Source organism: Spirosoma aureum, from assembly GCF_011604685.1.
Lineage (GTDB): Bacteria > Bacteroidota > Bacteroidia > Cytophagales > Spirosomataceae > Spirosoma > Spirosoma aureum.
This window is the reverse complement of the sequence record NZ_CP050063.1, coordinates 173014-230684: the sequence shown is the minus strand read 5'-3', so window position 1 is coordinate 230684 and position 57671 is coordinate 173014. Positions and strand designations below refer to the sequence as shown.

Annotated in this window: 52 protein-coding genes and 4 tRNA genes (2 of these 56 only partly in view); 43 read left to right on the top strand and 13 right to left on the bottom strand. The window is 46.5% G+C overall.

All coding sequences use genetic code 11. The features are described 5' to 3' along the window. Window positions 1–1395, top strand: partial view of a DUF1207 domain-containing protein gene (locus G8759_RS00965; protein WP_167204385.1) — the 3' portion only. Its footprint begins 51 nt before the window's first position; 1395 of the gene's 1446 nt are visible here — the last part of the coding sequence; its start codon lies off the left edge, out of view; it ends in the stop codon at window positions 1393–1395. A 96-nt stretch (window positions 1396–1491) separates the two neighbouring features. Beyond that, window positions 1492–2832 carry an adenylosuccinate lyase gene (gene purB / locus G8759_RS00960; protein WP_167204383.1) on the top strand — a complete coding sequence of 447 codons (1341 nt, stop codon included), beginning with the start codon at window positions 1492–1494 and terminating at the stop codon, window positions 2830–2832. Window positions 2833–2897: 65 nt separating this feature from the next. Here the strand turns inward: purB and proC are convergent, their stop codons facing one another. The 7 genes from proC to G8759_RS00925 all read right to left on the bottom strand — a co-directional run bounded on the left by proC (window position 2898) and on the right by G8759_RS00925 (window position 11027). Beyond that, the gene (gene proC, locus G8759_RS00955) at window positions 2898–3701 is read right to left on the bottom strand and encodes a pyrroline-5-carboxylate reductase (protein ID WP_167204381.1); all 804 of its coding nucleotides are present in this window, start codon (window positions 3699–3701) and stop codon (window positions 2898–2900) included. Between the two features lie 127 nt (window positions 3702–3828). Next, complete coding sequence (locus G8759_RS00950; protein WP_167204379.1) at window positions 3829–4962, bottom strand: TlpA disulfide reductase family protein; 1134 nt, start codon at window positions 4960–4962, stop codon at window positions 3829–3831. Then, window positions 4959–6464: an Asp-tRNA(Asn)/Glu-tRNA(Gln) amidotransferase subunit GatB gene (gatB, locus tag G8759_RS00945; protein ID WP_167204377.1), complete on the bottom strand. Its 1506-nt coding sequence runs from the start codon at window positions 6462–6464 to the stop codon at window positions 4959–4961. Before gatB ends, G8759_RS00950 begins: the two co-directional genes overlap by 4 nt. A 96-nt stretch (window positions 6465–6560) precedes the next feature. Further along, window positions 6561–7397 carry a phytoene/squalene synthase family protein gene (locus tag G8759_RS00940; RefSeq protein ID WP_167204375.1) on the bottom strand — a complete coding sequence of 279 codons (837 nt, stop codon included), beginning with the start codon at window positions 7395–7397 and terminating at the stop codon, window positions 6561–6563. Between the two features lie 31 nt (window positions 7398–7428). After that, complete coding sequence (locus tag G8759_RS00935) at window positions 7429–8901, bottom strand: phytoene desaturase family protein (RefSeq protein ID WP_167204372.1); 1473 nt, start codon at window positions 8899–8901, stop codon at window positions 7429–7431. A gap of 286 nt (window positions 8902–9187) precedes the next feature. Continuing rightward, window positions 9188–9703: an RNA polymerase sigma factor gene (locus G8759_RS00930; RefSeq protein WP_162388520.1), complete on the bottom strand. Its 516-nt coding sequence runs from the start codon at window positions 9701–9703 to the stop codon at window positions 9188–9190. A gap of 355 nt (window positions 9704–10058) precedes the next feature. Continuing rightward, window positions 10059–11027 (bottom strand): KpsF/GutQ family sugar-phosphate isomerase, encoded by a 969-nt coding sequence (locus G8759_RS00925; protein WP_167204370.1) that lies wholly within the window; start codon window positions 11025–11027, stop codon window positions 10059–10061. A gap of 108 nt (window positions 11028–11135) precedes the next feature. Here G8759_RS00925 and recQ point away from each other — a divergent pair, with 108 nt between their 5' ends. The 3 genes from recQ to G8759_RS00910 all read left to right on the top strand — a co-directional run bounded on the left by recQ (window position 11136) and on the right by G8759_RS00910 (window position 15980). Next, window positions 11136–13343, top strand: a complete 2208-nt coding sequence (recQ, locus tag G8759_RS00920; protein WP_167204368.1) for a DNA helicase RecQ — start codon at window positions 11136–11138, stop codon at window positions 13341–13343. Window positions 13344–13397: 54 nt separating this feature from the next. Further along, complete coding sequence (gene purD, locus G8759_RS00915; protein WP_167204366.1) at window positions 13398–14684, top strand: phosphoribosylamine--glycine ligase; 1287 nt, start codon at window positions 13398–13400, stop codon at window positions 14682–14684. A gap of 102 nt (window positions 14685–14786) precedes the next feature. After that, on the top strand, window positions 14787–15980 hold the full coding sequence (locus tag G8759_RS00910; RefSeq protein ID WP_232074088.1) for a PSP1 domain-containing protein: 1194 nt from the start codon (window positions 14787–14789) through the stop codon (window positions 15978–15980). 69 nt (window positions 15981–16049) lie between these two features. Here the strand turns inward: G8759_RS00910 and G8759_RS00905 are convergent, their stop codons facing one another. Further along, a complete protein-coding gene (locus tag G8759_RS00905; RefSeq protein ID WP_167204364.1) occupies window positions 16050–17825 on the bottom strand; it encodes a M56 family metallopeptidase in 1776 nt (591 codons plus the stop codon). Window positions 17826–17829: 4 nt separating this feature from the next. Continuing rightward, the gene (locus G8759_RS00900) at window positions 17830–18192 is read right to left on the bottom strand and encodes a BlaI/MecI/CopY family transcriptional regulator (protein WP_162388515.1); all 363 of its coding nucleotides are present in this window, start codon (window positions 18190–18192) and stop codon (window positions 17830–17832) included. A 108-nt stretch (window positions 18193–18300) separates the two neighbouring features. Here G8759_RS00900 and G8759_RS00895 point away from each other — a divergent pair, with 108 nt between their 5' ends. Beyond that, complete coding sequence (locus tag G8759_RS00895) at window positions 18301–18786, top strand: gliding motility lipoprotein GldH (RefSeq protein ID WP_167204362.1); 486 nt, start codon at window positions 18301–18303, stop codon at window positions 18784–18786. Between the two features lie 18 nt (window positions 18787–18804). Next, a complete protein-coding gene (locus tag G8759_RS00890) occupies window positions 18805–19437 on the top strand; it encodes a phosphatase PAP2 family protein (protein WP_167204360.1) in 633 nt (210 codons plus the stop codon). 109 nt (window positions 19438–19546) lie between these two features. Here the strand turns inward: G8759_RS00890 and G8759_RS00885 are convergent, their stop codons facing one another. Then, the gene (locus G8759_RS00885; protein ID WP_167204340.1) at window positions 19547–20056 is read right to left on the bottom strand and encodes a DUF4293 domain-containing protein; all 510 of its coding nucleotides are present in this window, start codon (window positions 20054–20056) and stop codon (window positions 19547–19549) included. A 51-nt stretch (window positions 20057–20107) separates the two neighbouring features. Here G8759_RS00885 and mnmD point away from each other — a divergent pair, with 51 nt between their 5' ends. The 19 genes from mnmD to G8759_RS00790 all read left to right on the top strand — a co-directional run bounded on the left by mnmD (window position 20108) and on the right by G8759_RS00790 (window position 39944). Then, a complete protein-coding gene (gene mnmD / locus G8759_RS00880) occupies window positions 20108–20779 on the top strand; it encodes a tRNA (5-methylaminomethyl-2-thiouridine)(34)-methyltransferase MnmD (RefSeq protein WP_167204338.1) in 672 nt (223 codons plus the stop codon). A gap of 90 nt (window positions 20780–20869) precedes the next feature. Further along, complete coding sequence (locus G8759_RS00875) at window positions 20870–21457, top strand: thioredoxin family protein (RefSeq protein WP_167204336.1); 588 nt, start codon at window positions 20870–20872, stop codon at window positions 21455–21457. Between the two features lie 275 nt (window positions 21458–21732). Beyond that, the gene (locus G8759_RS00870) at window positions 21733–23823 is read left to right on the top strand and encodes a M13 family metallopeptidase (RefSeq protein ID WP_167204334.1); all 2091 of its coding nucleotides are present in this window, start codon (window positions 21733–21735) and stop codon (window positions 23821–23823) included. A 143-nt stretch (window positions 23824–23966) separates the two neighbouring features. Next, complete coding sequence (locus G8759_RS00865; RefSeq protein WP_167204332.1) at window positions 23967–24515, top strand: hypothetical protein; 549 nt, start codon at window positions 23967–23969, stop codon at window positions 24513–24515. A gap of 285 nt (window positions 24516–24800) precedes the next feature. Then, window positions 24801–24883 (top strand) — tRNA-Tyr (locus G8759_RS00860). A gap of 93 nt (window positions 24884–24976) precedes the next feature. Next, window positions 24977–25049: transfer RNA gene (locus G8759_RS00855), tRNA-Gly, on the top strand. An 88-nt stretch (window positions 25050–25137) separates the two neighbouring features. Beyond that, window positions 25138–25209, top strand: a tRNA-Thr gene (locus G8759_RS00850). 156 nt (window positions 25210–25365) lie between these two features. Beyond that, window positions 25366–26553: an elongation factor Tu gene (gene tuf / locus G8759_RS00845; protein ID WP_167204329.1), complete on the top strand. Its 1188-nt coding sequence runs from the start codon at window positions 25366–25368 to the stop codon at window positions 26551–26553. Window positions 26554–26662: 109 nt separating this feature from the next. Then, a tRNA-Trp gene (locus tag G8759_RS00840) sits at window positions 26663–26736 on the top strand. A 14-nt stretch (window positions 26737–26750) separates the two neighbouring features. Continuing rightward, complete coding sequence (gene secE / locus G8759_RS00835) at window positions 26751–26942, top strand: preprotein translocase subunit SecE (RefSeq protein WP_162388507.1); 192 nt, start codon at window positions 26751–26753, stop codon at window positions 26940–26942. Between the two features lie 77 nt (window positions 26943–27019). Further along, entirely contained in the window at window positions 27020–27580 is a 561-nt protein-coding gene (gene nusG, locus G8759_RS00830; protein ID WP_162388506.1) for a transcription termination/antitermination protein NusG, read from the top strand. 151 nt (window positions 27581–27731) lie between these two features. Beyond that, complete coding sequence (gene rplK, locus G8759_RS00825) at window positions 27732–28175, top strand: 50S ribosomal protein L11 (protein ID WP_164034756.1); 444 nt, start codon at window positions 27732–27734, stop codon at window positions 28173–28175. A 25-nt stretch (window positions 28176–28200) separates the two neighbouring features. Beyond that, complete coding sequence (gene rplA / locus G8759_RS00820; RefSeq protein WP_167204327.1) at window positions 28201–28899, top strand: 50S ribosomal protein L1; 699 nt, start codon at window positions 28201–28203, stop codon at window positions 28897–28899. Between the two features lie 3 nt (window positions 28900–28902). Then, window positions 28903–29436: a 50S ribosomal protein L10 gene (gene rplJ / locus G8759_RS00815; RefSeq protein ID WP_167204325.1), complete on the top strand. Its 534-nt coding sequence runs from the start codon at window positions 28903–28905 to the stop codon at window positions 29434–29436. 115 nt (window positions 29437–29551) lie between these two features. Beyond that, on the top strand, window positions 29552–29938 hold the full coding sequence (gene rplL / locus G8759_RS00810; protein WP_162388502.1) for a 50S ribosomal protein L7/L12: 387 nt from the start codon (window positions 29552–29554) through the stop codon (window positions 29936–29938). A gap of 250 nt (window positions 29939–30188) precedes the next feature. Next, entirely contained in the window at window positions 30189–34058 is a 3870-nt protein-coding gene (rpoB, locus tag G8759_RS00805; RefSeq protein ID WP_167204323.1) for a DNA-directed RNA polymerase subunit beta, read from the top strand. Window positions 34059–34167: 109 nt separating this feature from the next. Further along, window positions 34168–38517: a DNA-directed RNA polymerase subunit beta' gene (rpoC, locus tag G8759_RS00800; RefSeq protein ID WP_167204321.1), complete on the top strand. Its 4350-nt coding sequence runs from the start codon at window positions 34168–34170 to the stop codon at window positions 38515–38517. 125 nt (window positions 38518–38642) lie between these two features. Further along, entirely contained in the window at window positions 38643–39449 is an 807-nt protein-coding gene (locus G8759_RS00795) for a transglutaminase domain-containing protein (RefSeq protein ID WP_167204319.1), read from the top strand. Between the two features lie 54 nt (window positions 39450–39503). After that, complete coding sequence (locus G8759_RS00790; protein WP_167204317.1) at window positions 39504–39944, top strand: hypothetical protein; 441 nt, start codon at window positions 39504–39506, stop codon at window positions 39942–39944. Window positions 39945–39998: 54 nt separating this feature from the next. Here G8759_RS00790 and G8759_RS00785 read toward each other — a convergent pair whose 3' ends face one another. Further along, window positions 39999–40934 carry a hypothetical protein gene (locus tag G8759_RS00785; protein WP_167204315.1) on the bottom strand — a complete coding sequence of 312 codons (936 nt, stop codon included), beginning with the start codon at window positions 40932–40934 and terminating at the stop codon, window positions 39999–40001. A 372-nt stretch (window positions 40935–41306) separates the two neighbouring features. On the opposite strand from G8759_RS00785, the gene G8759_RS00780 reads away from it, so the two are divergent. The 4 genes from G8759_RS00780 (at window position 41307) to G8759_RS00765 (ending at window position 45380) form a co-directional block, all read left to right on the top strand. Next, window positions 41307–42125, top strand: a complete 819-nt coding sequence (locus G8759_RS00780) for an Fpg/Nei family DNA glycosylase (protein ID WP_167204313.1) — start codon at window positions 41307–41309, stop codon at window positions 42123–42125. Between the two features lie 50 nt (window positions 42126–42175). Then, a complete protein-coding gene (locus G8759_RS00775; protein WP_167204311.1) occupies window positions 42176–43036 on the top strand; it encodes a pirin family protein in 861 nt (286 codons plus the stop codon). Window positions 43037–43395: 359 nt separating this feature from the next. Further along, entirely contained in the window at window positions 43396–44427 is a 1032-nt protein-coding gene (locus G8759_RS00770) for an SDR family NAD(P)-dependent oxidoreductase (protein ID WP_167204309.1), read from the top strand. Between the two features lie 146 nt (window positions 44428–44573). After that, on the top strand, window positions 44574–45380 hold the full coding sequence (locus G8759_RS00765; RefSeq protein ID WP_167204307.1) for an AraC family transcriptional regulator: 807 nt from the start codon (window positions 44574–44576) through the stop codon (window positions 45378–45380). Window positions 45381–45486: 106 nt separating this feature from the next. On the opposite strand, the gene G8759_RS00760 is transcribed toward G8759_RS00765, so the two are convergent. After that, window positions 45487–46752, bottom strand: a complete 1266-nt coding sequence (locus G8759_RS00760) for a DNA polymerase Y family protein (protein ID WP_167204305.1) — start codon at window positions 46750–46752, stop codon at window positions 45487–45489. Between the two features lie 120 nt (window positions 46753–46872). Between G8759_RS00760 and G8759_RS00755 the strand changes: the two genes are divergently transcribed. Next, window positions 46873–47586, top strand: coding sequence for a LexA family transcriptional regulator (locus G8759_RS00755; protein ID WP_197933075.1), 714 nt, complete (start codon window positions 46873–46875; stop codon window positions 47584–47586). A 1-nt stretch (window position 47587) separates the two neighbouring features. On the opposite strand, the gene G8759_RS00750 is transcribed toward G8759_RS00755, so the two are convergent. Then, a complete protein-coding gene (locus G8759_RS00750; protein ID WP_167204303.1) occupies window positions 47588–49378 on the bottom strand; it encodes an ABC transporter ATP-binding protein in 1791 nt (596 codons plus the stop codon). 212 nt (window positions 49379–49590) lie between these two features. Between G8759_RS00750 and fusA the strand changes: the two genes are divergently transcribed. The 12 genes from fusA to rpsQ all read left to right on the top strand — a co-directional run. Continuing rightward, window positions 49591–51708 (top strand): elongation factor G, encoded by a 2118-nt coding sequence (gene fusA / locus G8759_RS00745; protein ID WP_167204301.1) that lies wholly within the window; start codon window positions 49591–49593, stop codon window positions 51706–51708. A gap of 116 nt (window positions 51709–51824) precedes the next feature. Then, on the top strand, window positions 51825–52130 hold the full coding sequence (rpsJ, locus tag G8759_RS00740) for a 30S ribosomal protein S10 (RefSeq protein ID WP_077922220.1): 306 nt from the start codon (window positions 51825–51827) through the stop codon (window positions 52128–52130). Window positions 52131–52583: 453 nt separating this feature from the next. After that, on the top strand, window positions 52584–53204 hold the full coding sequence (gene rplC / locus G8759_RS00735) for a 50S ribosomal protein L3 (RefSeq protein WP_162388490.1): 621 nt from the start codon (window positions 52584–52586) through the stop codon (window positions 53202–53204). 3 nt (window positions 53205–53207) lie between these two features. Beyond that, the gene (gene rplD, locus G8759_RS00730; RefSeq protein ID WP_167204298.1) at window positions 53208–53837 is read left to right on the top strand and encodes a 50S ribosomal protein L4; all 630 of its coding nucleotides are present in this window, start codon (window positions 53208–53210) and stop codon (window positions 53835–53837) included. Between the two features lie 2 nt (window positions 53838–53839). Further along, window positions 53840–54127, top strand: a complete 288-nt coding sequence (gene rplW, locus G8759_RS00725; protein WP_162388488.1) for a 50S ribosomal protein L23 — start codon at window positions 53840–53842, stop codon at window positions 54125–54127. Window positions 54128–54157: 30 nt separating this feature from the next. Then, on the top strand, window positions 54158–54982 hold the full coding sequence (gene rplB / locus G8759_RS00720) for a 50S ribosomal protein L2 (protein WP_162388487.1): 825 nt from the start codon (window positions 54158–54160) through the stop codon (window positions 54980–54982). A 9-nt stretch (window positions 54983–54991) separates the two neighbouring features. Further along, complete coding sequence (rpsS, locus tag G8759_RS00715) at window positions 54992–55270, top strand: 30S ribosomal protein S19 (protein ID WP_012930238.1); 279 nt, start codon at window positions 54992–54994, stop codon at window positions 55268–55270. A gap of 76 nt (window positions 55271–55346) precedes the next feature. Then, complete coding sequence (gene rplV / locus G8759_RS00710; protein WP_162388486.1) at window positions 55347–55739, top strand: 50S ribosomal protein L22; 393 nt, start codon at window positions 55347–55349, stop codon at window positions 55737–55739. Window positions 55740–55742: 3 nt separating this feature from the next. Next, on the top strand, window positions 55743–56648 hold the full coding sequence (gene rpsC, locus G8759_RS00705) for a 30S ribosomal protein S3 (protein WP_167204296.1): 906 nt from the start codon (window positions 55743–55745) through the stop codon (window positions 56646–56648). A gap of 85 nt (window positions 56649–56733) precedes the next feature. Beyond that, window positions 56734–57162: a 50S ribosomal protein L16 gene (gene rplP / locus G8759_RS00700; RefSeq protein WP_162388484.1), complete on the top strand. Its 429-nt coding sequence runs from the start codon at window positions 56734–56736 to the stop codon at window positions 57160–57162. A 21-nt stretch (window positions 57163–57183) separates the two neighbouring features. After that, on the top strand, window positions 57184–57378 hold the full coding sequence (gene rpmC / locus G8759_RS00695) for a 50S ribosomal protein L29 (protein ID WP_162388483.1): 195 nt from the start codon (window positions 57184–57186) through the stop codon (window positions 57376–57378). 12 nt (window positions 57379–57390) lie between these two features. Beyond that, window positions 57391–57671, top strand: partial view of a 30S ribosomal protein S17 gene (gene rpsQ / locus G8759_RS36260; RefSeq protein WP_167204294.1) — the 5' portion only. It continues 91 nt past the right edge of the window; the window shows 281 of its 372 coding nt (coding positions 1–281); the start codon lies at window positions 57391–57393; the stop codon falls past the right edge of the window.

Here is a 57671-nt window from a genome sequence, read left to right as displayed (position 1 = left end):
GCTTTTGCCCAGCAACCCACTACGCCAGCGAAAACAACGGCTCCAGCCTCCCGAACATTAACCCCGGCTGAACAGCGGCAGAAAGAAAAAATAGATCGCGAAGTCCAGCGCGAACGTCAGATTCGGGCCGAGTGGGCGCAAAAGCAGCGTGAATACGAAGCTAAACAGGCTGAAAAAGAACGGCAGAAACAAGCTAGGAAAGCTGAGAAAGAGCGCCAACAGCAGGAAAGAGAAACGGCTAAATCGAAGCCCGAACCCACACCCGCTAGTACGCAACCTGTAGCCCCTCCAGTTACCGAGCCAGTTACGCCAACACCAGCTCCAACGACTACTCCGGCTGTTGTAGAACCGACACGAAAAGAGAAACGGGCGCAGCGCAAAAAAGAAGCACAGGAGAAGCCTGCTCCTGCTGCTCCCGCTAAGGAGGTTCAGCCAGTAGAGCCGACACCAGTGCCTGTGCCTGTTACTCCCCCGCCTGTCGAAACAGCGCCTGTGGAAGCGCCCCAGAAAGTTGCTAAGCCTCAACGGCCAAAGCGGGAACGTAAGCCTGCCATTAAGCATGTCGATTCTGTTGCTGTATCAACTGAAATCAGTGAGCCATCGTTAGTAAGACCGCGTCGGGAGTTTTTGCCGAAAGGTCACCTGTTTGAGCCAATTTTGCTCGATCCACTCGAAGCGCAGACGTATGGTAGTGTATTGCCTTTGTATTACACGGATGGTGAAAAATATAAAGGAAGTATTGTTCCATTTGCCTTCGGATTTGCCAAAGCATTCTACCGCCGGACACCAGAGCCTGGTCGATCGACCGAATGGGTACTTGATCTGGCTTCATTTACACAGTTTGAAGCCTTTCATGACGATAAGCTGAATAAAGCGCGTCGGCAAATCATGAATAATGATTATAAGATCAGCATTATCTACAATGTTCGGCGTGGAGCCAATAATTATCGTTTCCGGGTTTACCACATCTCTTCGCACCTGGGTGACGATTATATCTACCGAAACAAAATAACGGCCCCGTCGCCTAACTCGGTAAATTACGAACAGCTCGATGCTACTTACAGCCGGAATGCGAACAACTGGCGGTTGTATGCTGGTGCTGGTATTGTACTACGAAAAACGGAAGAGCGAAAACTGTTGAGCGCCCAGCTTGGAGCTTTCTATAAAAAGCCATCCGAAAAGGCTGCACGTCTGGTCGGTGGTGTTGATATAAAGTTCTGGCAACAAACAGACTTCCGGCCGGGTATTCACGCAGGCATTGGCTTAGAGGTAGGGCGGACACAAAATAACCTGACATTTTTACTCGAAGGTTATTCTGGCTTTCGTCCCTATAGCCAGTATGAGTCTCAGCAGACGAATTGGTTAGGTATTGGGCTTTACCTGAATCCTTTTTGATTGACCTAACGCCAATAGCATTAGAACCTCCCGAAAATTAGAACTTTCGGGAGGTTCTAATGCTATTGGCGTTACCTTTGCATTTTGCTTTACCGTATGGATTTATCAGCATTAACGGCCATATCGCCCGTTGACGGTCGCTACCGACGCCAGGTTGAAAGCCTGGCTCCTTATTTTTCGGAATATGGGCTCATTCACTACCGGGTTCGTATCGAAATCGAATACTTTATCGCGCTTTGCAACTGGCCAGTTCCGCAGCTAGCGGGTGTTGAGCCCACCCAGTTTCCGATTCTCCGGGCTTTGTATGAAAACTTTACAGAAGCAGACGCTTTGCGCATCAAAGACATCGAAAAGACGACCAATCACGATGTAAAAGCCGTTGAGTACTTTATTAAAGAAAAACTGAAAGGGTCACCGGTAGAGCCTTATCTTGAGTTTGTACACTTTGGGCTGACTTCGCAGGATATTAATAATACAGCTATTCCGTTATCACTCAGCGACGCTCTCAATACCGAAATTACGCCCCTTTATCGGGACGTATTCGTTCGGCTGCAACAGTTAGCTGAGCAGTGGAAAGATATCCCCATGCTGGCTAAAACCCATGGTCAACCAGCGTCGCCCACCCGGTTAGGGAAAGAATTGCTGGTATTTGTCGAACGTATTGAAAAACAACTACAATTGCTGGCTGGTATTCCAACAGCAGCTAAGTTTGGTGGCGCGACGGGAAATTTTAACGCCCACGCAGTTGCTTATCCGAACGAGGACTGGAAGAAATTCGGTGATCAATTTGTGGAAAGTCTGGGTATGGTACGCAGCCAATTTACGACCCAGATCGAGCATTATGATATGCTGGCCGCTACTCTCGATGCTTATAAGCGACTAAATACGATTCTGATCGATCTTGACCGTGACATCTGGACCTACGTGTCCATGAACTATTTCAAGCAGAAGCTGAAAGAGGGCGAAGTTGGTTCTTCTGCTATGCCTCACAAAGTCAATCCGATCGATTTTGAAAATTCGGAAGGGAATCTGGGCATTGCCAATGCCTTATTCGAGCATCTTTCCGGTAAGTTGCCTATCTCCCGGCTCCAACGCGATTTGACCGATTCAACCGTACTAAGAAGCCTTGGTGTTCCGTTTTCTCATTCGGTTATCGCACTGAAATCGCTACTAAAAGGCCTAAATAAACTTGAACTCAATCCGGCCGCCATCCACGCTGATCTCGATGATAACTGGGCGGTTGTTGCGGAAGGAATACAGACAATTCTACGACGCGAGGGCTATCCGCAGCCTTATGAAGCGTTGAAAGCACTTACCCGTACGAATCAGAAAATTACGGCTGATACAATTCGGGAATTTATCGACGAATTGACTATATCAGACGCTGTGAAAGCCGAATTGCGGGCTATAACTCCGTTCAGCTATACGGGTTTGTAATAGCATTCGTCTGGGTCGGCAGTAGGGTATTTTCCTGATCCGACCCAGACTATCGATTTAAAGCTCTATCCTTTAGACAACTCCGTTGCTCGTACTTGTGCTGCTTTAATTCCTGCCACTAGTGTATCACTGAGCGCACCGGCTTCAAAGGTGCGTAATGCGGCTTCGGTAGTGCCACCTTTAGAAGCAACAGCCTTAATGAGTTCATCGAGTGACTTATCCGCTGTATTAATGAGGTGGTAAGCGCCCAGCATAGTCTGTTTAACCAAAAGAGCAGAAACCGCATCATCAAAACCCATTTGTTTGCCGGCTTCAATCATTGCCTTCACAACGTAATAAAAATAAGCAGGACCACTACCGCTAAGGGCCGTTACGGCGTCAAGCATGGCTTCATCTTCCAGAAAAATAGACCGGCCTGTGGCATTAATGAGATTTTCGACCCGGCGGAGGCTGGCTAAATCGACTTCTTTAGCCGCGGTAAAGCCTGTAATGCCCATTCCCAACATAGCGGGCGTATTTGGCATGGCACGTACTACCAGCGGATGGGCAAGCTTTTCCTGAATCTGAGCGATTGGGATACCGGCCATGATCGACAAAATGATCTGATTGGGCTGCACAACGTCCCGGAGCGCTTCGTAAACGCTGTTAAAATCCTGCGGCTTTACCGACAGGATCACTAAATCAGTCTGGCCAACGTGGGGCCCAATGGTATCGACCACAACGCCCGCTTTTTCATTTTTAAGTGCTTCAGAACGGTCAGTACTTTTTTCGATCAGCAGCAGGTCATCTTTTTTTACCAGATCATATTGTAGAAATGATTTGGCAAATGCCATCCCCATGTTGCCGCAGCCAACAATAGCAATTTTCATTTTTTTAATGAATGAGTGTACGAATTAGTAAGGTAGCTAGTGATGAAGCAGCCTTTTGGGCAGGTAGCAAAAAAAAAAGGGCCAGGTTAATAACCTGACCCTGCAAAACTAATAACTTGTGTTTAACCTATTGACCACCTTTCAGGATTTCCTCAAGTTTCTGCTCCAAAGCATCGCCCCGCAGGTTCTTGGCAATGATTTTACCTTCTTTATCCAAAAGAAAGGTCGCCGGGATCGCCTGAACGCCGTATTGTTGAGCCGCAGCCGATTGCCAATATTTTAAGTCAGAAACGTGGGTCCAGGTGAGGTTATCGTTGCGGATTGCCTTGGTCCAGTTGCCTTTTGTCTGATCGAGCGAAACGCTGTAGATGGCAAAACCTTTGTCTTTAAACTTGTTATACATCCGCACAACGTTCGGATTCTCCATGCGGCAAGGGCCGCACCAAGACGCCCAGAAATCAAGCAGAACATACTTGCCCCGTAGTGATGACAATGGAATGGGGTTGCCGGTTGTGTCGCTAAGGGCAATTTCGGGAGCTTGTGCACCAACCATAACGCCTTTGATTCGGGCTACCCGACCAATTAGTGATTTGGCGTGAGGACTGTTGGGGTTCTCTTTTTCAAAACGCTGTGCCAGGGCATCATAAGTCGCGAAGTCATTATCAATATTGATGAAATTCAAGGCAAACAACGATACGAGGGATGTTCCCATATCGGGAAGCATAGCCTTTACTTTGTTGACAACCTCCTGCTCGGCGTTCTGATATTCCTGTTCGATTTGGGCAATACGCTTATTGTCCTTCTTTTCAGTAGCGGCTGCAACCTGCTTGTTCCAGTTCGACACGCGGGTTTCCATGTCGGTGCGTAGCGTCAAGAGTTTCTCGTAGTACTCCATGTTTTTAGAGCCAGTGATGGTGGCTTTGCCCGTCTGACCGGTTTTGGCATCCATACGGTAACCATCAGCCGTTACGTTAAGCGTTTCTCCGCCTTCAACAAGCAATGCCAGTTTCTGACCACCGCCTACATTCAGTACAAATACTTCACCGCCATCCGCTACTTTGCCGTTTAACGTAAACGCTCCTGCTTCTACTTTCGCAGAATCTAGTTTGCGGGTCGGCTGCGAGTTGGCTTCCAGGTAAACAAAGCTTCCTGGAGGTGAGTTTTTAATCTTTCCAGTTACGGTAAAGGGCTTTGTCGTTTGTGCATTGGCCGCAAAACCGATGACTAAAAAGCCAGCTACGCTCAAAAACAGGTTTTTCATGTTGTTTGTAGTGTCTTCGTTACTAATTCATTCACCAATTTAGGGTCGGCAGAGCCTTTTGATTTTTTCATCACTTCGCCCACAAACATCCCTAGTAAATTCTTCTTGCCTTTACGGTATTGAGCTACTTTGTCGGGCCAGGCTGTCAGTACTTCTTCTACCAACGATTGCAATGCATCTGTATTGCGATTCTGAATCAAACCATGTGTTTGGGCTAACTCTTCCGCTATTGCATCGGGTTGTGCAATCAGTAAAGTAAGCACTTGCTGGGCCGCCGTTTGACTGATAGTGCCGTTGTCAACCAATCCGATTAGGGAGGCCAGTCGTTCGGCCGAGATTGGGAATTGACGATCACGCAGCATTTTTTCGGTGAGCTGGCTTTTGACAGGCCCCATAATCCAGTTCGACGCTGCCTTGTAGTTGGATGTATGCCTGCAAACAGCTTCGTAATAGTCGGCCAGTTCTTTCGAGTCGGTTAAAAGAGCCGCATCGTAATCTGGTAAGCCATAGTGCGTTGTAAACTTCTGGTAAAGCTCAGCCGGAAGCATGGGCATTCTGGATTGAATATCGGCCAACCAGGCATCCGAAATAACCACGGGTGTAAGGTCAGGATCAGGAAAATACCGATAATCGTTCATCGTTTCCTTTTCGCGCATGGCATAGCTTAAACCAGTAGAAGCGTCGAAGGTGCGGGTTTCCTGAATAATTCGCCCACCTGACTCGACAATCTCAACCTGCCGTTTAAATTCGCTATCGACTGCGCGCATTACGTTCCGAATAGAGTTCAGGTTTTTTACTTCAACTTTCGTACCTAAATTAGTCGCACCCCTGGGCCGTATGGAAACATTGACGTCGCACCGCAGGGACCCCTCTTCCATGTTCCCGTCACAAATGTCCAGATAGCGCACCAACCGGCGAACTTCGGTCAGATACTGTCCTGCTTCATCGGCAGTGCGAATACAGGGGTCGGTAACCATCTCAATGAGAGGAGTTCCGGCGCGGTTGTAGTCGAGCTGTGTTGCCCACTCGTCGCCATCGTGAATGGACTTACCGGCGTCTTCTTCAAGATGAATATGGTGTAACTGAATTGTTGTTTGATACGATTGCCCCGTTTGAGGATCTTTTGCTTTCACTAAAATACCACCACCCACACAAATCGGGCCTTTGTCCTGCGAAAGCTGGTATCCTTTAGGTAAATCAGGATAAAAATAATTTTTTCGGGCGAAGATATTATGGCGTGTAATCTCACTACCGCAGGCTAATCCTATACGAACGGCATACTCAACGGCCTTACGATTCAATTTAGGGAGCGTGCCAGGATGACCAAGTGTAATGACACTGATATTCGTATTTGGTTCGGCACCGAACGCATTGGCGTCGGCGGCAAAGATTTTGCTTTGGGTAAGTAGCTGGCAGTGCACTTCCAGCCCGATTACGGCTTCGTATCGGACTTCGGTTGGCTGCGCCAGCACCTCCGGCGAAGAGTTCGCTTCGGCTACCATTGACAGAAACTATATGATTTATAGCAAAGATAGCGAAAAGGGACGCAGGGCTGAATAACAGTTACCTCATTAGTTAGAGTATACTATGGCCGTAACCTAAATTACATTCAGTCGAAACTTTAAATAGGTTTGTGCCAGAAGCGCTAGTTTTTGCGGATTAGGAACCCGAATTCGTTCGTTTTGAATTCTGGAAGCGGGTAACTGCTTAATTTTGTTGAATAAGGTCTGGTAGTAAGCATACGCTAAATAAACGCCCAGTTTAGCCCCACGCGGAAGGTTCATGATACCTTTATAGGCTTCATCGAAGTCACACTGGATGTCATTTTCTATAACGAGCTTGGCATCGCAACCAAATTCATTGAAATTCACCCCCGGAAAGTAGGTACGGCCCCGATCAACAAAATCGCTCTTTAAGTCGCGAAGAAAATTAACCTTTTGAAACGCTGACCCTAGTTTACGAGCGGGCTCACACAAGCGGTCAAATTCGGAATAATTACCTTCACAGAAAACCCGTAGGCACATCAGCCCCACTACTTCGGCTGAGCCGTAAATGTATTCATTGTATCCTTCTGCATCATAATCCTGAAAATACAGGTCCATTTCCATACTTTTCAGGAAGGAATCAATCAATTCGTGCTCAATTTTGTATTGTTTAACAACGAGTTGAAATGATTGCAGGATGGGATTTAGGCTGATACCCTCTTCGATGGCCTGGTAAGTGTCGTGCTTAAAACGGGCAAGTAGCGTCTTCTTATCGTAATCATGAAACGTATCAACAATCTCATCGGCATATCGAACGAATCCATAGATTGCGTAGATAGGCATGTGAAACCTGCGGTCAAGCGTTTTAATGCCTAACGTGAAAGACGTACTGTAATGCTCTGTAATTAGTTTACTACATTTCAGTGCGGTTGTGTTGAACAACGCCATCATAGATTGGAAAGGAAGAGGTTAGTTCTGTAAGTTAGAAAAATTCTTTGGCAACCTCATCCGCAACGACAAGGCCTGAGATAAGTGACGGAGGGACACCAGGACCCGGAACCGTCAGCTGACCCGTGTAGAACAGATTGTTCACTTTTTTGTTTTTCAAAGATGGTTTTAACAGGGCAGTCTGTTTAAGTGTGTTTGCCAATCCGTAGGCGTTTCCCCGAAAAGCGTTGTAATCACTCTTGAAATCGCGGTGGGCATAACTTCGCTTATAAATCAGGCTGCTCCGAATTTCCTCACCCACATAGGCTTCCAGTCGGGTCATAACGATGTCGAAATAGCGCTCACGGGTCGCATCATCATCTGTAAGATCAGGGGCAACAGGAATCAGCAGGAATAAATTCTCACATCCTTCGGGTGCTACACTGGGGTCGGTTTTTGAGGGGGCCGACACATAAAATAAGGGCCTGGTCGGCCAACGGGGCGTTTCGTAGATTTCCTGAGCATGTAAAGAGAAGTCTTCATCGAAGAAGAGATTATGATGCTGCAAACGTGGAACCCGCTTATTTACACCCAAATAAAATAATAGGGAAGAGGGAGCCATGACTCGTTTTTGCCAATAGTTGTCATCATAATTACGATAGACAGCGTCAACCAGATTTGTCTCTACATGATTATAGTCAGCCCCGGCTATTACCACATCCGTTTCAAAAATACCTTGATCGGTGGTGATGCTTTGGGCTCTACCCTTTGCAATGTCAATTTTCTGGACTGTCTGATTTAAGAGCAGCTTAACGCCTTTTTCTTCGGCCAAACTGACCATTGCTTTTACAATTTCGTGCATGCCACCCATCGGATACCACGTTCCCAGTACCATTTCGGCATAGTTCATCAAGCTGTACATGGCGGGCGTATTGCCTGGCGTTGCGCCGAGGAACAATACGGGAAATTCTACGATTTCGAGCAGGCGTGGATTTTTGAAGAATTTGCGGACATGACTGGCAAAGGATTGAAAAACATCAAGTCTGGTAACGTCATACAGCAATTTCAGACTTAAAAATTCCCCAATAGAACGACTGGGTTTCCAGACAAAATTGTTCATACCAACATCATACTTGTACGATGCCTGTTTCAGGAACGCCCGCAGACGAGGAGCGCTTCCCGGTTCTAGTTGTTCAAATAACGTTTCGAGATTTTCCAGACCGGCAGGCAGATCGACTGCTTCGTCTGGGCCAAAAACAACCGAATAAGAAGGATCAAGCCGGACGAGTTTGTAATAGTCAGATGGTTTCTTGCCAAAACGGGCAAAGTAGGTTTCGAAGACATCGGGCATCCAATACCAGCTGGGGCCCATATCAAAGGTGAAACCATGCGTCTGGAATACGCGTGCCCGACCGCCAGGCGTACTATTTTTTTCGAGAATAGTAACGTCGTAGCCTTTATCGGCCAGGCTGGTTGCTGCAGCTAAACCGGCAAAACCGGCACCAATAACAAAGATGCGCTGAGGCATTAGGAAGCAGTTGATTGAGTAATTGGGTAAGTGAGTAAATAATTGACTAACCCTTTTGTTTAAAATACGTAATTACTCAATTCTGCTATGAGTATTGCCAATTAATGAAAATTTATAGGTAATGAACTGTATATCAGTAGTATAATAAACAAAAAAGTTGGGCGGAATCCCACCCAACTTTTCGAACCTTCCTCTTTTTTAACCAAAAACTACTCAATCAATGTGTTTGAGACGGACCAAGGCCACAAAAGTCTCGTACAAATATGCAGTGTACACAAATTTTTTTTTAACTATTAAAATGAGCGTATACTTTCAGTTGATCTTTAAGCTCTTTTCTGGCAATGTGGATCCGGTTTTTCACAGTTCCGATAGGGATATCCAGCTTTGCCGCAATCTCGTGATATTTAAAGCCCCGGAAGTGCATCATAAACGGCGTCCGATAAGTATCGTCGAGACCATTTACTGCCCGGTTAATATCTTCCTGAGCGAATGACGAATAAGCCAGATTATCTGTACTGCTTTCCATTGAATTAATGTAATGCAGGTTATCCGTGGTATCAATGAATGTATTTTTCCGAACCATTCGTTGGTAGTTAGTGATGAATGTGTTCTTCATAATCGTGTATAACCATGCCTTCAGGTTCGTGCCGTCTGTGTATTTATCACGATTGGTAAAGGCTTTTAAAAGGGTATCCTGTAATAAGTCGTTAGCATCTTCAACATCTTTTGTAAGCCGCAGTGCGAACGGGCGCAACGACTTGGACACTTTTCCAATATGATGAGTGAATTCGAGCGCAGTCATGATTACGAATGTTTTTTTGTTGAACCTGATTTGATTAGCAATTAGACAAAAAAACAACCAGCCTTCACCATTTTTTTGAGGAGCTATAAATAAAACTACTAAATATCTAAATTACAGTGAGTTATAAGATGTAGTTTTCTGCTGAAAAAGAATACAGGCTGTAAAGCCAAATTACAGACTGTGGAATAATTCCCACAGAGTGTGGAATCTGGAGTGTAGAATTTGTTTAATGAACATGATTGTATGATTAAACAAACTAGTGAAATGTGTAGAAGGATACTCTATTAATAGCTACAAAAAAGTCTTCCCTGAAATTGATCGGATCAATGCAGGGAAGACTTTTTATATGAATCGTTTATACTAATCCTTCTTTTAACAGGTCGTGCAAGTGAACAAAGCCCTTTACGTGCCCGTTTTCGGTAACAATTAACTGAGAAATGTCCCGATCTCTCATTAACTGGAGAGCGCTTATAGCATATTCATCGGCATCAATGCAGACAGGATTGATTGTCATCACATCTTTTGCCTGAAGATCCCAGAACGCATCGTGTTGATAGGCCATACGGCGGATGTCGCCATCGGTGACAATGCCCGCCAGTTGGCCCGTATTGTATACAACGGCTGTTGCGCCGAGTCGTTTAGCTGAAATTTCAAAAATTACATCCCTAACTAAGGCATCGAGGGAAACCTGTGGACACTGGTTGTGGGGAAAAATATCACCAACTTTTAAATACAACTTTTTTCCGAGAGAACCGCCCGGATGATAACGGGCAAAATCATGGCGGGTAAAACCGCGTGCCTCTAATAAGCTAACTGCCAAAGCATCCCCCAGTGCAAGAGCAACTGTGGTGCTGGTTGTAGGGGCGAGGTTCATAGGGTCTGCTTCGCGTTCAGCATAGGCATGGAGAACATAGTCGGCATGCTGGGCCAGATACGATTCGCGGTCGCTAACCAAGGCAATTAACCGTACGCTTGTACGCTTTAATAAAGGAAGCAGCACCTTGATTTCGGCCGTGTTTCCGCTTTTGGAAATTATAAGAATAATATCGTCAGCCTGAATCATGCCCAGATCGCCGTGAATGGCATCAGCCGCATGCATAAAAAGAGAAGGCGTACCTGTAGAGTTCATAGTAGCCACGATCTTTTGGCCAATAAGAGCACTCTTCCCAACACCGGTTACAACAAGTCTACCTGTTGTGTTAAGAATTATATCAACGGCTGCATCGAACTGGTCATCTAGCAACTCAACTGCATGACGAATGGCTTCGGCTTCGGCCAGTAGTACCTCTTGGGCGATCGTTTTGGAATTTTTTAATACTTTCAACGTCAGTTTTCGCGATGAAGAATGGTTTGCAGTGTATATTCGCTAACTTTATATAGCAAAGATACGCTAAGCGAATAGAGTAAAGGTAACTTTTGTACGATTTGTAGAATGATGCAGGTTGATCAGACGGTCTATGCGACCATCAAAGAGCGGCTAAAAGAGATTTTTGGGTATAGTCAGTTTCGGGGCGATCAGGAGGCCATTATTCACAGCATTTTGGCGGGCCGTAATACGTTCGTTATCATGCCTACTGGTGCAGGGAAGTCCCTGTGTTATCAATTACCTGCTATTGTTAGCGATGGAACGGCTATCGTAATTTCACCCTTAATTGCCCTGATGAAAAATCAGGTCGACCAATTAAATGCCTTCGGAATTAACGCTCAGTTCCTGAATTCGACGCTTTCCAAGGCGGAAATGAATAAAGTTAAAAAAGATACGCTCAACAGCTCTCTTAAACTTCTATATATTGCGCCAGAGTCTCTGACAAAGGAAGAGAATTTGGATTTTTTAAAGAAAGCCAATATTTCATTTGTCGCTATCGATGAAGCGCATTGTATTTCTGAGTGGGGACATGACTTCCGCCCGGAATACCGGAAAATTCGTGGAATCGTCGATAATATTGGCAATCTGCCCGTAATTGCGCTGACCGCTACGGCTACTCCTAAAGTGCAGCAGGATATTCAGAAAAACCTGCAGATGGAGGACGCCAATCTGTATAAGACCTCATTCAATCGTAAAAACCTGTACTACGAGATAAAGCCTAAGGTTGACGCCAAAAAGCAGCTTATCAAGTACGTTAAACAGAACAAAGGAAAATCAGGGATCGTCTATTGCCTGAGTCGTAAGACAGTTGAAGAAATTGCGGAGCTGCTAAGCGTCAACGATGTCAAAGCACTACCTTATCATGCTGGTCTCGACCCGCAGACGCGGATGAACAATCAGGATGCCTTTCTGAACGAAGACGCAGACGTTATCTGTGCCACGATTGCTTTTGGTATGGGTATCGATAAACCGGATGTTCGTTTTGTTATCCACTATGATGCGCCAAAATCGCTGGAAGGCTATTACCAGGAAACAGGCCGGGCAGGCCGCGATGGGCTGGAGGGTAACTGCGTAATGTTCTATAGCTACGATGACATTGTTAAGCTGGAAAAATTCAACAAAGACAAGCCAGTTACAGAGCGCGATAATGCCAAACACCTGCTAACCGAAATGGTCTCTTATGCTAACCTCGGCTCTTGTCGTCGTCGGCAGTTGCTGGGCTATTTTGGCGAGTATATGGATAAAGACTGTGGTTTTTGCGACAACTGCCTAAAGCCAACCGAAAAATTTAAGGTGCAGAATGAAGTTGTGCTTGCGTTGCAGGCTGTGCTTCAAACCGACCAGCGTTTTGATGTTGCTCACTTAAGCGACGTTCTCACGGCCAACAGCAATCAGTATGTAACCAGCTATGAACATAATCGCCTGGAGGTGTACGGAAAAGGGCGCGAATTCAATGAAAGTCCCGAATATTGGTGTTCACTCCTGAAACAGATTACCATTTACGGCTATATTGAGAAAGATGTCGATAACTATGGCATTCTGAAGTTAACGCAGAAGGGCCTGAATTTTATTGAAGACCCTTATCCAATCTCACTCTCGAAAGATCACGATTATGAACAGGTAGTCGAGCAGAAAGAAGATGACGATAAGGATTCGGATACGGCGTCGGGTGGGGCAGCTTATGATGAAGAACTGTTAGGGTTGTTAAAAGCCTTACGCAAGAAAATTGCCAAAGAAAAGAATCTGCCGCCCTATGTTATCTTCCAGGACCCTTCTATGGAAGAAATGGCGACAACTTATCCCACAACCCGTGAAGAAATGGCGCAGATCAACGGCGTCGGTATGGGAAAAGTGCAGAAGTTTGGGCGGCCGTTCATTGATTTGATAACTAAATACGTTGAAGATAACGAGATAGAAACGGCAAAGGATGTCGTTATTAAATCGACCGTCAACAAATCGAAAGTTAAGATTTATATCATTCAGCAGATCGATCGTAAGGTCGATCTGGAAGAAATTGCCGAATCGAAAGCACTTTCGATGGAGGACCTGATGGAAGAGATAGAACATATCTGTTATTCGGGCACTCGCCTTAATCTTGATTATTACATCAATCAGGTTATGGATGAAGATCGGCAGGATGAGATTTACGAATACTTCATGCGGGCAGAAAGCGACAATATTGCCGTCGCCATGCGTGAATTTGGAGGAGATGATTTTACTGAACAAGACTTACGATTGATGCGGATTAAGTTCCTCTCAGAAGTAGCCAATTAATGATAAATAGTGGCTGATCATTGATCAGCCACTATTTATCATTCATCATTCTTTATGAATATACTAATACTGGGTTCGGGTGGGCGCGAACATGCGTTTGCATGGAAATTGGCGCAAAGCCCGTTGAGTGATAAGCTATTTGTTGCGCCGGGTAATGCCGGAACAGCGCAGGTAGCCACTAATTTGTCAATCAGCTATAATGATTTCCCGGCTATTGCCGAAGCTGTTCGGACCAATGCCATTGATCTGCTCATTGTTGGGCCAGAAGAGCCATTAGTTAACGGGGTTGTCGATTACTTTCGTCAACAACCTGACTTAGTTAATTTGCTCATCGTTGGACCAGATGCGCATGGGGCACAGTTGGAGGGAAGTAAAGATTTCTCGAAGCAGTTTATGCTTCGATATGGCATACCGACGGCGTCATCGCAGACATTTACTGCAACAACCATTGAGAGCGGTTTGGCTTATCTGGACGGCCATACGTTGCCTGTCGTCCTGAAAGCGGATGGACTGGCAGCTGGTAAGGGAGTAATTATTGCCGAAAACATAACCGACGCAAAGAGCACCCTAACCGATATGCTTGATGGCCAGAAATTTGGTGCTGCAGGCAGTAAAGTCGTGGTAGAGCAATTTTTGCGGGGAATTGAATTGTCGGTCTTTGTTCTGAGCGACGGGGTTAATTACAAAATCCTTCCCGAGGCTAAAGATTACAAACGCATTGGTGAAGGAGATACAGGACTCAATACGGGAGGCATGGGCGCCGTATCGCCGGTAGTTTTTGCGAATGAATCCTTTCTGCGGAAGGTTGAGGAAAAAGTCGTGAAACCAACGCTTACCGGATTGCAGAAAGAGGGTATTGTGTATAAGGGATTTATTTTTATCGGTCTGATGAAAGTAAATGGTGAACCGTATGTTATCGAGTATAACGCTCGGATGGGCGACCCTGAAACAGAAGTCGTACTACCAAGAATTCAGACTGATTTCGCTGAGCTAATGGTGGCAACGGCCGAAGGTACGTTAGATAAAATAGCTGTACAGGTTTCACCCCAAACGGCAGTCACAACGGTTGTGGTGTCGGGAGGGTATCCAGATGACTATGAGAAAGGTAAAATCATTTCAGAACTGGAGCGTTTAGAAGATGTTATGGCTTTTCATGCCGGAACAATGGCTCATAACGGCCATGTAGTAACCAATGGCGGACGAGTGCTGGCCTTAACGGCTCAGGCTAATTCGCTGGAAAATGCCGTCCGGAAGTCGCAGGAAGCGGCCCGAACGGTTCAATTTGATGGGAAGCAGTACCGAAGAGATATTGGGCTTGACCTGATTCGGTACGCTGATTAACTACGAGTTATAAAGTCGTAAAGGTATAACGTTGTATGAACCCTAAACTGTTGTAGTCAACTTTGTGCCTTTGCCACGTTACAACTCGATAACTATATAGATATGAGTTGTAAATCCTGTGCAACTGGCGGTTGCGGAACCCAGCGAGGAGCATCCGATGGTCAGAAAACGGCCACAACGGGATGCGGTAGCGGAGGATGTAGCACCGGAGGATGCAATAAGCTAAATTCATTTGACTGGCTCAGCGATATCGCAATGCCAGGTCTGAAATATGATGTTGTTGAGGTGAAGTTTAAGGGTGGTAGAAAAGAATACTATCGGAACGTTCATCAGCTCGATCTAACGACGGGCGACTATGTGGTAGTGGAAATGCAGTCCGGTTTTCACATCGGTGCTGTTTCACTACAAGGCGAGTTAGTGCGGATACAGGTCAAGAAACGAGGAGTTAAAATAAACGATGATACGAAAGTTATTCATCGGATTGCAACGCCTAAAGACCTCGAACGGCACGATCAGTCTATACTGCGGGATTTGCCGGCTCTTTATCGTTCCCGGGAAATTATTCGCGAACTGAAGCTAAACATGAAGCTGTCTGACGTTGAGTTTCAGTCGGACAATACAAAGGCAACCTTTTATTACTCATCCGAGGAACGCGTTGATTTTCGGGAGCTGATCAAGATGCTGGCCAGTGAATTCAAGGCTCGCATTGAAATGCGCCAGATCAGCCTGCGGCAGGAGGCTGGTCGATTAGGTGGTATTGGTTCATGCGGTCGCGAACTATGCTGTTCGACCTGGCTTACCGATTTCAAAAACATTGCAACCTCTGCTGCCCGCTATCAGAATCTGTCGTTGAATCCGGCAAAACTCTCGGGCCAGTGTGGTCGGCTAAAATGCTGTCTGAACTATGAGTTAGACACGTATATGGACGCTTTGCGTGACATTCCGACCATTGAAAAACCGCTCGAAACCCAAAAGGGACGGGCTTATTTGCAGAAAACGGATATTTTCCGGAAACTAATGTGGTTCGGTTACGGAACCGAAAGCACCTGGTATCCACTGCCAATCGAGCGTGTGCTGGAAATTGCCGAATTAAATAAAAAAGGTGTGGTTCCGGAGTCGTTCGATGTGTTGACGCCAATAGGTGAGAAAGAATCTCCCACAGCGGCTGCACTGAATAGTGATCTCCAGAAACTGGATGCGAAGTACGCTACACGAAGCGCTAAAAAGAAAAAGAAGAAGTCGAAAGGAGCTGGGGATAAAGTTTTAAAACCTGCGCCCAACGGCAAAGCCCAGTAATACAAACCCCGGTCATAATGATTGGGGTTTATTTTTAGTGATAGCCCTGCTTCTACTAAAGCCCTTACGTCAGAAATCACCCGTGTAGAAAGGGCTAAACACGTAGTAACTGCTATCGCGTTTGGCACGCTTAGGTGTCGTTTGAATATAAAGTATAAAACGCGCCTGTCGATTTGGCCCGTCCGCCCATTCCTCAAAGGAACGTTCGCGGGCGTAGAGCCGGTCTACTTCGCGTACGTGCACACTTTCAATCTCTTTAGGGCGCACTGATATCCCGTTTATATAAGCTTCAATATCCGTTTTGTATTCGTCGTACAGGGTTAAATGATCATCCTTTGTCCGTTTTACAAAGGCTAGCTTATTGCTGAAAAAGGTTGCTTCGAGCAACTTATTCATCGAAAACGTATTCGATACCCCCAACGGATTATCGGATAAAGCCGCAGCTTCCAGAAATTGCTTCCATTTTTCGCGTATCGGATCGTTAGCTATGGTTTTATGCGTCGTACTAATAAAGATCCGGTAAGTCTCTGGAAATTTGTTCGCTTCCTGAACATCATCCCATTTTCGATAAATTAAAAAATCGTTTACTTCATCGAATGTTAAGGCCGATAATGCTTGAGCGGAAGCCTCCTGTCCATTGATAAATACCTTAACCTGCTCGCCATTTTGAGTTTTGAGTGCCAGGTGGTTATTGCGTAGACATAAGGCCTCGGGATAATTTATCAGGAGCCCGCTGATTCTTGGGTGTCTGTTAAGCGGTTTACTTACTTCATCAACGAGCAGGGATGACTGCCGGAACCAGGGCATAGCAGGTTTGTGAAGTTCCGCAGCCGCTATTCGTGTAGCATTCGTTAATGGAAAAGGGGCTCTTGATTTTGTACTGAGCGAATCATCCTCGGGTTGAATATGTCGGCAGGCAAGAGCCATACTGGCCAGAAGTGCTCCCCAGACCATATACCTTCCCCAGAAGTTCACCGGATAAGATCGTTCACGATTGATCATCGCTATTCGCTGACGCAACGTTGGACCGCTGAACTGATTGGCGAATACCGATCGCCCGGCCGATAAACTTACTTTGACCAGATTGTACTGATACGCTCGCACATCGACACCTTCTGCCAAAACGGCCTGATCGGCACCGAATTCGAGCGTTTGATGCAGTAAATGCCGGAATAAGTAAGCGGCTGGATTAAACCAGAAAGCAATACAGATCAATTCGGCGCCAATCATGTCCAGGCTATGCCAGCAGCGAACATGGACGCGTTCATGCTTCAGAATCTGGTCCAGTTCGTCGGCTGAATGATGCGCAGGGTTAAGAACTACCCAACGAAAAAACGAAAATGGTGAAGACGTATTCTCATGCAGTACGAGCGTAAAACCACCATAGGGGTTATGCGATGACCGACTGATTACCCGAACAAGAGACGCCAGGCGAAGCCCAAACCGAATGAGAAAAGCGAGCGCACCCAATACGTAAAGGGCAATCAGACTTGTTTGCCAAAACCTAACAGACTGGTTTTGTTGTGCCAGGAAGGCAGCCTGGGTATCCATCTGGTAAGTCCGGCCGTTAGGAAAAGTAATCGTTACCTCTGGCTGCCTGATGCGTGAGTTCGGGAATACGTTCGGTACGATAACCTGCGCCGTACGTTGCATCACTTTTCGAACAGGCCGTGGTCGCCAATCAGGTACTTCCAGCAGAGGAAGGATCAGAGCCGCGGCCAATCCTAACCAGAGGGCAATCCGATTGGCTTCAAAGAATGTTTCGCGTCGGAGTAAAACGAAATAGGCTATACTCACAACGCCCAACAAACCATTAGCCAGTAGTACGTAGCGCAGGAGTTCCATACCGCTATTTTTTTTGTTCGATCATGGCCAGAATTTCCCGCAGTTCATCGGCAGAAATCTTCTCGTTCTTTGCGAAATAACTGACCAGATTTTTGTAGGAGTTATCAAAATAATCATCAACCACTTTCTTGAGTACGAATCGGTTCTGATACGTTTCCTTGCTTATGATCGGATAATACTCATGGGTATTCCCATAAGCCCGGTGCCCAACATATCCTTTTTCTTCGAGGTTGCGAACAATGGTCGAAACGGTGTTATAGTGCAGAGGAGGGTTGGTAAACTGGGGAACCATATCTTTTACATAGCCCTGTTCCATTTTCCAGAGCACCTGCATGACTTCTTCTTCTTTAGCGGTTAACTTTTCCATGTAACAAACTTATAACTATTTTTATCGTTTACAAGTCCTTGCCATCGTTTTTTGTGATTTGAAAAGCCAGTAAGCCCGTCGTAGCTTTGTAGCGTATTAAGGCATGGTATGAAACAACTGGGTTTATTGGTATTCACCGCATTGCTGGTGTTGGGGTGTGATATGAACGCTGGAAATGCGGTTTATAAAGAATATACAGATATTGAAGATGGTAAGTGGTACATTAAAAACGCACCGACTTTTACCTTTACGATAGAGGATGTCTCCGTTCCGTATAATATCTATTATAACCTGCGAAATAGTCTTTCCTATGGCTATTATAACCTTTACCTGACTCGTTATTTACGCGATTCCAGCGGTAAAGAAATCGAATCCCGGCTCGACGAATTGCTCCTGATGGACCCCAAGACTGGAAAACCCAATGGCGATGGCCTCGGTGATCTCTTCGACCATAAGTTTCTAATGAAGCGCGACTATCGGTTTCCCAAACCTGGTAAATACACCATTCAGCTTAAACAATACATGCGGCAAGATCCGTTACTCAATATTCAGAGTGTAGGCATTACGGTTGAAAAAGCGACGCCTGCCAACTAATTCCCAAATTGGCTTCTAATGGTAGTTGATTTCCTGCGAAAAAATCGATTTTTCTTCCTGCCTTACGGCATGGCCCTGATCATTCTGGGAGTTCTGCAGTTGATTTATACGCAAGCTCAATTGATGCAATGGGTTAATGTTCGGAATAATCCGGTAGCCGATGCGTTTTTTACCTATGCTACCTACATGGGTGATGGCGCCTTTTTTGTCGTTGCCTGCCTAATTGTCCTGATCTATAATAGACGCCTAGGCTTCGTTGCTTTTGCCAGTTTTGCCCTGTCTTCCCTGTCTTCGCTGTTCTTGAAAACGATTGTTTTTCCCAATTCACCCCGGCCGTTAAAGTTTTTTGAACACTCTACTTTTGAGTATCATATGATTAAAGGGCTTGATATACACAGCTATAATAGTTTTCCATCGGGACATACGACATCCGCTTTTGCCTTGTTTGGCTTATTGGCCTTTCTTGATCCAAATAAAAAACGAGGCTATTTTTTTGTGCTATTAGGCTTTTTAACGGGCTACTCAAGGGTGTATTTATTCCAGCATTTTGTGGAAGATGTGTATGTGGGCTCACTGGTTGGGACACTATCTTCGGTGATCATCTATTTGTTTTTATATCGATGGATGAAAGGTCGCGAATCTAGAGAGTAAGCTATTTCCTGAGGTTGTCAGGTCACTGAAAATGAAAAAGCCATAACAGCGGTGTTTTTGAAAACAGTCGTGTTATGGCTTGTTAATGTATGAATTACACTGTACTGGGCTATCGTAGCCGGTCCGAATCCCGAACCATTTTTTCGTCCCGACGAATGAATCGGTTGGCTAGGGCGTTGAAAACCAGAGCTGCAATAATGGCATAAAAGCCTGTCAGGAAATTACCCTGATCGGCCGGATTGCCGTATTCTTTACCTGCATAGAGCGTCCGGTAAAGTACAATACCCATGATCGCTGTCAACATCAGGGCATTTACCGCGCAAAGGGCTGTTTGGGTAAGGCGGTTGCGGTATTGAAAAATGGCATACAGCGCAGACAGCGCTACCAAGCCCAGCAGAAGGCCCAGGTACCAGACTGATGTGACAACAGTAGTGGGAGCTACTTGTGCCGGAATACCCGCCTGCTCGGAAGCACGTTGTTGTTGACTGAATTCTAAAGCTGTTAGACGTGCCATTTCGGGGGCTTGCAATCCTGCTTTTTCCCAAAGTGGATTAGCTAAAGCGACCCCCATTGCAACGGCAATAAGAAACAAAAATATCGTTTGAATGCGTTGGATCATTTGTGAAATAGATATTTGGGAGCGCAAAAATAGTTCAAAAATCGATAGTGTATGAAAGCTGATGTTCGGTTAGTGATTACTGCTGATGGTTCACACACCGCTATAAACCAGGTGCTCAATAAAACGTATCATTCTATACACGGCGCTTATCAGGAGTCGCAGCGGGTTTACATTGAGCTGGGCTTGTATGCTGCGCTAAAAATGTTTCCTCATAACCCTCTCCGCATCTTTGAAATGGGCTTCGGGACAGGGTTGAACGCCCTGCTAACTGCTCGAGAGGCCGAAATACATCAACATCAGGTTTTTTACACCGCAATTGAGGCATATCCAATGCCAATAGAAGAGATTCGGCAGTTAAATTATGATCAATTCCTGGGTACATCCTATTTGATCAATCTGCACGAATCGTCCTGGAACGAGCCTGTTGAGATCAATCCCTGTTTTAGTTTGACCAAACTGGAAAGCAATCTTCAGGAGCTGCAAACCGACGAACGTTTTCATTTGATTTATTACGATGCGTTTGCTCCTACAGCACAGCCTGAATTGTGGGAGCCTGAAATCTTTCAGCAAATGGCAAACTTGTTGCTTCCTGGCGGTATGATGACCACATACTGTTCGAGGAGTTATGTACAGCGTAATATGCGAGCCGCTGGTTTAACCGTTGAAAAGCATCCCGGTCCAGCCCATAAACGCGATATTCTAAGGGCAATTAGGCCAATGTAACTCATCTGTATATTAAAAAATGGTCTGGTGCTAATTTTATTGAATCAGTGACGTTATTTTGAAAACAGTGTCTTTACATCCAACAAAGCTATGAATCGTCTGTTCCTTTTCTTTGCCGCTTTCGTGATGCTCACGATCAGCGCGTTTCGAACTACGTTGCCCATTGAACCAACGAGTGGCCCTAAGGCTGAGGCAAAACACATAAAATGGTTGACTATTCAGGAAGCCTACACGCTGACCCAAAAAAAACCTAAAAAGTTTGTGGTCGATGTGTATACCGATTGGTGCGGATGGTGTAAGGTTATGGATCGTGAAACCTTCTCTAAGCCCGCGATCGTAGATTATGTGAACGAGAATTTTTACGCTGTTCGTTTTAATGCCGAACAGACTCAGGATATAAAGCTTGGTAAAGAGACCTTCAAATATGTCAGCACAGGTGGCCGCGGAGTTCATGAACTGGCCGCAGCCCTATTACGAAACCAGATGAGCTATCCGACGACAGTTTTTCTGGATGAAAAATTTCAGCTTATTCAACCGATTGCTGGTTATCTGGAACCCCGTACATTTCATCAGATTATTACCTATTTCGGAAGAGATTACCACCAGAAAGAGCCCTTCGATCAATACAAGGCGGGCACCTATGCCAAAGAATTCCAAACGGCACTGGCAGGAAAATAAACAATAGATCAGACAGGTAAAGGGAAAGGGGTCAGCCGAACGAATTTAGTCGTTCGGCTGACCCCTTTCCCAATATATACTCGTCAGGACGAATGCTATCCATTAGCAATAGAGTCTGGAACTTTAAGAAAATGGATATGTCATTTACGAGTATTTTTGTTGTCTTCATTAACCCTAGGATTTTCGTTAAGAGCCGTGCCACGGTTTGTTTGCTCGTTATTAGTAACTGTGGCACAGCTCTTAATGAAAATCCTAAACCCAACCAATGAGATTAGATGAATAAACAACTGATTTTTCTATCGGCAATGACCATTGCTGTTAGCGTTAAGGCTACAGATGGTACAGCATCCCGGTTTTACCGGAACAGACCTTCTTATACGATTGAAGGAAGTAAGGTGCCACGGCCGGGTGTACCACCCCGTAAATTCATCGATCCGCAAAATATGGATCTGTCCGTAAAGCCGGGCGATAATTTCTACCAGTATGCAAACGGAAACTGGATTCGGACGAACCCCATTCCTGCTTCTAAAACCTCATGGGGAAGTTTTAATGAATTGCGCGAGAAGAGTCTGGACGCTATGAAGTCGCTGCTCGAGGAGGCAACGAAAACCACAACCAGAGGTCGGCTTTATCAAATGGTAGGCGATTATTATACCAGCGGTATGGATAGCGTAACGCTCGAAAAACGCGGCTTTGATCCAATCAAGTCCGATTTGGCTCGCATTGATAAAGTCAACAATAAAGCATTGTTTCTCGATGAGCTGGCCTATCAGCGCACCCAGGGCAATGGCATGTTATTTGGCTTTGGTGTAACGCCAGACCGAAAAAATGTAAGCAAGTATTTACCTCAACTTGCTCAGGGAGGGACTACACTACCCGATCGCGATTACTATCTGAAAAATGATGCCCGGAGCCAAAAGATCCGTGATGCGTATCATGATAATCTGGTCAGCATGTTCGCATTGATTGGCGAAGAGCCAACTCAGGCTTCACAGGATGCCGATGTGATCATGCGTATGGAAACGGCCATAGCTAAAGCGCAAATGCCGCGTGTTGAGATGCGTGACCCATACAAGACGTATAATAAATTGACCGTGTCTGCTTTTAGCCAGAAAACCCCCGGAATTAGTTGGGCCGACCAACTGACGAAATACGGCGCCAAAGGCCAGGACACGGTACTCGTGCAAAGCCCTGCCTTTTTTCATTCTCTCGATAGTTTGTTAACAGCTACTCCTATCGAAGACCTGCGAACATACATGCGCTGGAATATTTTAAAGAATGCAGCACCCTATCTAAGCGATGCTTTTGTTCAGCAGAATTTTGCCTTTACGAAGGTATTGACTGGTCAGAAAGAGCAGACACCACGCTGGCAGCGTGTGAGCAGCCTGATCGATGGTACACTCAGCGACCTCCTTGGGCAACTTTACGTGCAAAGCTATTTTAAGCCTGAAGCCAAACAGCGAATGCTGGCCCTGGTCGACAATCTAGAAGCTTCCTACAAAGACCATATCAAAAATCTGGACTGGATGAGCGAAGACACTAAAAAGAAGGCACTTGTAAAATTGCTGGCGTTTAAGCGAAAAATTGGTTATCCCGACAAGTGGAAGGTGTACGAGGGTGTTGTTATCAGCCGGAATGATTTTTATGGTAATGTAAAATCAGCCAATAAATGGCAGTATAATCACGTACTTGGCCGATTGGGTAAGCCAGTCGATCGGACGGAGTGGGGCATGACGCCACCAACCGTAAATGCGCAATACAGCCCGGTCAATAACGATATTTCGTTTCCTGCCGCTATTCTGCAATTTCCATTCTTTGATTTCGATGCCGACGATGCCGTTAATTATGGCGGCATCGGTGCTGTTATCGGCCATGAAATGACGCACGGCTTCGACGACTCTGGCCGACAATATGACGCTGATGGAACCTTACGCGATTGGTGGAGCAAAGACGATGCTACGAAATTTAAAGAACGTGCCGACAAAGTACGGGATCAGTTTTTCGGCTTTAAAGTACTGGATTCTATAAAAGTAAACGGACAACTGACATTAGGCGAAAACCTGGCCGATCTGGGCGGACTGGCTATCGCCTACGATGCCTTCAAGAAAACGCCACAGGGTAAGTCAAAAACCAAGATAGATGGATTTACGCCCGATCAACGGTTTTTCCTTTCATGGGCACAGGTGTGGCGAAGTAATCAACTTCCCGAATCGACGGCGCAACGAATTATGACTGACCCGCACGCACCTGACGTTTATCGGGTCAATGGGCCGCTCTCGAACATTGATGCCTGGTATCAGGCGTTTGCTATTCAGCCTGGCGACAAGCTGTACAAGCCAAAAGAACAGCGGATTAAGGTTTGGTAGAACAAGCCATTCAGCAATAAATAGGAGGGTAACTGATGGAAATAAGTAGCTGCCAGGGTAATCTGGGCTTATAGTACACCAATTACCTTTTTATCTTTCCAACTGAATTTAGTACGATACCCTTAACCGCTCGCTTTACACGTATGAATGCGTCCCGAATTATAGTAGTAGCCTTATTAGCTATCAGTATTTCATGCCAGACAAAACCAAAACAGGAGGCTACAACTGCCTCCGATACTACCACTGAGCAACCCGACAGTGCAGCAAGTTTGGCGAAACGCCCCGGACCTGATTCGCCCCGAACAGCCGCTGACCGGTTGATCCGAGCGCTTTATTTTGAGCATAATGCGAAAGAAAACCCATTTCGTGAAAAGAAAGACAGAACACTGATCGATCAGTTCTTTGCTAAACCGACGGCTGATCTTATCTGGAATGACGCACAGAAAGCAACGGGTAAGGTAAATAGAACGAAAACCAACCTGCTTTTTAACGCTCCCGATGCAGCCGTTAAGAAAACCTGGGTAGAACCGGCAGCTATCGGTGGAAAAAGAGCAATTGTGTATGTGACATTTCAGGATAACGGTAAACCGCAAGAAGTTAAGGTCGACATGAATCAGATTGACGGGGGGCGGTGGCGCATCACGGAGATGTTCTATCCGGATGGTAAACAATTAACGCAATTGCTGAAATAAACGTAAATCATTAGAGTTGTGTTATCTACAGTAAATTGATTCGTTTAGTCAGTGATAAAAGAGCTGCTAATAGACAAACGAGCAGTATAACTTCTGCGCTGAATACCAGGTTGTAGGGCTCAATGCAGACAACATAAATGCAGGGTCGATAGCGCATCAAAACGAGTTCAGTTCTATTTTCTCTAAATTATTTTTAAGTCATTTGTTGACAACACGATAAAAGCGTGTAATTTTGCAACTCCAAACCCGAAAGGGGGGCGGAAATTGTTCTTTACGAGTGTTTTTGGGGAGTTTCCAGAGTGGCCAAATGGATCAGACTGTAAATCTGCTGGCGTACGCCTTCGGAGGTTCGAATCCTCCACTCCCCACTAAAGGAAGTTATAAAGTTTATCTGGTCATAAAGTTATGGAGTTGAAAAACTCAACGACTTTAAGGCTCTCCAACTTTGTAACTTCTTTTTTGCGGAAGTAGCTCAATTGGTAGAGCGATAGCCTTCCAAGCTATAGGTTGCGGGTTCGAGACCCGTCTTCCGCTCTATTAATGAATCGTGTAGAATGAAAAATGTATCGTGCTGTAGTTTCTGCAACCTCATTTTCATTCTACATAACCCATTAGTAAGTAAGCCGTTATAGCTCAGCGGTAGAGCACTTCCTTGGTAAGGAAGAGGTCCGGGGTTCAAGTCCCCGTAACGGCTCAAGACTTCTTTAGTGGAGTCTTATTGACGGGGCCGCCCGTGCGGTTTCAAGCCAAAACGGTGTCAGACCTCAATGGGTAGATATCGTCTGGCCTTATTTACGTTCAGCGAGTTCACCCAATAACAAACAACAGTTCATAATAGCGTTTTAAAAACATGGCAAAAGAGAATTTTGACCGCTCGAAACCGCACGTAAACATCGGTACGATTGGTCACGTTGACCACGGTAAAACGACGCTGACGGCTGCCATTACGAAAGTGCTGGCCGAAAAGGGTCTGGCCGCAATTCGGGACTTCTCCTCGATTGACAACGCTCCGGAAGAAAAAGAGCGTGGTATCACCATCAATACATCGCACGTTGAGTACTCTACAGCTAACCGCCACTATGCGCACGTTGACTGCCCAGGCCACGCTGACTATGTGAAAAACATGGTAACGGGTGCTGCTCAAATGGACGGTGCTATCCTCGTGGTAGCCGCAACGGACGGTCCAATGCCACAGACTCGTGAGCACATCCTGCTTGCTCGTCAGGTAGGTGTACCTCAGCTCGTTGTGTTCATGAATAAAGTGGACATGGTGGACGATCCAGAGTTGCTCGAACTCGTAGAAATGGAAATCCGCGAACTGTTGAGCTTCTACAACTTTGACGGTGACAATATCCCAGTTATTCAAGGTTCGGCTCTTGGTGGCCTGAACGGCGATGCTAAATGGGTTAAAACCATCGAAGAACTGATGGATAGCGTTGACAGCTTTATCCCACTTCCTCCTCGTCAGACGGATCTTCCGTTCCTGATGCCGGTTGAAGACGTGTTCTCGATCACAGGTCGTGGTACAGTTGCTACAGGCCGTATTGAGCGGGGTATCATCAACTCAGGCGAACAGGTTGAAATCCTGGGTATGGGTGCTGAAAACCTGAAATCAGTTGTAACTGGTGTTGAAATGTTCCGGAAAATTCTGGACCGTGGCGAAGCTGGTGACAACGTAGGTCTGCTGCTCCGTGGTATCGAAAAAACCGATATCCGTCGTGGCATGGTAATCTGCAAACCAGGTTCTGTAACTCCTCACCTGCGGTTTAAAGCTGAAGTTTATGTACTCTCGAAAGAGGAAGGTGGCCGTCACACGCCGTTCTTCAACAAGTACCGTCCTCAGTTCTACTTCCGTACCACTGACGTAACTGGCGAAATTACATTGCCTGCTAACGTTGAGATGGTAATGCCGGGTGATAACATTACAATTGAAGTTAGTCTGATCAACAAAATCGCTATGGAAAAGGGACTCCGTTTCGCTATCCGCGAAGGTGGTCGTACCGTAGGTGCTGGTCAGGTAACAGAAATCCTCGATTAAGTAAGTAATTCAAAACAAGTGCATTTCTTTACGGGGTGCACTTGTTTTTTGATATTATTTCGTACTTTTGCAGTCCGAATTCGGAAGCACGCCGGTTCGGGTTTTTAATACGGGTGTAGTTCAAGGGTAGAATAGCGGTCTCCAAAACCGTTGATGGGAGTTCGAATCTCTCCACCCGTGCCAATCCCTTACATACAATGGACAAGTTTATATCGTTTCTGAAAGCCTCTTGGGAGGAGGTTCAGCATAACGTGACTTGGCCTAAATTCGGCGATCTGCAGTCCAGTTCAACGCTGGTATTGGTAGCATCGCTGATTTTTGCGCTATTGGTCGGGTTAATTGATTTAGTATTTGAGAACGGACTGAATGCATTTTATCAGTCATTCTAACGTATGATTTGGGATTGCTGATTTATGATTGACAGAAATCATACGTCAAAAATCAACAATCATAAATCTTTACCAATATGAGCGGCATACAGTGGTACGTCATTCGGGCGGTATCGGGGCAGGAGAAGAAGATCAAATCCTATCTCGATAACGAAATTATCCGGCAAAAGTTGGATGAAATCATCCCGCAGGTTCTTATTCCTTCGGAGAAGGTGTATGAAATGCGCAATGGAAAGAAACGCGTTCGTGAGAAATCGTTTTTTCCGGGTTATATCATGATTTCGGCCGATTTGGGTAATAACCGTGCGCTCGACCTGATCCTGAACATGCCAGGTGTTCTGGGATTTCTGGGAAATTCGCAGGCGGGCACAACGACCAAAGTTCCAGTTCCGTTACGGCAGTCAGAAGTTAATCGTATGCTGGGCCGGATGGAGGAAGAAGCACAGGAAGTCGCAGCGCCAACAGTAGGTTACCTCAAAGGTGAAAATGTAAAAGTTGTTGATGGGCCGTTTGGCGGTTTCATTGGCACTGTGGAAGAAGTATTCGACGACCGGAAGAAATTGAACGTCGTTGTTAAGATATTTGGCCGGAGTACTCCGGTAGAACTCAGTTACGCACAAGTAGAAAAAGAAAGCTAACCAAAAATTGGCTTTCAATTGGTCAGGTAGCCTATGCTTCCCTCAGAGGACAAATGACCAAAACAGCCTGGTTCATGATAAATGAGTCTGATTTTATGAATGTGACTAATAAATCAGGTATCAGACGTCATAAATCACAAATTTTAATACGATGGCAAAAGAAGTAGGTGGCTATGTAAAGCTGCAAGTCAAAGGCGGGCAGGCTAACCCCTCACCTCCGATCGGTCCGGCGCTTGGTTCCAAAGGTTTAAACATCATGGAATTCTGCAAGCAGTTCAATGGCCGTACGCAGGATAAAGTAGGTACGGTATTGCCGGTTTTGATTACGTACTATAAGGATAAGTCCTTTGATTTCGTCATCAAAACTCCGCCAGCACCAATTCTGCTGATGGAAGCGGCTAAACTGAAAGGTGGCTCTGCTCAACCAAACCGCAACAAAGTTGGCTCCGTATCATGGGATCAAATCCGGACAATCGCTGAAACGAAAATGCCTGATTTGAACGCTTTCACGATCGAGTCTGCGATGAAGCAAGTGGCCGGAACGGCCCGCAGCATGGGAATTACGGTGACTGGCGCTGCGCCATTCGAGAACTAATAGACTTGCCCAGGCAAACACAGAAATGGCTAAGTTAACGAAAAAACAAAAAGAAGCTCAGTCGAAGTACGACGCTGCTAAAGAATATTCGCTGGAACAAGCAGCTTCTATTCTGAAGGAGATTTCGTACACTAAATTCGACGCTTCTGTGGATATTGATGTACGGTTAGGCGTTGATCCGCGTAAAGCCGACCAAATGGTACGTGGCGTAGCTACGTTGCCACACGGTACGGGTAAAACGGTTCGCGTTCTGGTGCTTTGCACCCCGGACAAGGAGAACGAAGCGAAAGAGGCAGGTGCCGATTACGTAGGGCTGGATGATTACATTCAGAAGATCGAACAGGGCTGGACGGACGTTGACGTGATTATCACGATGCCGAACGTAATGGCTAAAGTTGGTCGTCTGGGTAAAGTTCTGGGTCCACGTGGTCTGATGCCAAACCCGAAATCGGGTACGGTAACACCTGACGTAGCAAAAGCTGTTCGCGAGGTGAAGGCTGGTAAAATCGACTTTAAAGTTGACAAAACCGGTATCATTCACACCAGTATTGGTAAAGTGTCGTTTACGCCAGAAAAACTGGCCGAAAACGCTCAGGAAGTTATATCGACACTGATGCGCCTGAAGCCTTCATCGGCAAAAGGTACATACGTGAAGACAATATACCTGTCGAGCACAATGAGTCCGGGAGTAAGTATTGATAAAGGCACAGTAGCCGGAATTTAAGCCATGAAGCGCGAGGAAAAAGGAGCGATTATTGAGGAATTAACTGACAAGTTTCAGAGCATTCCCTTCTTCTACATCACGGAAGCCAATGGCATGACGGTTGCTGAAACCAACAATCTCCGTCGGATGTGTTTTGAGCGGGGCATCGAGTACAAAGTGGTGAAGAATTCCTTCATCAAAAAAGCACTCGAAACCCTGGATACGGATTTTACGCCGTTCAACGAGACGGTGCTTCATGGCCAGTCAGCGGTGATGTTTCACCCTGAAAATGGTAAAGCACCGGCACAGCTTATCAAGGAGTTCCGCAGAACAAATGATAAACTGCAACTGAAGGCTGCATCGATTGATTATAGCCTGTTTATTGGCGCTGACCAACTTGATACGCTCATCTCACTGAAGAGCAAGCAGGAACTGATCGGCGAAATTATCGGCCTGTTGCAATCACCTGCCAAAAACGTCATCTCGGCGTTGCAAGGCGGTGGCAACAAACTGGCCGGTATCCTCAAAACGTTGTCGGAGCGCGAGGAAGCAGCTTAGCTGTAAGGCGGGTTTCGTCATAATGACATAAGCCCGCATCTTTCGACACTAAAAAGCGGGCTTCGCCCCGCGCTATTAACAAATCGTATCACAATCAAATTAAGAAAATACTACAATGGCAGATTTGAAAGCGTTCGCTGAGCAGCTTGTAAGCCTGACGGTTAAAGAAGTTAACGAACTGGCTGCTATCCTGAAGGATGAGTACGGAATTGAGCCGGCTGCTGCCGCTCCCGTAATGGTAGCTGGTGGTGCTGCAGGTGGCGGTGATGCTGCTCCAGCTGTTGCCGAGAAAACTTCGTTCGACGTAGTTTTAAAAGCGGCTGGTGCTGCTAAACTAGCTGTTGTGAAACTGGTTAAAGATCTGACAGGTCTGGGACTGAAAGAGGCTAAAGAATTAGTCGATACAGCACCGAAACCAGTTAAAGAAGGCGTTAGCAAAGACGAAGCAGAAGCACTGCGGAAACAACTCGAAGAAGCTGGTGCTGAAGTAGAAGTTAAGTAAGCAACCACTTGATCGTATATCGCTCCAGGCAGGGGAGGCCAGACCAACGTCTGGTCTTTTCCTGTTTGGAGACTTTTTTGTCTATGCCCTTGCAAAAGACAAACTTATTCGTATTGCATTACGTTGTCTATTCACGCCCCTTAGGTTGGGTGACGCCCGGGGCCTGAATGACCGCTTAGTTCGGGTGCCGTTGTAAATCTTCACAACGCGCTCATAGAGAATCGGTTACGCAACTAAACGAAGAACAATCTTGGCTACAAACGCGAAAATCAGTACGCGCAAAAATTTTGCGACGATTCAGCCAGTGATTGGGTATCCAGATTTTTTGGATATTCAAGTAAAATCCTTCAAAGATTTTTTCCAGCTTGATACCCCCTCGAATCAACGTTCGGAGGAAGGATTATTCAAGGTTTTTCAGGAAAACTTCCCAATTTCAGACTCCCGCGAGAATTTCAAGCTGGAGTTCATTGATTATTCTGTTGATCCACCGAAATACTCCGTTGACGAGTCTATTGATCGGGGGTTAACGTACTCGGTGCCTTTGAAAGCCAAGCTGCGCCTGTCGAACAACGATCCCGATAACGAGGATTTTGAAACGATCGAGCAGGAGGTATTCCTGGGTAACATTCCGTACATGACCGAGAAAGGCTCCTTCGTCATTAACGGAGCAGAACGGGTGATTGTTTCACAATTGCACCGTTCGCCAGGCGTGTTCTTCTCCATGAGCAAGCACACAAATGGCACCAAACTCTATTCAGCCCGGATTATTCCATTTAAAGGATCATGGATCGAGTTCTCGACTGACGTTAACAACGTCATGTATGCGTACATCGACCGGAAAAAGAAATTCCCGGTTACAACGCTGTTGCGTGCCATTGGTTTTGGGTCAGATAAAGACATTCTTGATCTGTTTGGTCTGTCAGAAGAAGTACCGGCAACGCCAGCAAACCTGAAAAAAGCGATCGGTCGCCGGTTAGCTGCCCGGGTACTGCGTACATGGACCGAAGACTTCGTCGATGAAGACACAGGTGAAGTAGTTTCGATTAGCCGGAATGAGGTATTGCTTGAGCGTGACTCGGCTATCTCAGCAGACGATATCGATGTAATTACGGATTCAGGTCAGAAGTCAGTCATCCTGCATAAGGAGGATATGAATATGGCCGATTACAATATCATTTATAATACGCTGCAGAAAGATAGCTCAAACTCTGAAAAAGAGGCCGTTGAGCAAATCTATCGGCAGCTTCGGAATGCTGATGCACCCGATGAGCAAACTGCTCGGGAAATCATCCAGAGTTTGTTCTTTTCAGACAAACGGTATGATCTTGGTGATGTTGGCCGTTACCGGATTAACAAAAAACTCGGTCTCGACATTTCTTCGGAGATGAAGGTTCTAACGACAGAAGATATTGTTTCTATCGTGAAATACCTGATTGGCCTGATTAACTCGAAAGCCGTTGTCGATGATATTGACCACCTTAGCAACCGGCGTGTCCGTACAGTAGGTGAGCAGTTATATGCCCAGTTTGGTGTTGGTTTGGCCCGGATGGCCCGGACAATCAAAGAACGGATGAACGTACGGGATAACGAGGACTTTAAACCCGTTGACCTGATTAACGCCCGTACTCTGTCGTCGGTGATCAATTCGTTCTTTGGAACAAACCAGCTGTCGCAGTTCATGGACCAGACTAACCCACTAGCTGAAGTGACGCACAAGCGTCGTATGTCAGCTCTGGGACCCGGTGGTCTGTCGCGCGAACGGGCCGGTTTCGAGGTTCGTGACGTACACTACACGCACTACGGTCGTCTGTGTACCATCGAAACCCCGGAAGGTCCGAACATCGGTCTGATTTCGTCACTTTGCGTCTATGCTAAAATCAATAGCATGGGCTTTATCGAAACCCCGTACCGTATCATTGAAAACGGTAAGGTGTCTATAGATAAGCCTGTGATGTATCTGACGGCTGAAGAAGAAGATACGCATTATATCGCACAGGCAAACGCCGGTATTGATGATAAGGGTAACTTCCACGTCGATCGCCTGAAGGCTCGTTTTGAAGGTGACTTCCCGATGGCTGAACCTGCGAATGTAACGTTCATGGATATAGCGCCGAACCAGATTGTATCGGTGGCTGCTTCCATGATTCCGTTCCTTGAGCACGACGATGCAAACCGCGCCCTGATGGGATCGAACATGCAGCGTCAGGCAGTTCCACTGCTCCGCCCGGAAGCTCCGATTGTAGGAACGGGTCTGGAAGGACGTGTAGCTGTTGATTCACGGACGCTGGTTATTGCGGAAGCTGATGGTGTTATTGAGTTTGTTGATTCAACCAAAATCGTAGTTCGCTACGAGCTTGATGATGATCAACTGGCAGTAACATTTGATGAAGACCGGAAGACTTATAACCTGATCAAATTCCGTCGGACGAACCAGGATACTTGCATCAACCTTAAACCAACTGTCCTGAAAGGTCAGAAAGTGAAGAAGGGCGATGTACTTTGCGAAGGCTATGCTACACAGGCTGGCGAGTTAGCACTTGGCCGGAACATGAAGGTTGCCTTCATGCCATGGCAAGGGTATAACTTCGAGGATGCTATTGTGATTTCGGAGCGGGTTGTTCGTGAAGATATTTTCACTTCGATCCACATCGAAGAATTTGAACTGGAAGTACGCGACACGAAGCGTGGTGAAGAGGAATTAACCTCCGAAATTCCGAACGTAAGCGAAGAAACGGTTCGTAACCTTGACGAAAACGGTATCGTTCGTATTGGTACAGAAGTGAAGGAAGGCGATATTCTGATTGGTAAGATTACACCAAAAGGAGAGAGCGATCCTACGCCAGAAGAAAAACTGCTCCGTGCTATCTTCGGTGACAAAGCCGGTGACGTGAAAGATGCTTCTAAAAAGGCACCACCGTCATTGAAAGGCGTTGTTATTGACACTAAGTTGTTTGCGCGCCCGGCTAAAGAAGACCGGGGTAAGCACAAAGACGAAGTGAAAGCACTGATGAAGAAATATGGCCGTGAGCTGAATGACTTCCGTGCCCGCATGATCGAAAAAGTGGTTACGCTTCTCGATGGCAAAACCAGCGTGGGTGTTAAGCATAAATTCGGTGATGAAATTGTCAGTAAAGGTGTGAAGTTTAACCGGAAGAACATTACGGAAAACTTATTCCCTGACAAGAACTCATATCGCGACGAAAGTGGTTACGCTGTGCCGGAAGAAGCGAACATCCTGATCGATGTCAATTTAGATGGCTGGACGGACGATGATAAGCTGAATCAGATGATTGTTCATCTGGTGAAGAACTACAACAATCGTCGGAGCGAAATTACGGGCCGATTCAAGCGTGAACGCTTTACACTTGAAGTTGGTGATGAATTGCCAGCAGGTATCGTGAAACTGGCTAAGGTCTATATCGCTAAGAAGCGGAAGCTGAAAGTAGGGGATAAGATGGCCGGTCGTCACGGTAACAAAGGGGTTGTTGCCCGGATTGTACGGGATGAAGACATGCCATTCCTGGAAGATGGAACAAAAGTCGATATCGTATTGAATCCACTTGGCGTACCATCTCGTATGAACCTTGGGCAGATTTATGAAACCGTATTAGCATGGGCTGGTCAGAAACTGGATCGGAAGTATGCAACGCCAATTTTTGACGGAGCTACAGAACAACAAGTTGTTGATGAGTTAGATGCTGCCGGTTTGCCATCATTTGGTCGTACATACCTCTATAATGGTCTAACGGGTGACCGCTTCGATCAACCTGTAACAGTCGGTATCATCTACATGCTCAAACTCGGACACCTGGTGGACGATAAGATGCACGCTCGTTCAATTGGACCCTACTCGCTCATTACCCAGCAACCACTGGGTGGTAAGGCGCAGTTTGGTGGTCAACGGTTCGGGGAGATGGAAGTGTGGGCGTTGGAGGCCTTCGGGGCATCGAACATCCTGCAGGAAATCCTGACGGTGAAGTCGGATGACGTTGTTGGCCGCGCGAAGGCATACGAAGCGATCGTGAAAGGTGAAAACCTGCCGAAGCCGAATATTCCGGAGTCGTTCAACGTACTCGTTCACGAATTGCGTGGTCTGGCACTTGAAATTACATTAGAGTAATAGGAGCGAGGAGCGAGGAGCAAGGAGTAGAATAGTAAACAAACGTTTTCATTCATAATCCTTGCTTTTCACTCCCAACTCCTCTTTTAAAACCTATAATCTCCAACCAATGTCGTTCAAAAAGAACAAGAAACTCAATAGCGACTTTGCCAGCGTGACGATCAGCTTGGCGTCGCCAGAGTCTATTTTGGAGAGTTCCTACGGCGAGGTGACACAGCCGGAGACGATCAACTACCGGACCTACAAACCCGAAATGGGTGGCTTGTTCTGCGAGCGCATCTTCGGGCCAGTGAAGGACTGGGAATGTCATTGCGGTAAATATAAACGGATACGCTATAAAGGCATTATCTGTGATCGCTGCGGTGTTGAAGTAACCGAGAAAAAGGTTCGCCGGGAGCGTATGGGCCACATCGAACTGGTGGTGCCTGTTGCGCATATCTGGTATTTCCGCAGCTTGCCGAACAAAATCGGTTATCTGCTGGGTCTTTCGACCAAAAAGCTCGATCAGGTGATCTACTACGAACGGTATGTGGTAGTTCAACCTGGTGTGAAGGCCGAAGACGGCATTAACCAACTCGATTTCCTGACGGAAGACGAGTATCTTGATATTATTGACAAACTGCCGAGCACGAACCAGCACCTCGACGACAAAGACCCGAATAAATTCATCGCCAAGATGGGGGCAGAAGCGTTGGAAATGTTGCTGTCGCGCGTTGATCTCGACGAACTGTCTTATTCCCTGCGTCACTCAGCAGCAACCGACACATCGCAGCAGCGGAAAGCTGAGGCCTTGAAACGGTTGAAAGTTGTTGAAGCGTTCCGGGAAGCAAACGGCCGGATTGAAAATCGTCCAGAGTGGATGATCATCAAGATGGTACCGGTAATTCCCCCCGAGTTGCGTCCGCTCGTCCCGCTGGATGGTGGCCGTTTCGCTACTTCCGATTTGAATGACCTGTATCGCCGGGTAATCATTCGGAATAATCGTCTGAAACGTCTGATCGAAATCAAAGCGCCAGAAGTAATTCTCCGTAATGAAAAGCGGATGTTGCAGGAAGCGGTTGATTCGCTGTTCGACAACTCGCGGAAAGTGAATGCTGTTCGTTCAGAAGGTAACCGTGCTCTGAAGTCGCTGTCTGACATGCTGAAGGGTAAGCAAGGGCGTTTCCGTCAGAACCTGCTTGGTAAACGTGTCGACTATTCAGGTCGTTCGGTTATCGTGGTTGGTCCTGAGCTGAAACTGCACGAGTGTGGTTTGCCGAAAGACATGGCTGCTGAATTATTCAAGCCGTTTGTTATTCGGAAGCTTATCGAGCGGGGTATCGTTAAGACGGTGAAATCGGCGAAAAAGATCGTTGACCGGAAAGATCCTGTTATCTGGGATATTCTGGAAAACGTACTGAAAGGCCACCCTGTATTGCTGAACCGGGCTCCAACGCTGCACCGTCTGGGTATCCAGGCATTCCAGCCGAAGCTGATCGAAGGTAAAGCGATTCAGTTGCACCCACTCGTTTGTACGGCTTTCAACGCTGACTTTGATGGTGACCAGATGGCCGTTCACGTGCCGCTTGGTCAGGAAGCTATCCTCGAAGCCTCGCTGTTGATGCTCGCATCGCACAACATTCTGAACCCTGCCAACGGTGCGCCGATTACGGTACCTTCGCAGGACATGGTGTTGGGCTTATATTACGTAACCAAAGGCCGTAAGAACACGCCTGAATATCCGATTTCGGGTGAAGGAATGACGTTCTACGGAGCTGAGGAAGTAATTATTGCCATCAATGAAGGTAAAGTTTCCAAGCACGCCAACATTAAGTGCCGGGTTAAAGTCCGGGATGAAAGTGGTGAGTTGGTTTATAAAGTAATTGACACCGTTGCTGGCCGGTTATTGTTCAATCAGGCTGTACCGGAAGAAGTAGGCTATATCAACGAACTGCTGACGAAGAAAAAGCTGCAACAAATTATTGCACTGATCTTCAAGATTTCGGGTGGTGCGCGTACGGCTCAATTCCTCGACGAAATCAAAGAGCTTGGGTTCCAGATGGCGTTTAGAGGTGGGTTGTCAATCGGCTTGAGCGATGTCATGATTCCTGAAGCAAAGCAGGGACTCGTTGAAGAAGCGAAAGCTGAAGTACAAAGCGTTTGGGACAACTATCTGATGGGTCTGATTACGGAGAATGAACGTTACAACCAGGTTATCGATATCTGGACGCGCGTAAATTCCCGTCTGACCGAGACGCTGATGAAGCAGCTCGAAGCCGATCAGGGCGGATTCAACTCAATTTACATGATGATGCACTCGGGAGCCCGTGGTTCTCGTGAGCAGATTCGTCAGTTGGGCGGTATGCGTGGTCTGATGGCTAAGCCACAGAAAAACCTGCAGGGCTCTGTTGGTGAGATTATCGAAAACCCGATTCTGTCGAACTTCAAAGAAGGTCTCGACGTGTTGGAGTACTTTATCTCAACGCACGGTGCTCGGAAAGGTCTGGCCGATACAGCTCTGAAAACAGCCGATGCCGGTTACCTGACCCGTCGTCTACACGATGTAGCACAGGATGTTATCATCAGTGAAGATGATTGCGGTACGCTACGTGGTTTACAGGTTTCGGCTCTGAAAGATAACGAAGACATTGTTGAGCCACTATCCGAGCGGATTTTGGGTCGTACAACGGTTCACGATATCTACGATCCGCTGTCGAAAGAGCTGATCGTTGCTTCGGGTGAGCTTGTTACCGAAGAAGTAGCTGCCCGTATTGACGAAACCAGTATTGAAACGGTTGAAATTCGTTCGGTATTGACCTGTGAGTCACGCCAGGGCGTTTGCGCAAAATGCTATGGTCGTAACTTGGCATCGGGACGCATGGTAGACATCGGTGAAGCTGTGGGCGTAATTGCTTCTCAGTCCATTGGTGAGCCTGGTACACAGTTAACCCTGCGTACATTCCACGTTGGTGGTACGGCTTCTAACATTGCTGTCGATGCATCGATCAAAGCGAAATTCGATGGTCTGATCGAATTCGAAGAAATGCGGACGGTTCAGTCGGAAGACTCTGAAGGCAACCCTCAAACGGTCGTTATGGGTCGTTCGGGTGAAATTCGGATCGTTAATCCAAATGACCGTAATGTCGTACTGATCAGTAATAACGTTCCTTATGGCGCGTTCCTGCGGGTGAAAGACGGCGATACGGTGAAGAAAGGTGACGATATCTGCGCATGGGACCCTTATAACGCCGTTATCCTGTCAGAATTGACTGGTACACTGAACTTCGACGCGATTGAAGATGGTATCACCTATCGCGAAGAGTTTGATGAACAGACAGGCTTCCAGGAGAAGGTGATTATCGAAAGCCGTGATAAAGCCAAGAACCCGGCCATTGTGGTAAGTGGAACAAGCTCACTATTGCTGCATCTTGACGAAACCGGCAATGGTCAGCTTCAAAAAGGCTATAACCTGCCAGTTGGTTCGCGCCTTGTTGTAAAAGAAGGGCAATCAATTAAGGCTGGTCAACCACTGGCTAAAATTCCACGTAACGTTGGTAAAACTCGTGATATTACGGGTGGTCTGCCACGGGTAACGGAATTATTCGAAGCCCGGAACCCATCGAACCCGGCTGTAGTGAGTGAAATTGATGGTGTTGTTACGTACGGTACGATCAAACGGGGTAACCGCGAGATCTTCATCGAGTCGAAAGACGGCACCAAGAAAAAGTATCTCGTGCCGCTGTCGAAGTTCATCCTTGTACAGGACAATGACTTCGTACGGGCCGGTGCACCTTTGTCTGACGGAGCCATCACGCCAAGCGATATTCTGGCGATCAAAGGACCGACTGCCGTTCAGGAGTATCTCGTGAACGAAATTCAGGAAGTATACCGTCTGCAAGGCGTAAAAATCAACGATAAACACATTGAAGCCATCGTGCGTCAAATGATGCAGAAAGTTGAGATTATCGACTCTGGAGACACAAACTTCCTCGAAGGTCAGGTTGTTGATAAGTGGGCGTTCCGTGAGGAAAATGATAAAGTTCTCGATGCGAAAGTGGTTATGGACGCTGGCGATTCGCCAAACTTCAAGCCCGGTCAGATCGTAACGAGCCGTCAGCTACGCGATGAAAACTCAAGCCTGAAACGTCGTGATTTAACGCTGGTGACTGTCCGTGATGCAATGGCCGCTGTTTCGCAGCCAACGCTGATGGGTATTACACAGTCGTCGCTGGGTACTGATAGCTTCATTTCGGCAGCTTCCTTCCAGGAAACAACGAAAGTATTAAGCGAAGCTTCTATCCGTGGCAAGCGCGATATGCTGGAAGGTCTGAAAGAAAACGTTATTGTTGGTCACCTGATTCCGGCAGGAACGGGTCTTCGCCGATACCAGAGCGCGATTGTTGGTTCGAAAGAAGAACTGGAATCAATTACTGAATCACGCGAACAGTTTGCCCGCAGCAAAAAACGTGCGACGGTATAAGCGTCAGACTGAGAATAATTATAAAAATACCCCAGCTGGAAACGGTTGGGGTATTTTTATGCTGAGATTAGAACAAAAAGGGCTGATTCAAGATTATCTTGTAAAACATTCATCCAATACACAATATGCAACTCAACGCTGGTTGCGAACTGTCGTTCGAAGCTCAGGAACCAACCCCATTAATATTAATGCTGCGCCCTCGCTCGGGAGCTGGACAATGGATTATCCGCGAAGAATATCAAATTACACCTGCTGTCAATGTTACTGAATTTACTGACATGTATGGTAATTTATGTCAGCGTGTTGTTGCACCACAGGGGCCATTTTCTATTCACTTTTCGGCAACCGTCCAAACGGCTGATATTATTGATGTTTCGATTGGGGCACCTTATACCCCGGTTGAAGACTTGCCAGATGATGTGTTGCATTATACTTTACCTAGTCGTTACTGCCAGTCAGACCAGTTAGGTGACCTGGCAACTGAGATCACGAGCAATAGTGAGCCCGGTTATGATCAGGCCGAGGCTATTCGGCGGTGGATTCATACGAACATAGTGTATCAATATGGAACTAGTGACGCCAGCACATCGGCAGTTGATACCGCCAATAAGCGCATTGGTGTCTGCCGGGATTTTACACATTTAGGTATCTCGCTTTGTCGGTCACTCAATATTCCGGCCCGTATGGTAGTTGGTTATCTTTACCAGTTAGACCCAATGGATCTGCATGCCTGGTTTGAAGCGTACGTTGATGGGCGCTGGTTTACGTTCGATGCTACCCAGGATCAACCGCGTGGCAATCGAATTACGGTAGCCTATGGGCGAGATGCCGCTGATGTTGCTTTTACAACTCAGTTTGGAGCCATGACGCTCAATGATATGAAAGTTTGGGTTGATGCTGTTGAAGTAGAAAGTGAAGAAAAAAATAGGTGAAGACGCAACCCTTTCAGTTTCAATGGAGTCTATAGAAAAAAAGGACACCAGCCGATGAACAGACAACTCCTTTTCTTTGCTTTGTTAGGGTCTATGACGGCTTGCCAGCATGAAAATGATATTCAGCCAAGCGCATCGTCGTTAGCATGTGAAGTGACCGGCAGCTACCAGACAAACTTTTTTCTTGATCCATCGTGTGTAGCTGTTCCGACCGATCAAATGCCAACTGCTGAATTAAAAGCTGAATCAGATAGTACAGTTACGTTGCTTTATACAAAATTCTTTCCGGCTAAAGAAGTTCGGCAGCTATCGAATGTCAGATTAAGTCGCCAGGCCGATGTGGTTCAGCTACGAATGGCTGATTCAAGCATTGGGTCGTTTCAAACCGATCGTATTTTTACGAATAATGGCATGGAGAAACAGGGTAAAGTATTACGGATATCCATGCAACAGAATCCACAGGAGTCAATGTTTTTTACAGGTTATAAAAAGTAAAAAGCGCGACACCGTTGGGTGCCGCGCTTTTAATTCGTTTAAAATGGCTTTTATCTACCGAACTGCGAACTCGCCAGCTCCTATCCGGAACCCTTCTGAGTACAATTCAATAGTGTATTTACCGGGCTTGTAAGGAATTCCCCGCGTATACAATAACTCGACGTTTTGACCATTGCTGGTATAATTCACTGTTTGCTTGGTCGTGTAGATCGTTTCGTTGCCATCAACAGTAAAGGTGCCAGAACCATTGGCCATATCAGACACTACAGCACCACTTGGGTCAAGTACGCGAACAAAAACTTCTTTTGGTTCTTCCTTCGTGAGTGGGTTATCGAGCAACGTATAAACTAGCTTGATTTTGTCCAGACGTTTTGCTTTGTAAGCATCATCCTCTTTAACCTTACCTTTTGCGTTAACAGAAAAAACTTTAACGTTCTGAGCCTTTAATGCTGCCGCACGGGTCACCTTGGTACTTAGCTCCTGATTCTGCGATACAACCGTTGTGACAGAGTCTGTCAGACGTTGCTTCTCTGTTTTAAGACCGGTGTTTTCTTCATCCAGAACCTTAACATTGGTTGCCAAGGTTACATTTTCCTTCTGGAGGTTAGCAATGAGAGTGTCTTTCTCCACCAGAAACGCTTCGTACTGTTTGATTTTACTTTCATACTTAGCGATCGAAATACGATTGCCTTTCCGCAGAGAAGCTTTATCTACTTCCAGTTGAGCCTTCACTTTTTCCAGCTCCGATACGTCGCCACCTAATTTTTGTACTTCGGCAATTTTAGCATCCAAAGCTGTCGAAATTGAATCCAGCTTAACACGAGTGGTTGACAGCTCCTCAACTCGCTCTGAGATAGTTACTTCCTGATTCTCTGAAACTTTCTTCTGGTCAAAATACAGATAACTGGATACACCAGCTAAACCTGTCATTATAATCAGGGCCGCCAATAAGGCACCATTTGTCTTTGACCTTGGGGGATTGTTCTCCATAGCAAATTTTCAGTTTAACGGTTTAACATGCACAGACTAAAAAAAGCCGCTTGCGCGGTTGTGTAGAGGTTGTTACATCTGAGTGTAGTGTTGGGCTAAGAATCGTATATTTTTTGTTATAGAAGAACTCGTTTAAAGCGCGACATGAATTTGGAACGCCCTCCGATACTGGCATATTGCATCAAATAACTCATTTATGTCCAAAAAAGTTTTTTTTAAGTATATGCCGAACAAAGGTAATGTATTGTGACTATCAATTTGTTAAACCAAATAATAAATAATTTTAGTAGCCTATATAAAATGCCGTATAGTAAGAAAATACAGTGGGCAATACAACCATAACAACTACCAACAACAATTGGTTATCTCCCCATGCCTGAACTACCCGAAGTTGAAATTCGACGTCAATATCTTGAAACATCTTCGCTTTATCAACCAATTAATCATATCGAGGTTGAGGATAAAAAGCTACTTACTACTGATTATAACACATTAATCAGTACACTTGAAGGTCGATCATTTACCGGTACACGTCGGATCGGTAAAAATTTGTTCGTTCTGACAGACGACTCTAATATCATCGTTCACATGCACTTTGGCATGACTGGCGATCTGCAATATTATCATGCTTCACTTGACCGTCCGCGCTTTGCCCGAATCGTATTTGAGTTCGAAACTAATTTTAATCTGGGCTTTCTTTGTCCTCGAAAGTTTGAGCGTGTTGGCTTGATAGACAATATTGACGCCTTTCTGCAACGTAAAAAAATTGGCAAAGATGGTCTAGACATCACGTTGGCCGAACTTTCAGAACGAGTTAAACGCAAAAAAGCGCAAATTAAACCCGTGCTTCTTGATCAAAGTGTAGTGGCTGGCCTTGGCAACTGGATTGTAGATGAGGTTCTTTTTCAGGCATTTGTTCATCCCGAACAACATGCAGACTCGCTCACTGACGAACAGCTTAGCCAGATTCATGCCGCAACTCGCCTTGTTCTGGAAACAGCGATTCGCAGTGAGGCAACATACCGTGATTTTCCCAGTAGCTTTCTAATTCACGTTCGCGAATGGGACGACTCACCTTACGATGACGTAGAGGCTCATAAGTTTTGTCCTCGATGTGGTACACGAATCGAGCGAATCGTTGTTGGTGGACGTACAACCTTCCTGTGCCCAAAGGAGCAACTGCTTTCATGAACTTGTTGATGTGGAACAATGTTGATGTATTAAATGTATATACATCAATTATGGCAACACAACGCACTATTTCGGCAATGCATACGGCTACCCCAAACAATGTTGGTGATGGCTTTATTGGCTTAAATGCATTTCATCCACAAGGGTCCAGACCATTTAATCCATTTTTGCTTCTAGACCACCATGGGCCAATGACCGTACAACCTTCCAATAAACCGAAAGGGGTTGATGAACATCCGCATCGGGGTTTTGAAACAGTGACAATTGTTTATAAAGGTGCTTTGGAACACCGTGATTCGGCTGGTAACCATGGTAAAATCTTTGCCGGTGATGTACAATGGATGACAGCTGCGTCGGGCATTATCCATGAAGAAAAACACGAGAAAGAATTTTCGCGTCAGGGCGGTCAGCTGGATTTCGTACAATTGTGGGTTAATCTGCAAGCTAAAGATAAAATGAGGCCACCCCGCTATCAGGACATTGCATCATCAAGAATTCCGACGGCAACACTGGCTAACGGTGGACAACTTCGGGTAATTGCCGGTGAACTGTCGGGCTTGAAAGGACCAGCTCAGACTTTTAGTCCGGTGATTCTTGCTGACTTATCATTATCGGCGGGCCAGTCAGAAACTATCCAGGTGCCTACGGATTATACGCTGATGGTTTATGTCTTAAGTGGATCGACAGCTCTGAACGGTGAATCACTTCAACGTGGACAGATTGCTTTAATGAATCACGATGGCGAGTCGATTACGCTTTCGACCACGACAGATGCCAAATTACTCATCCTGGCTGGTGAGCCAATTCATGAGCCTCTGGCGGCTTATGGCCCTTTTGTAATGAATAGCAGGGAAGAGCTACTAGAAGCATTTAATGACTTTCAGGCTGGACGCATGGGTGTACTGAATTAGTTTTGCTTGCTTTCTAAACCCGTGTGGTCATTGCACAACGACTTTTTCGACTGGAAAGGGTTCGCCCAAAATCGGTGGGAGACGTTTAACTGGAATCCATAAACACGTACGCTCAGATTTAGGCTGAAGAGCAATTTGGATTGTGCGACAGCCGTGCGGGTTTGGAAGCTGAATGAACGCTTCTGAGCAAAAGGCCTAAGACAAAACGAGCGATAATTTCCTGGATACCTGCTCCTCCCCAACCAAATAATGTGGCTGGTATGCCTGATGGTCTTTAAAACAAATAAATAAGGCCTTTAAAACAAAACCGTCAAAATCCGATCGGCCTACTTTTGTTCCAACCATTTATCTCTTAAATCATGGAACAAGAAATAAGCGTAGATTATGCCAACGGGGCTCAGCAGAAGCCAATCCATTCGGGTTTTACAGCCACTTCCACCACCGATGACGTTATTAAAGGAATTGACCTTAGTGGAAAAACGGCCATCGTAACCGGTGGCTATGCGGGAATAGGGTTAGAAACGGTTAAAACCTTTGTCGAAGCAGGAGCTAACGTTGTGGTGCCCGCTCGTGACGTTAACAAGGCGGCAAAAAATCTGGAAGGCATCCAGAACATTCTTATCGAGCCGATGGATTTGATGGATTCGGTTTCTATTGATGCATTTGCTAAAAAATTCCTCAGTACCAACAGTCCACTGCATATATTAGTCAACAATGCGGGTATAATGTGGGTACCGCTCCAGCGTGATGCACGGGGATATGAATCTCAACTCGCCACGAATCATCTGGGACATTTTCAACTCACGGCAAGGCTTTGGCCAGCTCTAAAAAAATCGGGCGATGCCCGAGTAATTAGTGTCTCTTCTTTTGGTCATCAGATGGCTCCATTTAACTTTGAAGACCCCAATTTTGAACACCGGACCTATGAAACCCTGGTAGGCTATGGCCAGTCTAAAACAGCAAATAATCTTTTTGCTGTAGAACTGGATTCGCGGGCAAAAGCGTTTGGTGTTCGTGCCTTTTCGCTTCATCCGGGGTCCGTTAATGGAACTGATCTAGGGCGGGTTGCTCCCATGGAATTATTTCAACAAATGGGCACTCATGATAACGAAGGTAATCTGTTTCCTGAGGTTGCACAGAAACTAAAGACAATTCCACAGGGTGCCGCAACAACTGTCTGGTGCGCAACCAGCCCGCAACTGGCTAATTTGGGCGGTGTGTATTGTGAAAATGCTGATGTGGCCGAATTAGATCTGGGAAACATTGATCATCACTATGATGACCCGCTAACACTTCGCGGTGTAAAACCTTATTCAATCGATGCGGAAAATGCGAAACGATTGTGGACGTTGAGTGAAGAGTTAACAGGCGTTTCGTTTGTAACGGAGTAAGATCTGTTTTGTGCCTATCGATGGGTTAAAACGGGTAAAAAGGTAGCGCTTAAGACTCTACCTTTTTACCTGGTCGATGGGTTTGCCATTTGTATGACGGTCAGATTTCACAACGAGTTTGTTTTGTATCATAGCCTTTAAAAATCGTGGGATATCAAGCCTACTATATCCATCCTGACCTGAAGCTATCATCCTTCGATGACAAGTTTTATAAAGCCGACGTGCTGTTCGAGCATCATTTGCTGGTCTGGTTTATTTCAGGAGAAACCAAGATCGTGCAAGGGGATAAGGTTCATTGGTTCGGTGCTGGCGATATCTTATTATTTCCCCGTAATCAGCTCGTGACGGTAATCAATTATCCTAAAGACGGTTTGCCGCACCAATCCGTAGTAATGCATCTGACTAAAAGTCGATTAACCGGGTTTTATGCTAAAAATAAGGTTGACGTTAAACAGATGCAGCCTCCGAAATTCCACACATTTGACCAGCATCCGCTTCTAAAAAGCTGTCTAGCCTCCTTGATTCCCTATTTTGAGCTGAAAGAATCATTGCCGGATACGATTGCTGCCATAAAAATAGATGAAGCCATTACTATACTTAGGACGATCGATCCCAATATCGACCATTTGCTGGCTAACTTTGATGAGCCCGGCAAGCTAAGTCTGGTTGATTTCATGGAGCAGAACTACATGTTCAACATGTCGATGGATAAGTTCGGTTACCTGACTGGCCGCAGCTTGACCACATTTAAGCGGGATTTTAAAAAAGTATTTCAGACTACGCCACAAAAATGGCTTATGGATAAGCGATTGGAACTCGCTCATTATCAGATCCGGGAAAAGAAGCGAAAACCTTCCGAGGTTTATCTGGAGGCCGGCTTTGAGAATCTATCCCATTTTGGCTACGCCTTTAGAAAACGTTATGGGTATGCGCCAACCGAAATAGTGAATTAGCTAACTGACAACATCGTCGCGATAACTTATTGAAATGCCTGATTATAGTTTTCTGTTACAAGCAGCCCTGAGTTGTACAATGACAATAGATTGTGCTCAAAACAGGTTATAAATCCTTAATATTCCCAAATCCAATTACATCTCTATAAACAGGATTCTCCCGAAGCTCCGTAGCGCGAACGAGCTTATCGGGGCCGAACTTTGTTTTCAGATCATAGAGTGTTTGCCGAAATTTATTCTTACGAGTCGTATCAGTAAACAGGCTAAGTGGTACTACTTCGGTTGGTATGAACCGGAAAACAACCACGCACATGGTTCGCAGGAGTTCGTTTAAAACGGGTTCACAACGATGAGCTGCCTGAAACTTATCCAATCGCTCCCTAATAATCTGATAAAGTTCGATACCATCCTGTTTTGGTTCGGGAAAATGAGCTTCGTAGTTAAAGGTCTTGCCTGTATGGTATCGGCATGAGAATGACATATCCTGGCAAAATACGCCCTGCTTCACCATCCTTCGTTCGAGTGTAAGACAGAGCGACTGAAGTAATTCGTCTAATCGTTCTGGGGTGTGCCGCTGTTCAGCCGAAATCGTTCGCATGGCAGACATGCTTTTGTTGGCGTCGTTCGTTTGTAAATCGACCTCTCCGCCAAAGTTTAGACGCAAATGCCAGTGCCAGCCAATAATACTTTTACAGATAGCCTTCAGGTGATCTGGGGAGGCATAACGGAGGTCGAGCGGAGTATATACTCCTCCTGCCTGTAACCGTGCGGCCATGCGGTGCCCAATGCCGGGCAGATCAGTCAGAGAAAGCGTTTGTAGCACGTTGTCGATCGTATCTGGCGTAATGATGGTTAAGCCATCTGGTTTTTGGATATCTGATGCCAGTTTTGCCAAAAATACATTAGGCGCAATCCCAATAGAACATTGCAGATAATCGCCCACTTTCTCCCGAATCGCCTGCTTGATGTTTCGTGCCACCAGTTGCATGTCTTTATAAACCAGTTGGTAACTCGTCAGATCAACGACTGCTTCGTCAATACTTTTTGGAACCACATCGTCTGAAAACGTACGCAGAACGGCAATAATCTTGGTATGATATTCCCGATACCGATTTGGGTGTGTCTCTATTGGTACTAAGTCGGGGCATAAGAACATGGCCTGGTCAAGCCGCATTCCTGTTTTCACGCCTTTCTGTTTCGCTTCTATCGAGGGAGCAATCACACAACCATGCCGACCAGTATACACACATACGCCCACAGGACGCCCACGCAGCCAATAATTTTCCTGCTGTTCGCAGGAAGCAAAGAAACTGTTCATGTCGACAAACAGTACCGTTGGAGAAGTATGCGTCGTGAGTCGGTTGCGGTTCATTAATTTTACGAAAAGAAAGTGTCTTTTGGCCTATTCATTCGTCTGTATTTGTTGTATGTTTGTTGTAATACAAGCGCAATATATTTTACTTGTATTATACTGTCAACAATCTATACGACAATGGCAGGAAAATGTTTAGAAAAAATTAATGACGCAGTGACTATACAAGATCGATTAAAGCAGGTGTTTGATGCTTTGGGCATTACTATCTATCAGATTGCCAAAGAATTAGGCGAGAACCCGTCTAAATTTTATAACATTCTGAATGGGCGGGCCAAACCATCGTATGACACCATCATGAGTTTACTGGCGTGTTATCCTCAAATCAGTGCAGATTACCTGATACGGGGGATTCTTCCTGTGCTGAATTCGCCGGAGCCCAATGCAAAAATGATGTCATCCGATGATGAAACCGTCGAGGTGCCGTTTGTGCCGGTTCGATTCTACGCCACATTTGTGGAGAGTTATGCCGATGGCTCCAGCGCATCAGAAACAGAATCATTCCGGGTTCGAAAACCCGTCATGAAAGGGCATAGGCAGGCGGTTGTGCTGGAAATCTCAGGCAATAGCATGAGCCCACAACTCGCCCACGGAGCCAAAGTATTAGCGGTACGGATTAGCGAAAGTGACTGGGAGTATCAATCTGGGGGTGTTTATGCCGTCATGTACCGTGATTATTTTGTTGTGAAGCGTATCCGCGACAATGAACTGATCACCCGGAAATACCTGACACTTCACTCTGATAATCCAAATGGAGGGAACGTAACGGTTCCATTACAGGATATCCGGGGAATGTGGAAGATTGTAACAATCGTAGAAGCACCAGTAGAATAAATTAGCTATCGACTTGCTGGTTTTCAGCCTGCAAGGCTTCTTTCTGATGCGCCCACATTTCCTGAAAAGTAGAACTTCGCGTCAGCAGCGTTGAGAAATTACCTTCATCGACAATGCGGCCATCCTGCATAATGTAGATATAATCGAACAGCGGGAGCAAGTGGAGTCGATGAAGAGTTGATACTAAGGCTTTGCTAGAAAATTCGCGCAGAAGCTGACGATAAACAGCTAGCTCAGTTTTGGGGTCTACACTGCTTGTTGGTTCATCCAGGAGTACGATATCGCTCGTTCGGGCGGCTAGTATGCCCCGTGCCAGTGCTAGTCGTTGCCGCTGGCCACCCGACAGATTCACGCCTTTTTCCTGAATATTCGTTTCGAGACCATTCGGTAATTGCCTGACTACATCATCAAAACGAGCAATTTGACAAACCTGGGTAATCTCATCATCCTCAAAGGGTAAGCCAAGAGTAATATTGTAAGCTATTGTGTTCTCGAAAATCTCCGGTTCCTGCGGAAACAGCGTTACCGTGTTAGAAACACCGTTTAGATTGGAAAAATGTTGACCATCTACCCACACCGACAAGCCGGGTTCTGGTGCATATAAGCCGCGCAAGAGCGTTAATAGGGTACTCTTGCCAGAACCACTTTCCCCAATAAAAGCAATTCGTTTACCTCGGCTTAGGCTAATTTTTAGATTATTTAAGTTCGGGGCTTTACGATCGGTTGAGCCTGAGTGACTATGTGAGAAATTGAGTCCCGCTATGTCAATAGTTTGCCATCTATCGGGTAATGTTTCGTAATCTGGCCGTTCGTGTTGACCATAAGCTTCTTTAATACCCCGTGCCGTTTGAACATCCGTATTAAACTGTACGATCTGTGTATATTGCCAGGCTACATCATGAAAAACACTCGTAAATTGGTTCACATAGCCCAGCAGTGTTACTAAACCTCCAATAAGAAAGACCTGACCTGGTGTGTAATGCTGGTAAACATAGCCTGTTGCCAGTACAATATAAATAAGCGCTACCAACATTGATGCTACAAACCATTTCCACTCATTGATTCGTACCTGTCTCATGAACGGCGGAAAAACGGCCGCGATTTTACTGCCTAAACTTTCCTGAATCCGTTGTTCTAATCGTAGGGTTATGACAGTAATAATATTGGATAAACTGTCGAACAGAGTCGATGAAACAACGTGTTCGCGTTCATTCGTCTCGTCAAGTGCCTTAATGAAAGGACGGTCGAAGCGGAGAATAACCCAAATAGTTAAGGCACCCAAAGCAACACCTGCCAGCCCAAATAAAGGAGAAAAGAATAGCATTGCTCCAAATGAAAACACGAATTTGGATAGCGCCTGTATATAAATAAAGCCGTCCTGAAAAAACGTTTTCAGGGCATCGTAAGCCTTTCGTATTCGATTGATCGTTGCTCCACTGTGGTGATCTTTATGCCAGCCAACAGGAAGGTATAGGGTCTGGTGAAATAATTCGTCCAGAAAATTACGGCTTAAATTGAAAGCCAATCGCCGTTCCATAACCCTTGCCGGTCCATGAAAAGCCCATTCTAATAGTTCAAGGGCTACATAACCACCCGCATAAAGCCATACCAGCCGTAAAATGGCTGTGTCCTGCTTTTGAAGCTCCCCAATAAACCACCCGAATAGCAACGGACGAATAGCCGCCACTACATTGGCCATAATAAATAGGAAATAAACCAGTATATACTGCCTCTTTTCGTGCCGGGCATACGTCCAGGCTGTTCGAAGTAGGGTTATATATGGATTTTGCATGATTCTAAGTTACAGACACGATTTTGTAATGCATTCAACAAACAAAATTGACAAAAAAGATGAAGAGTTTTCGTTATATTCTTAGTTTATTCATTTGTTTTCTGATTGGCTTTCAGTAATTTTGCGACCTGATTCGTGAAAGGTGCCGTTTGCGAACTTTGCGGCTCCTTCCTGCTGTTTTAGAATTAAATAACTCTCAGTATAACAAGCTAATGGCTCGCGATTTAAATTTCACGAGAAACATCGGTATCGCTGCTCACATTGACGCAGGTAAAACGACCACAACCGAACGAATTCTCTATTACGCCGGGGTAAGCCACAAAATCGGTGAGGTACACGATGGTGCCGCCACGATGGACTGGATGGAGCAGGAGCAGGAGCGTGGTATCACGATCACTTCCGCTGCTACGACCGTTGACTGGACCTACCGGGACAAGAAATACCACATCAACATCATTGATACGCCAGGCCACGTTGACTTCACCGTTGAAGTGAACCGTTCGCTACGCGTTCTTGATGGTCTGGTGTTCCTCTTCAGCGCCGTTGATGGTGTAGAACCACAGTCAGAAACCAACTGGCGTCTGGCCAACAACTATAACGTAGCTCGTCTGGGCTTCGTTAACAAAATGGACCGTTCGGGAGCCGACTTCCTGAATGTGTGCAAACAGGTAAAAGAAATGTTGGGTAGCTACGCTGTTCCCCTTCAATTGCCAATCGGCGAAGAAGAGAACTTTAAAGGTGTAGTTGACCTCGTTAACTTCCGCGGTATCCAGTGGAATGAAGACGATAAAGGTATGACGTTCCGGGAAGTTCCTATCCCAGACGATATGCTGGAAGAAGCCACCGAATGGCGCGAAAAACTCCTTGAAGCCGTTGCTGAATTCGACGACAGCCTAATGGAGAAATATTTCGAAGATCCAGAGTCAATTTCGGAAGACGAAATCCTGGCGGCTCTTCGTAAAGCTACCATCAGCATGAAAATTGTGCCGATGCTTTGCGGGTCTTCGTTCAAAAATAAAGGTGTTCAAACCATGCTTGACTACGTGATGGCTCTGTTGCCATCGCCTATGGATAAAGAAAGCATCAAAGGCACCAACCCAAACACGGGTGAAGAGATTTCACGTAAGCCGTCATCTACCGAACCATTCTCGGCTCTGGCGTTCAAAATCGCAACCGACCCATACGTAGGTCGTTTGTGCTTTGTTCGTTCTTACTCGGGTGTGCTGGAGTCAGGTTCTTATATCCTGAATAACCGTTCGGGTAACAAAGAGCGGATTTCGCGGATTTTCCAGATGCACGCTAATAAGCAGAACCAGATCGACCGTCTGGAAGCTGGTGATATCGGTGCTGTGGTGGGTTTTAAAGACATCAAGACGGGTGATACCCTGTCTGATGAGAAGCACCCAATCGTTCTGGAGTCGATGGTATTCCCTGATCCAGTTATCGGATATGCTATCGAACCGAAGAAATCAGCCGATCAGGATAACTTCTCGAAAGCTATCGGTAAACTGATCGAAGAAGATCCAACCTTGAAGGTTGAATCGAACGAAGAAACCGGTCAGACCATTATCCGTGGTATGGGTGAGCTTCATCTTGAAATCATCATCGACCGGATGCGTCGTGAGTTCAAAGTGGAAGTAAACCAGGGTGCTCCACAGGTGGCCTACAAAGAAAAACTTACCAAAAACGTTGAACACCGTGAAGTTTACAAGAAACAAACGGGTGGTCGTGGTAAGTTTGCTGATATCGTATTTGAACTCGGACCACGGGGCCAAGACGAAAATGGTGTTGTTCAGCCTGGTCTGGAATTCGTAAACGGTATTGTCGGTGGTGTGATTCCTCGCGAATTCATCCCAGCTGTACAGAAAGGCTTTGACGAATCGCTGAAGAACGGTCCGTTGGCTGGCTTCCCGCTCGAAAGCATGAAAGTTCGGTTGTTCCACGGTTCGTACCACGACGTTGACTCCGATTCTTTGTCTTTTGAAATGGCGGCTCGTCTGGGCTTCCGTGAAGCAGCTCGTCAGGCTGGTCCTAAACTGCTTGAGCCAATCATGGCAGTTGAAGTACTGACACCAGAAGAATATACCGGTCCAATCACGGGTGACCTGAACCGTCGTCGTGGTGTCATGAAAGGTATGGATACGAAAGCCGGATCGCAGGTAATCAAGGCCGATGTTCCCCTATCGGAACTGTTCGGTTACGTAACGGATTTACGGACGATGTCATCTGGTCGTGCTACAGCTAACCTGACGTTCTCGCACTACGAAGTTGTGCCACAGAACATTTCAGACACGGTTGTAGCCAAAGAAAAAGGTACAGTGAAGGCGTAAGCCTATTCGATATTGGGCAGTAAGTTGATATTTGCTTACTGCCCATTTTTTGTGCTGTCGGAGTAAATGGTTCTTTCGGCGGCACTTCGTATAAACAAATAACGAACCACAACACAATGAGCCAAAAAATTCGCATTAAGCTGAAATCGTTTGACCATATGCTGGTTGACAAATCGGCGGAGAAAATCGTAAAGGCCGTAAAATCGACGGGCGCTATCGTCAGTGGCCCCATCCCTCTTCCGACCGACAAAGAGATTTACACCGTACTGCGGTCACCCCACGTCAACAAGAAAGCGCGGGAGCAGTTCCAACTGTGCACCTACAAGCGTCTGGTCGACATCTATAGCAGCAGCGCTAAAACGGTTGATGCATTAATGAAACTCGAATTGCCGAGTGGTGTTGATGTAGAGATCAAAGTCTAACTGATTTTGCTACAGGCTTACAAAGCCGCCAGTATGATACGTAAACGTGTCAGGCTGGCGGCTTTTGTTTAATTCATTGGGGCACACAGATAATGATTCAAAAATACTTCAAAATATATTTTCCATTTCTCCCAACTATTTTATACTTTTGCACTCCCAAACTCGAGCTAGAGTCGAAGATATACGAAGGTGAAGGTCCGCTATAAAGTGGAAACCACATCTGACTTTTGGGCAAACAAACCTTGTTCTGCAAGGTATTGTCTGCCCATGAAAGGTCAGGTGTTATGCGCCGGACCTTTTTTTATGTCTTTTTGGCCCTGATTGTTAAGCAGATATAGGATTCATCCGACAATTTGCCTACCTTTGCGGCCCGATTCAGGTAATGCGACTGGTATTGCATGACTGAGGACGGGAATAATTTTTCAATTACCTGCTTACTTTAAACAAACACAAATGTCTGGTTTAATTGGCAAGAAAATCGGGATGACCAGCGTGTACAATGCGGACGGGCAGGCTCTGGCATGTACAGTGATTGAAACAGGTCCCTGTGTCGTAACCCAAGTTCGTAGCGTCGAGAAAGACGGCTACGCGGCTGTGCAGCTGGGTTTTGGCGACAAGAAAGAAAAGCACACCAACAAGCCGGAGTTGGGCCACTTCAAAAAAGCTGGTACCACACCTAAGCGCAAACTCGTCGAATTTAAAGAATTCGTACAAGAGTTTAACCTGGGTGATACGCTCACGGCGGCCGACGTATTCGGCGAAGGCGACTTCGTTGACGTAGTCGGAACAGCCAAAGGGCGCGGCTTCCAGGGCGTTGTGAAGCGTCACGGATTCGCCGGTGTTGGCGGTCAAACGCACGGCCAGCACAACCGGGGTCGTCACCCAGGTTCGATCGGTGCCTGCTCATTCCCATCACGGGTTTTCAAAGGTCTGCGCATGGCCGGCCGTATGGGCGGTAACCGCGTAAAGGTGCAAAACCTGCGCGTTCTGCGCGTTCTGTCTGAGCAAAACCTGCTCGTTGTTAGTGGTTCAGTTCCAGGAGCCAAAAATTCATACGTTATTATTGAGAAATAGGCCATGGACGTAATCGTATATAACAGCAAGGGCGAGGACACGGGCAAGAAGGTCACGCTGCCGGAAGAGGTTTTCGGTATTGAGCCGAACCAACACGCGATTTATCTCGACGTGAAACAATACCTGGCTAACCAACGTCAGGGAACGCACAAAGCGAAAGAGCGCGCTGAAAATGCACACTCAACCCGCAAACTGAAGAAGCAAAAAGGTACAGGTGGTGCTCGCGCAGGTAGCGCTAAATCGCCGGTATTCGTTGGTGGTGGTACGATTTTCGGACCTCGCCCCCGCGATTATAGCTTCAAACTGAACAAGAAAGTGAAATCGCTGGCCCGCAAATCGGCTCTTGCCGCTAAAGCGCAGGCCGAAAAGATTTCGGTTATTGACAGCATTACGCTGGAGTCGCCCCGTACGAAGGATTACATACAGTTTTTGAGTGACCTGAATTTGACAGGCCGTAAAACACTGCTTATCCTGCCGGATGTGAATCTGAACGTTGTGTTATCGAGCCGGAACGTGCAGAAGGCAAAAGTGACAACCGCATCGCAGGTAAATACCTACGATCTGATAAACGCCGACCAACTGCTGATCAGCGAAGAAGCTTTGTCAACCATCCAAACGCTGTTCGACAAATAATCATGAGCGTACTAAAACGACCAATCGTCACCGAAAAAATGACGGGCCTTAACAAGCAGGGGAAGTATGCTTTTGAGGTTGAATTGAAAGCGAACAAACTCGAAATTGTTAAAGCTGTCGAGAAATTGTACGGCGTAAACGTCGAGTCTGTAAACACATTGCGGTCGCTTGGTAAAAAGCGCAGCAAGAATATCAACGGACGCGTTGTAACGGGCAAGACCCCAACTACCAAGAAAGCAATCGTAACGGTTGCAGAAGGCGAAGTAATCGATATCTACGCTGACTTGTAAACCGGGCATTGCCCTACCAATTAATCAGTCATGGGAGTTAAAAAACTAAGACCAATAACGCCGAGTACACGTTTTCGCGTGGCACCCGACTTTGCGGAAATAACAGCCTCCAAGCCGGAAAAAAGCCTGCTGGAGCCCCTAAAGAGAACCGGTGGCCGGAATAATGAAGGCCATCGCACTATGCGCTACATTGGTGGAGGTCATAAGCGGCATTACCGTATTATTGACTTCAAGCGCGATAAAGTCGGCCAACCCGCCGAAGTTTTGACTGTAGAATATGATCCAAACCGTTCAGCCCGCATTTCGCTGGTACAATATGCTGACGGAGAGAAACGCTACATCATTGCACCACAAGGTATCACAGTAGGTCAGACGATTCAGTCTGGCGAAGGTGCAACCCCCGACGTTGGTAATGCCCTTCCATTAGCTTCTATGCCAATCGGTACGATTGTTCACAATATCGAACTGACTCCCGGTAAAGGCGCTGCAATGGCTCGTTCTGCCGGTACTTATGCTCAGTTGGTTGGTCGCGAAGATAAATATGCAATCCTGCGTCTTCCTTCTGGTGAAACCCGTCGGGTTTTGAGTGCTGGAATGGCAACGGTTGGCTCTGTATCGAACCCAGATCACATGAACGTTGTAGTGGGTAAAGCAGGTCGTAACCGTTGGTTAGGCCGTCGCCCACGTGTTCGTGCTGTGGTTATGAACCCTGTCGATCACCCAATGGGTGGTGGCGAAGGCCGGGCTTCCGGTGGTCACCCACGTTCGCGCAATGGCCAGTTCGCTAAAGGTCAAAAGACCCGCAACAAGAACAAGGCATCAGAAAGCATGATTATTAGCCGACGCAAAAAGTAACAGATAACAATGGCACGTTCACTCAAAAAAGGCCCATATATTGATTTTCGCCTGGACAACAAGGTACAGGCGCAGAATGATTCGGGCAAGAAATCGGTCATCAAAACCTGGTCGCGTCGTTCAATGATTTCGCCGGATTTCGTAGGCCACACATTTGCTGTACATAACGGCAACAAGTTTATTCCGGTTTACGTAACGGAAAACATGGTAGGCCACAAGCTCGGTGAATTTTCGCCGACGCGCAACTTCCGGGGTCACACCGCAAAGAAAGACAAGGGCAAACGATAATAGTTAGCAGAAAGCAGTAGGCAGTCAATAATGACTTGTCAGCTGCCCACTGCAAACTGCAAACTGAAGACTAAACATGGAAGCAGTAGCAAGACTTAGAGATGTGCCCACGTCGCCCCGTAAGATGCGGTTAATCGCCGATCTGATTCGTGGTCAGCGCGTTAGCCGGGCGTTGGGTCTGTTAAAATATCAGCCGCAAGCCGGTGCCGCCGTATTGCAGAAAGTGCTGTTATCGGCAGTTGCCAACTGGCAACAAAAAAATGAGAATGAGCGCATTGAAGACGCCGACCTCTTTGTAAAAACGATCTTCGTAGACGGCGGTCCAATGCTGAAACGTCTGCGCCCCGCCCCCCAGGGTCGTGGTCACCGGATTCGGAAGCGGTCAAACCACATCACCATCGTGGTCGACAGCGCTGCTCAGCCGGTATTAGGTCAGGCAGAAGTAGAAACCCCAGAAAACGAGAACTAAGAAATGGGACAAAAAATTAATCCAGTTGGCCTGCGACTTGGTATTGTTCGAGGCTGGGAGTCGAGCTGGTACGGTGGTAAAGAATTTGCAGATAAACTCGTTGAGGACGAGAAAATCCGTAAATACGTTGCAGCCCGTATTCCGAAAGGAGCTATTGCACGGGTTGTGATCGAACGTACCTTGAAGCGTGTTACCCTAACGATCCACACAGCCCGTCCAGGCATCGTGATCGGTAAAGGTGGTGGCGAGGTCGATAAGATCAAAGAAGAATTAAAGAAGGTTACGGGCAAAGATGTCCAGATCAATATCTTCGAAATTAAGCGGCCTGAAATCGATGCGAAACTAGTTGGTGAAGCCATTGCTCAGCAATTACAAGCCCGTATTTCGTTCCGTCGTGCCATGAAGCAAGCCATTCAGTCGGCAATCCGGGTGGGTGCGCAAGGCATCAAAGTGAAAGTATCAGGTCGTTTGGGCGGTGCTGAAATTGCCCGTTCAGAGCAGTATAAAGAAGGACGCGTTCCTCTTCATACGCTTCGCGCTGATATTGACTATGCTATTTCGGAAGCACAAACCGTCTATGGTAAAATCGGCATCAAGGTGTGGATTTTCAAAGGCGAAGTATACGGTAAGCGTGATCTGTCGCCAGCGGCTATGATGAGTCAGGCGCAGGCGGGCGAACGTAGTGCCAGTGCTAATGACCGTGGTGACCGTCGTGGCCCACGTGGTGATCGTGATGGAAACGACCGTGGTGGCCGTAACCGTGGTGATCGTGGTGGTAACGACCGTGGCGGTAACAACCGTGGCGGTGGTGGCCAGGGCGGCAACCGTGGTGGCGGTGGTGGCCAGGGTGGTAACCGTGGCGGTGGTGGCCAGGGTGGTAACCGTGGCGGTGGAGGACCAAGACGATAAACTTTAGTCATCAGTTGTCAGTCGATAGTCATCCGCAAGTGAGCGACTAACGGCTAACCACTATCGACTCGCAACTTTTAGAGCTATGTTACAGCCAAAAAGAACAAAATTTCGCAAGCAACATAAAGGACGGATTCCTGGTATCGCATCGCGGGGCCATGAAATAGCGTTCGGTACGTTCGGCATTAAATCGCTGGAACCAGGCCGGATCACTGCCCGTCAGATTGAAGCCGCTCGTATTTCCGTAACGCGGGCTATGAAACGTGAAGGCCAGGTTTGGATTCGTATTTTCCCCGACAAGCCGATCACCAAGAAGCCAGCCGAAGTACGGATGGGTAAAGGTAAAGGTGCACCCGAATACTGGGTAGCCGTAGTAAAGCCCGGCACGATAATGTTCGAAGCAACGGGCGTTGATTTAGCAACAGGTATGGAAGCCCTGCGGTTGGCAGCTCAAAAACTGCCGGTTCGGACCAAGTTTGTGGTCCGGCGCGATTATCAGGAGCAAGGCGAGTAATCCCCCTAAGCGACGAACAAGATGAAAAAAGAAGATTTGAAAGGATTGTCGGCTGACGAGTTACGCACCGAACTCGGTGTGGAACAGGACCGCCTGCTGAAACTAAAGTTCGCACATGCGGTATCTCCGGTAGAGAACCCAATGCGCATCCGCGAGAGCCGCAAACGGATTGCTCGCCTGAATACAGAACTGACGGTTAAATCGCGGCAAGCCTAATAAGATACGACGATGGAAGAGCAACAAGCACCAGCACCGCAGGAAGAAGCAACTGCTTCGGCGGTCGTAGCAACAGAACAGCCGCAGGCAGCCGCTCCCGTAACTCCAGCAGTGAGTGAGGAAACGGCGTCGGAGCGGAACGCTCGGAAAGAGCGTATCGGACGGGTGACAAGCAATAAAATGCAGAAAACAATCACGGTTGCGATCGAACGCAAAGTGAAACACCCACTGTACGGTAAGTTTCAGAAGAAAACAAAGAAACTGACCGTTCATGACGAGAAAAATGAGTGTGG

Coding starts and splice junctions, on each gene's coding strand:
- purB (WP_167204383.1), top strand. CDS start 1,492: ATGGATTTATCAGCATTAACGGCCATATCGCCCGTTGACGGTCGCTAC.
- proC (WP_167204381.1), bottom strand. CDS start 3,701: ATGAAAATTGCTATTGTTGGCTGCGGCAACATGGGGATGGCATTTGCC.
- G8759_RS00950 (WP_167204379.1), bottom strand. CDS start 4,962: ATGAAAAACCTGTTTTTGAGCGTAGCTGGCTTTTTAGTCATCGGTTTT.
- gatB (WP_167204377.1), bottom strand. CDS start 6,464: ATGGTAGCCGAAGCGAACTCTTCGCCGGAGGTGCTGGCGCAGCCAACC.
- G8759_RS00940 (WP_167204375.1), bottom strand. CDS start 7,397: ATGATGGCGTTGTTCAACACAACCGCACTGAAATGTAGTAAACTAATT.
- G8759_RS00935 (WP_167204372.1), bottom strand. CDS start 8,901: ATGCCTCAGCGCATCTTTGTTATTGGTGCCGGTTTTGCCGGTTTAGCT.
- G8759_RS00930 (WP_162388520.1), bottom strand. CDS start 9,703: ATGACTGCGCTCGAATTCACTCATCATATTGGAAAAGTGTCCAAGTCG.
- recQ (WP_167204368.1), top strand. CDS start 11,136: ATGATGCAGGTTGATCAGACGGTCTATGCGACCATCAAAGAGCGGCTA.
- purD (WP_167204366.1), top strand. CDS start 13,398: ATGAATATACTAATACTGGGTTCGGGTGGGCGCGAACATGCGTTTGCA.
- G8759_RS00910 (WP_232074088.1), top strand. CDS start 14,787: ATGAGTTGTAAATCCTGTGCAACTGGCGGTTGCGGAACCCAGCGAGGA.
- G8759_RS00905 (WP_167204364.1), bottom strand. CDS start 17,825: ATGGAACTCCTGCGCTACGTACTACTGGCTAATGGTTTGTTGGGCGTT.
- G8759_RS00900 (WP_162388515.1), bottom strand. CDS start 18,192: ATGGAAAAGTTAACCGCTAAAGAAGAAGAAGTCATGCAGGTGCTCTGG.
- G8759_RS00895 (WP_167204362.1), top strand. CDS start 18,301: ATGAAACAACTGGGTTTATTGGTATTCACCGCATTGCTGGTGTTGGGG.
- G8759_RS00890 (WP_167204360.1), top strand. CDS start 18,805: ATGGTAGTTGATTTCCTGCGAAAAAATCGATTTTTCTTCCTGCCTTAC.
- G8759_RS00885 (WP_167204340.1), bottom strand. CDS start 20,056: ATGATCCAACGCATTCAAACGATATTTTTGTTTCTTATTGCCGTTGCA.
- mnmD (WP_167204338.1), top strand. CDS start 20,108: ATGAAAGCTGATGTTCGGTTAGTGATTACTGCTGATGGTTCACACACC.
- G8759_RS00875 (WP_167204336.1), top strand. CDS start 20,870: ATGAATCGTCTGTTCCTTTTCTTTGCCGCTTTCGTGATGCTCACGATC.
- G8759_RS00870 (WP_167204334.1), top strand. CDS start 21,733: ATGAATAAACAACTGATTTTTCTATCGGCAATGACCATTGCTGTTAGC.
- G8759_RS00865 (WP_167204332.1), top strand. CDS start 23,967: ATGAATGCGTCCCGAATTATAGTAGTAGCCTTATTAGCTATCAGTATT.
- tuf (WP_167204329.1), top strand. CDS start 25,366: ATGGCAAAAGAGAATTTTGACCGCTCGAAACCGCACGTAAACATCGGT.
- secE (WP_162388507.1), top strand. CDS start 26,751: ATGGACAAGTTTATATCGTTTCTGAAAGCCTCTTGGGAGGAGGTTCAG.
- nusG (WP_162388506.1), top strand. CDS start 27,020: ATGAGCGGCATACAGTGGTACGTCATTCGGGCGGTATCGGGGCAGGAG.
- rplK (WP_164034756.1), top strand. CDS start 27,732: ATGGCAAAAGAAGTAGGTGGCTATGTAAAGCTGCAAGTCAAAGGCGGG.
- rplA (WP_167204327.1), top strand. CDS start 28,201: ATGGCTAAGTTAACGAAAAAACAAAAAGAAGCTCAGTCGAAGTACGAC.
- rplJ (WP_167204325.1), top strand. CDS start 28,903: ATGAAGCGCGAGGAAAAAGGAGCGATTATTGAGGAATTAACTGACAAG.
- rplL (WP_162388502.1), top strand. CDS start 29,552: ATGGCAGATTTGAAAGCGTTCGCTGAGCAGCTTGTAAGCCTGACGGTT.
- rpoC (WP_167204321.1), top strand. CDS start 34,168: ATGTCGTTCAAAAAGAACAAGAAACTCAATAGCGACTTTGCCAGCGTG.
- G8759_RS00795 (WP_167204319.1), top strand. CDS start 38,643: ATGCAACTCAACGCTGGTTGCGAACTGTCGTTCGAAGCTCAGGAACCA.
- G8759_RS00790 (WP_167204317.1), top strand. CDS start 39,504: ATGAACAGACAACTCCTTTTCTTTGCTTTGTTAGGGTCTATGACGGCT.
- G8759_RS00785 (WP_167204315.1), bottom strand. CDS start 40,934: ATGGAGAACAATCCCCCAAGGTCAAAGACAAATGGTGCCTTATTGGCG.
- G8759_RS00780 (WP_167204313.1), top strand. CDS start 41,307: ATGCCTGAACTACCCGAAGTTGAAATTCGACGTCAATATCTTGAAACA.
- G8759_RS00775 (WP_167204311.1), top strand. CDS start 42,176: ATGGCAACACAACGCACTATTTCGGCAATGCATACGGCTACCCCAAAC.
- G8759_RS00770 (WP_167204309.1), top strand. CDS start 43,396: ATGGAACAAGAAATAAGCGTAGATTATGCCAACGGGGCTCAGCAGAAG.
- G8759_RS00760 (WP_167204305.1), bottom strand. CDS start 46,752: ATGAACCGCAACCGACTCACGACGCATACTTCTCCAACGGTACTGTTT.
- G8759_RS00755 (WP_197933075.1), top strand. CDS start 46,873: ATGGCAGGAAAATGTTTAGAAAAAATTAATGACGCAGTGACTATACAA.
- G8759_RS00750 (WP_167204303.1), bottom strand. CDS start 49,378: ATGCAAAATCCATATATAACCCTACTTCGAACAGCCTGGACGTATGCC.
- fusA (WP_167204301.1), top strand. CDS start 49,591: ATGGCTCGCGATTTAAATTTCACGAGAAACATCGGTATCGCTGCTCAC.
- rpsJ (WP_077922220.1), top strand. CDS start 51,825: ATGAGCCAAAAAATTCGCATTAAGCTGAAATCGTTTGACCATATGCTG.
- rplC (WP_162388490.1), top strand. CDS start 52,584: ATGTCTGGTTTAATTGGCAAGAAAATCGGGATGACCAGCGTGTACAAT.
- rplD (WP_167204298.1), top strand. CDS start 53,208: ATGGACGTAATCGTATATAACAGCAAGGGCGAGGACACGGGCAAGAAG.
- rplW (WP_162388488.1), top strand. CDS start 53,840: ATGAGCGTACTAAAACGACCAATCGTCACCGAAAAAATGACGGGCCTT.
- rplB (WP_162388487.1), top strand. CDS start 54,158: ATGGGAGTTAAAAAACTAAGACCAATAACGCCGAGTACACGTTTTCGC.
- rpsS (WP_012930238.1), top strand. CDS start 54,992: ATGGCACGTTCACTCAAAAAAGGCCCATATATTGATTTTCGCCTGGAC.
- rplV (WP_162388486.1), top strand. CDS start 55,347: ATGGAAGCAGTAGCAAGACTTAGAGATGTGCCCACGTCGCCCCGTAAG.
- rpsC (WP_167204296.1), top strand. CDS start 55,743: ATGGGACAAAAAATTAATCCAGTTGGCCTGCGACTTGGTATTGTTCGA.
- rplP (WP_162388484.1), top strand. CDS start 56,734: ATGTTACAGCCAAAAAGAACAAAATTTCGCAAGCAACATAAAGGACGG.
- rpmC (WP_162388483.1), top strand. CDS start 57,184: ATGAAAAAAGAAGATTTGAAAGGATTGTCGGCTGACGAGTTACGCACC.